This window comes from Actinophytocola xinjiangensis, assembly GCF_001921215.1.
GTDB lineage: Bacteria > Actinomycetota > Actinomycetes > Mycobacteriales > Pseudonocardiaceae > Actinophytocola > Actinophytocola xinjiangensis.
Genome location: NZ_MSIF01000007.1, coordinates 112,721 through 170,391 on the forward strand (window position 1 = coordinate 112,721; position 57,671 = coordinate 170,391).

48 protein-coding genes and 1 tRNA gene (2 of these 49 running past the window's edge) are annotated in these 57,671 nt (G+C 68.7%); 24 read left to right on the plus strand and 25 right to left on the minus strand.

The window, feature by feature from the left end:
* A protein-coding gene (gene uvrB, locus BLA60_RS16740; RefSeq protein WP_075133824.1) for an excinuclease ABC subunit UvrB crosses the window boundary here: on the minus strand, nucleotides 1-1,863 show its 5' portion. 273 nt of this gene lie to the left of the window's left edge; only the first 1,863 of its 2,136 coding nucleotides appear in the window; the start codon lies at nucleotides 1,861-1,863; its stop codon lies off the left edge, out of view.
* A 106-nt stretch (nucleotides 1,864-1,969) separates the two neighbouring features.
* On the opposite strand from uvrB, the gene BLA60_RS16745 reads away from it, so the two are divergent.
* From BLA60_RS16745 to moaA, 7 genes are all read left to right on the plus strand, one after another.
* A complete protein-coding gene (locus BLA60_RS16745) occupies nucleotides 1,970-2,491 on the plus strand; it encodes a DUF402 domain-containing protein (protein ID WP_342744749.1) in 522 nt (173 codons plus the stop codon).
* A gap of 134 nt (nucleotides 2,492-2,625) precedes the next feature.
* Nucleotides 2,626-3,153, plus strand: a complete 528-nt coding sequence (locus BLA60_RS16750; RefSeq protein ID WP_075133826.1) for a ribonuclease FAU-1 family protein — start codon at nucleotides 2,626-2,628, stop codon at nucleotides 3,151-3,153.
* Between the two features lie 100 nt (nucleotides 3,154-3,253).
* Nucleotides 3,254-4,168, plus strand: coding sequence for an ABC transporter ATP-binding protein (locus BLA60_RS16755; RefSeq protein WP_075133827.1), 915 nt, complete (start codon nucleotides 3,254-3,256; stop codon nucleotides 4,166-4,168).
* Nucleotides 4,165-4,905 carry an ABC transporter permease gene (locus BLA60_RS16760; RefSeq protein WP_075133828.1) on the plus strand — a complete coding sequence of 247 codons (741 nt, stop codon included), beginning with the start codon at nucleotides 4,165-4,167 and terminating at the stop codon, nucleotides 4,903-4,905. Before BLA60_RS16755 ends, BLA60_RS16760 begins: the two co-directional genes overlap by 4 nt.
* A gap of 14 nt (nucleotides 4,906-4,919) precedes the next feature.
* The gene (locus tag BLA60_RS16765; RefSeq protein WP_075133829.1) at nucleotides 4,920-6,164 is read left to right on the plus strand and encodes a sensor histidine kinase; all 1,245 of its coding nucleotides are present in this window, start codon (nucleotides 4,920-4,922) and stop codon (nucleotides 6,162-6,164) included.
* 14 nt (nucleotides 6,165-6,178) lie between these two features.
* Nucleotides 6,179-6,805: a response regulator gene (locus tag BLA60_RS16770; protein ID WP_075134006.1), complete on the plus strand. Its 627-nt coding sequence runs from the start codon at nucleotides 6,179-6,181 to the stop codon at nucleotides 6,803-6,805.
* 60 nt (nucleotides 6,806-6,865) lie between these two features.
* Complete coding sequence (gene moaA, locus BLA60_RS16775; protein WP_075133830.1) at nucleotides 6,866-7,900, plus strand: GTP 3',8-cyclase MoaA; 1,035 nt, start codon at nucleotides 6,866-6,868, stop codon at nucleotides 7,898-7,900.
* A gap of 18 nt (nucleotides 7,901-7,918) precedes the next feature.
* Here the strand turns inward: moaA and coaE are convergent, their stop codons facing one another.
* The gene (gene coaE / locus BLA60_RS16780; protein WP_075133831.1) at nucleotides 7,919-9,094 is read right to left on the minus strand and encodes a dephospho-CoA kinase; all 1,176 of its coding nucleotides are present in this window, start codon (nucleotides 9,092-9,094) and stop codon (nucleotides 7,919-7,921) included.
* A 121-nt stretch (nucleotides 9,095-9,215) separates the two neighbouring features.
* Here coaE and BLA60_RS45540 point away from each other — a divergent pair, with 121 nt between their 5' ends.
* A complete protein-coding gene (locus tag BLA60_RS45540) occupies nucleotides 9,216-9,443 on the plus strand; it encodes a hypothetical protein (protein WP_075133832.1) in 228 nt (75 codons plus the stop codon).
* A gap of 1,109 nt (nucleotides 9,444-10,552) precedes the next feature.
* Here BLA60_RS45540 and rpsA read toward each other — a convergent pair.
* The gene (rpsA, locus tag BLA60_RS16790; RefSeq protein ID WP_075133833.1) at nucleotides 10,553-12,052 is read right to left on the minus strand and encodes a 30S ribosomal protein S1; all 1,500 of its coding nucleotides are present in this window, start codon (nucleotides 12,050-12,052) and stop codon (nucleotides 10,553-10,555) included.
* Nucleotides 12,053-12,341: 289 nt separating this feature from the next.
* Here rpsA and BLA60_RS16795 point away from each other — a divergent pair, with 289 nt between their 5' ends.
* Genes BLA60_RS16795 through BLA60_RS16810 form a run of 4 tightly spaced genes read left to right on the plus strand, consistent with a single transcriptional unit; the run spans nucleotide 12,342 to nucleotide 16,060 of the window.
* Nucleotides 12,342-13,211, plus strand: a complete 870-nt coding sequence (locus BLA60_RS16795; RefSeq protein WP_075133834.1) for a class I SAM-dependent methyltransferase — start codon at nucleotides 12,342-12,344, stop codon at nucleotides 13,209-13,211.
* Nucleotides 13,208-14,224, plus strand: coding sequence for a GNAT family N-acetyltransferase (locus BLA60_RS16800; RefSeq protein ID WP_075134007.1), 1,017 nt, complete (start codon nucleotides 13,208-13,210; stop codon nucleotides 14,222-14,224). The genes BLA60_RS16795 and BLA60_RS16800 overlap by 4 nt, the downstream gene beginning before the upstream one ends.
* 59 nt (nucleotides 14,225-14,283) lie before the next feature.
* Nucleotides 14,284-14,772: a SigE family RNA polymerase sigma factor gene (locus BLA60_RS16805; RefSeq protein ID WP_075133835.1), complete on the plus strand. Its 489-nt coding sequence runs from the start codon at nucleotides 14,284-14,286 to the stop codon at nucleotides 14,770-14,772.
* Complete coding sequence (locus BLA60_RS16810; protein ID WP_075133836.1) at nucleotides 14,765-16,060, plus strand: beta propeller repeat protein; 1,296 nt, start codon at nucleotides 14,765-14,767, stop codon at nucleotides 16,058-16,060. The genes BLA60_RS16805 and BLA60_RS16810 overlap by 8 nt, the downstream gene beginning before the upstream one ends.
* On the opposite strand, the gene BLA60_RS16815 is transcribed toward BLA60_RS16810, so the two are convergent.
* From BLA60_RS16815 to polA, 4 genes are all read right to left on the minus strand, one after another.
* Nucleotides 16,026-16,565, minus strand: coding sequence for a Rossmann-fold NAD(P)-binding domain-containing protein (locus BLA60_RS16815; protein WP_084735009.1), 540 nt, complete (start codon nucleotides 16,563-16,565; stop codon nucleotides 16,026-16,028). The genes BLA60_RS16810 and BLA60_RS16815 overlap by 35 nt on opposite strands.
* 63 nt (nucleotides 16,566-16,628) lie before the next feature.
* Complete coding sequence (locus BLA60_RS16820) at nucleotides 16,629-17,069, minus strand: VOC family protein (RefSeq protein ID WP_075133838.1); 441 nt, start codon at nucleotides 17,067-17,069, stop codon at nucleotides 16,629-16,631.
* A gap of 33 nt (nucleotides 17,070-17,102) precedes the next feature.
* Nucleotides 17,103-17,540 (minus strand): helix-turn-helix domain-containing protein, encoded by a 438-nt coding sequence (locus BLA60_RS16825; protein ID WP_075133839.1) that lies wholly within the window; start codon nucleotides 17,538-17,540, stop codon nucleotides 17,103-17,105.
* Nucleotides 17,524-20,253: a DNA polymerase I gene (gene polA, locus BLA60_RS16830; protein ID WP_075133840.1), complete on the minus strand. Its 2,730-nt coding sequence runs from the start codon at nucleotides 20,251-20,253 to the stop codon at nucleotides 17,524-17,526. Before polA ends, BLA60_RS16825 begins: the two co-directional genes overlap by 17 nt.
* Nucleotides 20,254-20,368: 115 nt before the next feature.
* Between polA and BLA60_RS16835 the strand changes: the two genes are divergently transcribed.
* Genes BLA60_RS16835 through BLA60_RS16845 form a run of 3 tightly spaced genes read left to right on the plus strand, consistent with a single transcriptional unit; the run spans nucleotide 20,369 to nucleotide 22,192 of the window.
* Nucleotides 20,369-20,752 (plus strand): PaaI family thioesterase, encoded by a 384-nt coding sequence (locus BLA60_RS16835; protein WP_425427066.1) that lies wholly within the window; start codon nucleotides 20,369-20,371, stop codon nucleotides 20,750-20,752.
* Nucleotides 20,749-21,621, plus strand: a complete 873-nt coding sequence (locus BLA60_RS16840; protein ID WP_075133841.1) for an LLM class flavin-dependent oxidoreductase — start codon at nucleotides 20,749-20,751, stop codon at nucleotides 21,619-21,621. Before BLA60_RS16835 ends, BLA60_RS16840 begins: the two co-directional genes overlap by 4 nt.
* A 19-nt stretch (nucleotides 21,622-21,640) precedes the next feature.
* Nucleotides 21,641-22,192 carry a DUF4352 domain-containing protein gene (locus tag BLA60_RS16845; RefSeq protein ID WP_075133842.1) on the plus strand — a complete coding sequence of 184 codons (552 nt, stop codon included), beginning with the start codon at nucleotides 21,641-21,643 and terminating at the stop codon, nucleotides 22,190-22,192.
* On the opposite strand, the gene BLA60_RS16850 is transcribed toward BLA60_RS16845, so the two are convergent.
* The 7 genes from BLA60_RS16850 to BLA60_RS16880 form a co-directional block, all read right to left on the minus strand.
* Nucleotides 22,180-22,476 (minus strand): hypothetical protein, encoded by a 297-nt coding sequence (locus BLA60_RS16850; protein WP_075133843.1) that lies wholly within the window; start codon nucleotides 22,474-22,476, stop codon nucleotides 22,180-22,182. The genes BLA60_RS16845 and BLA60_RS16850 overlap by 13 nt on opposite strands.
* Before the next feature lies 1 nt (nucleotide 22,477).
* Nucleotides 22,478-23,689: a branched-chain amino acid ABC transporter substrate-binding protein gene (locus tag BLA60_RS16855; protein ID WP_075133844.1), complete on the minus strand. Its 1,212-nt coding sequence runs from the start codon at nucleotides 23,687-23,689 to the stop codon at nucleotides 22,478-22,480.
* Nucleotides 23,690-23,727: 38 nt separating this feature from the next.
* Nucleotides 23,728-24,444 (minus strand): ABC transporter ATP-binding protein, encoded by a 717-nt coding sequence (locus BLA60_RS16860; RefSeq protein WP_075133845.1) that lies wholly within the window; start codon nucleotides 24,442-24,444, stop codon nucleotides 23,728-23,730.
* Entirely contained in the window at nucleotides 24,434-25,174 is a 741-nt protein-coding gene (locus tag BLA60_RS16865; RefSeq protein WP_075134009.1) for an ABC transporter ATP-binding protein, read from the minus strand. The genes BLA60_RS16860 and BLA60_RS16865 overlap by 11 nt, the downstream gene beginning before the upstream one ends.
* A gap of 71 nt (nucleotides 25,175-25,245) precedes the next feature.
* Nucleotides 25,246-26,412, minus strand: coding sequence for a branched-chain amino acid ABC transporter permease (locus tag BLA60_RS16870; protein ID WP_075133846.1), 1,167 nt, complete (start codon nucleotides 26,410-26,412; stop codon nucleotides 25,246-25,248).
* A complete protein-coding gene (locus tag BLA60_RS16875) occupies nucleotides 26,409-27,371 on the minus strand; it encodes a branched-chain amino acid ABC transporter permease (protein WP_075134010.1) in 963 nt (320 codons plus the stop codon). Before BLA60_RS16875 ends, BLA60_RS16870 begins: the two co-directional genes overlap by 4 nt.
* A 120-nt stretch (nucleotides 27,372-27,491) precedes the next feature.
* Nucleotides 27,492-28,637: a branched-chain amino acid ABC transporter substrate-binding protein gene (locus tag BLA60_RS16880; RefSeq protein WP_075133847.1), complete on the minus strand. Its 1,146-nt coding sequence runs from the start codon at nucleotides 28,635-28,637 to the stop codon at nucleotides 27,492-27,494.
* Nucleotides 28,638-28,998: 361 nt separating this feature from the next.
* Between BLA60_RS16880 and BLA60_RS16885 the strand changes: the two genes are divergently transcribed.
* Nucleotides 28,999-30,873 (plus strand): fibronectin type III domain-containing protein, encoded by a 1,875-nt coding sequence (locus BLA60_RS16885; RefSeq protein ID WP_154814407.1) that lies wholly within the window; start codon nucleotides 28,999-29,001, stop codon nucleotides 30,871-30,873.
* On the opposite strand, the gene BLA60_RS16890 is transcribed toward BLA60_RS16885, so the two are convergent.
* Nucleotides 30,866-31,474 carry an ANTAR domain-containing response regulator gene (locus tag BLA60_RS16890; RefSeq protein WP_075133849.1) on the minus strand — a complete coding sequence of 203 codons (609 nt, stop codon included), beginning with the start codon at nucleotides 31,472-31,474 and terminating at the stop codon, nucleotides 30,866-30,868. The two genes, BLA60_RS16885 and BLA60_RS16890, sit on opposite strands and share 8 nt — an antisense overlap.
* A 192-nt stretch (nucleotides 31,475-31,666) precedes the next feature.
* Between BLA60_RS16890 and BLA60_RS16895 the strand changes: the two genes are divergently transcribed.
* Together BLA60_RS16895 and BLA60_RS16900 are read left to right on the plus strand one after the other, a co-directional pair.
* A tRNA-Leu gene (locus tag BLA60_RS16895) sits at nucleotides 31,667-31,740 on the plus strand.
* A gap of 477 nt (nucleotides 31,741-32,217) precedes the next feature.
* Nucleotides 32,218-32,601, plus strand: coding sequence for a DUF488 domain-containing protein (locus BLA60_RS16900; RefSeq protein ID WP_245812032.1), 384 nt, complete (start codon nucleotides 32,218-32,220; stop codon nucleotides 32,599-32,601).
* Here BLA60_RS16900 and BLA60_RS16905 read toward each other — a convergent pair.
* The 3 genes from BLA60_RS16905 to BLA60_RS16915 form a co-directional block, all read right to left on the minus strand.
* The gene (locus BLA60_RS16905; RefSeq protein ID WP_075133851.1) at nucleotides 32,567-33,394 is read right to left on the minus strand and encodes a hypothetical protein; all 828 of its coding nucleotides are present in this window, start codon (nucleotides 33,392-33,394) and stop codon (nucleotides 32,567-32,569) included. The two genes, BLA60_RS16900 and BLA60_RS16905, sit on opposite strands and share 35 nt — an antisense overlap.
* A gap of 915 nt (nucleotides 33,395-34,309) precedes the next feature.
* Nucleotides 34,310-37,411: a DEAD/DEAH box helicase gene (locus BLA60_RS16910; RefSeq protein WP_075134011.1), complete on the minus strand. Its 3,102-nt coding sequence runs from the start codon at nucleotides 37,409-37,411 to the stop codon at nucleotides 34,310-34,312.
* Complete coding sequence (locus BLA60_RS16915) at nucleotides 37,408-38,574, minus strand: toll/interleukin-1 receptor domain-containing protein (protein ID WP_075133852.1); 1,167 nt, start codon at nucleotides 38,572-38,574, stop codon at nucleotides 37,408-37,410. Before BLA60_RS16915 ends, BLA60_RS16910 begins: the two co-directional genes overlap by 4 nt.
* Before the next feature lie 253 nt (nucleotides 38,575-38,827).
* Between BLA60_RS16915 and BLA60_RS16920 the strand changes: the two genes are divergently transcribed.
* From BLA60_RS16920 to BLA60_RS16930, 3 genes are all read left to right on the plus strand, one after another.
* Nucleotides 38,828-39,982 carry a restriction endonuclease-related protein gene (locus BLA60_RS16920; RefSeq protein WP_245812020.1) on the plus strand — a complete coding sequence of 385 codons (1,155 nt, stop codon included), beginning with the start codon at nucleotides 38,828-38,830 and terminating at the stop codon, nucleotides 39,980-39,982.
* Between the two features lie 179 nt (nucleotides 39,983-40,161).
* Complete coding sequence (locus BLA60_RS16925; RefSeq protein ID WP_245812021.1) at nucleotides 40,162-43,167, plus strand: ATP-dependent DNA helicase; 3,006 nt, start codon at nucleotides 40,162-40,164, stop codon at nucleotides 43,165-43,167.
* Entirely contained in the window at nucleotides 43,167-45,719 is a 2,553-nt protein-coding gene (locus BLA60_RS16930) for an RNaseH domain-containing protein (RefSeq protein ID WP_075133853.1), read from the plus strand. Before BLA60_RS16925 ends, BLA60_RS16930 begins: the two co-directional genes overlap by 1 nt.
* Nucleotides 45,720-45,866: 147 nt before the next feature.
* Here the strand turns inward: BLA60_RS16930 and BLA60_RS16935 are convergent, their stop codons facing one another.
* Nucleotides 45,867-48,044 carry a helix-turn-helix domain-containing protein gene (locus BLA60_RS16935; protein WP_075133854.1) on the minus strand — a complete coding sequence of 726 codons (2,178 nt, stop codon included), beginning with the start codon at nucleotides 48,042-48,044 and terminating at the stop codon, nucleotides 45,867-45,869.
* A gap of 530 nt (nucleotides 48,045-48,574) precedes the next feature.
* Here BLA60_RS16935 and BLA60_RS16940 point away from each other — a divergent pair.
* The gene (locus BLA60_RS16940) at nucleotides 48,575-49,351 is read left to right on the plus strand and encodes a hypothetical protein (protein WP_075133855.1); all 777 of its coding nucleotides are present in this window, start codon (nucleotides 48,575-48,577) and stop codon (nucleotides 49,349-49,351) included.
* Between the two features lie 193 nt (nucleotides 49,352-49,544).
* Here BLA60_RS16940 and BLA60_RS16945 read toward each other — a convergent pair whose 3' ends face one another.
* From BLA60_RS16945 to BLA60_RS16955, 3 genes are read right to left on the minus strand one after another with little or no spacing between them, the layout of a single operon-like run.
* Complete coding sequence (locus tag BLA60_RS16945) at nucleotides 49,545-50,363, minus strand: ferredoxin (RefSeq protein WP_075133856.1); 819 nt, start codon at nucleotides 50,361-50,363, stop codon at nucleotides 49,545-49,547.
* Nucleotides 50,360-51,241, minus strand: coding sequence for an immunity 49 family protein (locus BLA60_RS16950; protein ID WP_154814408.1), 882 nt, complete (start codon nucleotides 51,239-51,241; stop codon nucleotides 50,360-50,362). Before BLA60_RS16950 ends, BLA60_RS16945 begins: the two co-directional genes overlap by 4 nt.
* Nucleotides 51,242-51,258: 17 nt before the next feature.
* The gene (locus tag BLA60_RS16955; protein ID WP_075133858.1) at nucleotides 51,259-52,953 is read right to left on the minus strand and encodes a hypothetical protein; all 1,695 of its coding nucleotides are present in this window, start codon (nucleotides 52,951-52,953) and stop codon (nucleotides 51,259-51,261) included.
* 1,816 nt (nucleotides 52,954-54,769) lie between these two features.
* On the opposite strand from BLA60_RS16955, the gene BLA60_RS16960 reads away from it, so the two are divergent.
* Together BLA60_RS16960 and BLA60_RS16965 are read left to right on the plus strand one after the other, a co-directional pair.
* On the plus strand, nucleotides 54,770-55,111 hold the full coding sequence (locus BLA60_RS16960) for a hypothetical protein (RefSeq protein ID WP_075133859.1): 342 nt from the start codon (nucleotides 54,770-54,772) through the stop codon (nucleotides 55,109-55,111).
* Nucleotides 55,112-55,204: 93 nt separating this feature from the next.
* Nucleotides 55,205-55,408 carry a hypothetical protein gene (locus tag BLA60_RS16965; RefSeq protein WP_075133860.1) on the plus strand — a complete coding sequence of 68 codons (204 nt, stop codon included), beginning with the start codon at nucleotides 55,205-55,207 and terminating at the stop codon, nucleotides 55,406-55,408.
* A gap of 79 nt (nucleotides 55,409-55,487) precedes the next feature.
* Here BLA60_RS16965 and BLA60_RS16970 read toward each other — a convergent pair whose 3' ends face one another.
* From BLA60_RS16970 to BLA60_RS16980, 3 genes are all read right to left on the minus strand, one after another.
* Complete coding sequence (locus BLA60_RS16970) at nucleotides 55,488-55,793, minus strand: type VII secretion target (protein ID WP_075133861.1); 306 nt, start codon at nucleotides 55,791-55,793, stop codon at nucleotides 55,488-55,490.
* Nucleotides 55,794-55,813: 20 nt separating this feature from the next.
* Nucleotides 55,814-56,356 carry a YbaB/EbfC family nucleoid-associated protein gene (locus BLA60_RS16975; RefSeq protein WP_154814409.1) on the minus strand — a complete coding sequence of 181 codons (543 nt, stop codon included), beginning with the start codon at nucleotides 56,354-56,356 and terminating at the stop codon, nucleotides 55,814-55,816.
* A 137-nt stretch (nucleotides 56,357-56,493) separates the two neighbouring features.
* A protein-coding gene (locus BLA60_RS16980) for an AMP-binding protein (protein WP_084735013.1) crosses the window boundary here: on the minus strand, nucleotides 56,494-57,671 show its 3' portion. It continues 34 nt past the right edge of the window; only the last 1,178 of its 1,212 coding nucleotides appear in the window; the start codon falls outside the window, past its right edge — the gene reads right to left on this strand; its stop codon occupies nucleotides 56,494-56,496.

The following is a 57,671-nucleotide window of genomic DNA, read 5'->3' on the forward strand; positions in this document are numbered from 1 at the left end:
GCCGCCCTCCTCGGCCTCGGTGTAGACGCGGTCGAGGATGTCGGCGATCTTCTTGCGCAGCGGCTGCGGGTCGAGACCGCGCTCCTCGTTGTAGGCGATCTGCTTGGCGCGCCGGCGGTTCGTCTCGTCGATGGCGTGCTTCATCGAGTCGGTGATCCGGTCGGCGTACATGTGGACCTGGCCGGACACGTTGCGCGCCGCACGCCCGATGGTCTGCACCAGGCTGGTGCCCGAACGCAGGAAGCCCTCCTTGTCGGCGTCGAGGATCGACACCAGCGACACCTCGGGCAGGTCGAGGCCCTCACGCAGCAGGTTGATGCCCACCAGCACGTCGAACTCGCCCAACCGCAGCTGGCGCAACAGCTCCACGCGCCGCAGCGTGTCGACCTCGGAGTGCAGGTAGCGGACCCGGATGCCCAGTTCGAGCAGGTAGTCGGTCAGGTCCTCGGACATCTTCTTGGTCAGTGTCGTGACCAGGACGCGTTCGTCGCGCTCGGCACGCACGCGGATCTCGTGGACCAGGTCGTCGATCTGGCCCTCGGTCGGCTTGACGACGACCTCCGGGTCGATCAGCCCGGTCGGGCGGATGACCTGCTCGACGAACTCGCCGGCCGTCTGGCCCATCTCGTACGGGCCGGGGGTGGCCGACAGGTACAGCGTCTGGCCGATGCGGTCCTGGAACTCCTCCCAGGTCAACGGGCGGTTGTCCATGGCGCTGGGCAGGCGGAAGCCGTGGTCGACGAGGGTGCGCTTGCGGGACATGTCGCCCTCGTACATGCCGCCGACCTGCGGGACGGTCACGTGGGACTCGTCGATGACCAGCAGGAAGTCCTCGGGGAAGTAGTCGAGCAGGGTGGCCGGGGCGGTGCCGGCCTCGCGCCAGTCGATGTGCCGCGAGTAGTTCTCGATGCCCGAGCAGAAGCCGACCTGGCGCATCATCTCGATGTCGTAGGCGGTGCGCATGCGCAGCCGCTGGGCCTCCAGCAGCTTGCCCTGCTTCTCCAGTGTCGCCAGCTGGCCCTCCAGCTCGGCCTCGATCCCGCCGATGGCGCGTTCCATCCGCTCCGGGCCGGCGACGTAGTGGGTGGCCGGGGAGATCCGCACGTTGTCGACCTGGCGGACGATGTCGCCGGTCAGCGGGTGCAGGTAGTACAGCGCCTCGACCTCGTCGCCGAAGAACTCGATCCGCACGGCGAGTTCCTCGTAGGCGGGGATGATCTCGACGGTGTCACCCCGGACGCGGAACGTGCCACGACTGAAGGTCACGTCGTTGCGCGTGTACTGGGTGTCGACGAGCGCGCGCAGCAGCGTGTCACGCTCGATCTCGTCACCGACGGTGAGTGCGATCGTTCGATCGAGGTACTCCTGGGGGCTACCCAGGCCGTAGATGCAGGACACCGACGCGACCACCACGACGTCGCGGCGGGACAGCAGGCTCCACGTGGCCGAGTGACGCAGGCGCTCGACGTCCTCGTTGATCGAGGAGTCCTTCTCGATGTAGGTGTCGGTCTGCGGGACGTAGGCCTCTGGCTGGTAGTAGTCGTAGTAGCTGACGAAGTACTCGACGGCGTTGTGCGGGAAGAACTCGCGCAGCTCGTTGGCCAGCTGGGCGGCGAGGGTCTTGTTCGGCGCGATCAGCAGGGTGGGGCGCTGGAGCCGCTCGATGAGCCAGGCCGTGGTCGCCGACTTGCCCGTTCCGGTGGCGCCGAGCAGCACGACGTCCTTCTCGCCGGCCTCGATCCGACGCTGGAGATCGTCGATCGCCGCCGGCTGGTCGCCCGCCGGTTGGTAGTCACTGACCATGCGGAACCGACCATCGGCGCGCGGGATGTCGCCAATGGGTCGGAACTCGGAACTCGCCATCACTCCTGCCACGGGAACGAGATTACGCCCGGGCACCGACAGAAACTGTTTGCCCTGGTCAACCATGGTCTAGCCACCGTCCATGACGCCGTGCGATGGTGTTGGCGTGCACCCGCCCAAGATCGAACTCTTCGACGTCGCCGGCCGGACGAACACCGATCCCAAGGGCATCGTCCGGCCCGTCGACCGCTACGAGGTGACCGACTTCGGCCTGTACCTGGCGCGGCCGCTGGAGGGCCATCCGGACATCGCCTACTTCCGGTCGTGGCTGCTGCCCTCGGCGGGGCTGCGGGTCGGGCGGTGGCGGGCGCACCCGGACCGGGAGCTGGACCACGACGTGTACATCGACGTCGTCGACATCGACGTCGTGGACAGCGAGCGGGGGCCGGTGTGGCGCACGGTGGACCTGTACCTGGACGTACTGGTGCGTGACGGCGCCGACCTGCGGGTACTGGACACCGACGAGGTGCTCGCGGCGCGGGTGGACGGGTTGATCGACGACGTGACCACCCAGCGCGCGTTCGCCAGGACGTTCGCGGCGGTGGAGGGCATCGCGGCGGCCGGCTACGACGTGGAGGCGTGGCTGGCTCGCGCGTTCACGATCACGCTGACCTGGGACAATCGCTGACATCGCCCGTCAAGAGGGTTCTCACTATCGAGTGGAAATTTGACACGATCGATACCTAATAACTCCTGAGTCGTGACATAACGAATCCGTTCCGGGGGTTACCGAACGCATGGCGGCGACTACGCTCTGGACCCGTGGGCACGGCGATCACACCCCAGCTCGTCGACATCGTCGACACCTTCACGTCGTCGCGAAGCTACGTCTCCACCGGCACGACGCGGCGGTTGCGCACGTGCCAGGTCGAGCGCTGGGGTCTGCGCACCGAGTGCCCGACACCCGACGACCCGTTCCACGACGCCGAGGTCACCTGGCTGCTGCCCGAGCTGAACCTGCGGCTCACCCACTACCGGCCACGATCCCGCCACGCCAGGGCGAATCCCAGCGAGCTGACCGCCGTGCGGGCGACCAGCGACGGCCGCTACTGGCGCACCACCGACCTGCTGCTCGGCCTGGCCGCCCCCGGCGGGACGACCGCGCGGATCGTGCGCTGTGAGGAGTTCGCGGCGGCGGTCGCCGGGCGGGTGCTCTACGTCGAGGACGCCGACCTCGCGCTGTGCACGGTGCACAAGACGCTGGAGGAGTTCAGCCGCCTGCGGCACGACCTGTCCCGCTGGCTGGCCCACAAACACATCTTCGACGTCTGGCCACCGTTCGATCGATAGTGGGTCCACCGATCGGTTGATGTCGTTACCCACCTGAACCGCGTCCCACGCTGACCCGCTGGGCGATCCGCCCGCGCGCGCCCGCCGACAGGCTGGGCGCATGGCAATCATCGAGGTGGACGGCCTGGTCAAGCGCTACGGCGAGCGGACCGCCGTCGACGGGGTGTCGTTCACGGTGGACGCCGGGGAGATCTTCGGCATCCTCGGACCCAACGGCGCCGGCAAGACCACGACCGTCGAGTGTGTGGAGGGCCTGCGGACCGCCGACGCCGGCACGATCCGGGTCTGCGGACTGGACCCGGGCGACGTCGCACTGCGACACCGGCTCGGCGCGCAACTCCAGGAGAGCCAACTCCAGGACAAGCTCACCGTGCGTGAGGCGATGGAGCTGTATTCATCCTTCTATCGTCACCCTGCCGACTGGCGGGAACTGCTGGACCTGCTCGGCCTCCGCGACAAGATCGACTCCCAGTTCCGCCGGCTCTCCGGCGGGCAGAAACAACGGCTCTCGATCGCCCTCGCGCTCGTCGGCAACCCCGAGGTCGCGGTGCTCGACGAGCTGACCACCGGCCTGGACCCGCAGGCCCGGCGCGACGTGTGGGACCTCATCGACGGCATCCGCGAGCGCGGCGTGACGATCGTGCTGGTCACCCACTTCATGGAGGAGGCCGAACGCCTCTGCGACCGGCTCGCGCTGATCGACGCCGGGAAGATCGTCGCCCTCGACAGCCCCGCCGGGCTGGTCGCCACGGTCGACGGCGTCCAGCGGATCCGGTTCCGGCCCTCCGCCCCGCTGGACCACGCGCTGCTCAGCGCGCTGCCCGAGGTGACCGACGTCGCCCGGTCCGGCCGGCAGCTGGTGATCACCGGGCACGGCAACGTACTGCACGCCGTCACCTCGGTCCTGGCCCGCAACCAGATCATCGCCGCCGACCTGCGGGTCGAGCAGACCACGCTGGACGACGCCTTCGTCGCGCTCACCGGCCGTAACCTTGAGACCCAGGAGACCCCGTGAACGTCCTCTACCGGCTGACGGTGACCGAGACGAAGCTGACGCTGCGTGAACCGATCGTGATGTTCTTCGGGATCGTGCTGCCGGCGCTGCTGCTGACGATCATCGGGCTGGTGCCCGCGTTCCGCGAAGCCAACCCCGACCTCGGCGGCGCCCGCACCATCGACCTGTACGTGCCGATCGTGATCGTCATGGCCGGCACCATGCTGGCACTGGCCGTGCTGCCACAGGCCTTCGCCGCCAACCGGGAGAAAGGTGTGCTGCGCCGGATGGCGACCACCCCGGTCCGGCCGGCGGCCCTGCTCGCCGCACAGCTGCTGAACCTCGTGCTGTTCTCTGTGGTCGCGACCGTCATCGTGCTGGCCATCGGCCGCCTGGGCTACGGCGTCGCGCTGCCGTCGAACCTGTTCGGCTACCTGCTGTTCTACGTCCTGGGCCTGGTCACGATGCTGAGCCTGGGGCTGCTCGTCGCCGCGCTCGCCCCGACCACCGCCGCCGCCAGCGCCATCGGCACGGTCCTGTACTTCCCGCTGCTGTTCTTCGCCGGCCTGTGGGCGCCGCGCGAGGCGATGTCCGACCTGCTGCGCCGGATCAGCGACTTCACCCCCCTCGGCGCGATCGTGCAGGGCCTCAACGACGCCACCGCCGGAGTGTGGCCCCAGCTGCTGCACGTCGCGGTTATGGTGGGGTGGATCGTGGTGACCGGCGGACTCGCCGCCCGGTACTTCCGCTGGCAGTGAGTGGGAACGCAGTCATGTCCGAGCCGGACCTCGCGGCCGAGTTCGACCGCTGGGAACGGCGGGAAAGCGCCATCATCGGTGTGCTGCCGTACTTCCTGGTCGCCGTCTCCAGCGTGATCGCGCTGATGCAACCGGCGTGGGGCATGCCCGACCACTCGGCGGGCATCATCCCGCTGGTCGGCGTGGCCGTCGCGTGGATCGCCTGGCTCTACACCGCCCACCCCGGGTGGCGGTCCCGGCGCCGGCTGATGGCCGGCTACTTCACCGGGCTGATGCTGATCTGCGGCGGCCTGGTGATCCTGTCCCCCTGGTTCGGCATCCTGGCGTTCATCGGCTACATCCACTCGATGGAGACGCTCGCCGGCCGGTGGCGGTTCGTCGGCGTGGCGGCCACCGCGTTCCTCGCCGGCTCCAGCCAGGTCGGCGGGGTCGCCAACATCAACGCCGACACCTGGTGGGTGTGGCTGCTGGTGGTGGTGTTCAACATGCTGGTGGCCGGCGCGTTCTCGTTCTTCGGCGAACAGACCCAGGGCCGCAACCTGTGGCAGAAACGGGCGCTGGCCGAGCTGGAAGCGGCGCTGGAGGAGAACGCCGGGCTGCACACCCAGCTGTTGACGCAGGCCAGGGAGGCCGGCGTGCTCGACGAGCGGCAGCGGATGGCCAGGGAGATCCACGACACGCTCGCCCAGGGGCTGGCCGGGATCATCACGCAGCTGCACGCCGCCCAGCAGTCGCCGGCCGACTGGCGCCGGCACGTCGACACCGCCGCCGCCCTCGCCAGGGACAGCCTCACCGAGGCGCGCCGGACCGTGCACGCCGTCGAACCGGCCGCGCTGGAGTCGGCCAGGCTGCCCGACGCCATCGGCGAGGTCGTCACGCGGTGGGCGTCGGTGAACGACGTGCGGGCCGTGCTGACCACCACCGGGCACGCACGGCCGATGCACCCGGAGGTCGAGGTCACGCTGCTGCGGGCCGCGCAGGAGGCGCTGGCGAACGTGGCCAAACACGCGCGGGCCAGCCGCGTCGGGCTGACACTGTCCTACATGGAGGACCTGGTGACGCTGGACGTGCGCGACGACGGGATCGGCTTCGCCTCCCCCGGTGTCCGGTCGGACGGGATGCGCGGCGGGTTCGGGCTGACCGGGATGCGCCAGCGGGTGCAGCGGCTGGCGGGGCGACTGGAGATCGAGTCCGAGCCCGGCGGTGGGACCGCCGTGTCCGCGACCGTGCCGGCGATCCCCGCGGGCGGTGCGCCGTGAACGAGCCGATCAGCATGCTGATCGTCGACGACCACCCGGTCGTGCGGGACGGCCTGCACGGCATGTTCGCCGGCGACCCCGGCTTCACCGTCGTCGGCGAAGCCGCCAACGGGGACGAAGCGATCACCCTCGGCGAGCGACTGCGGCCGGACGTCATCCTCATGGACCTGCGCATGCCCGAGGTCGACGGCGTCACGGCCATCCGACGGCTGGCCGAACGCGGGGTGCCGTCCCGAATCCTGGTCCTGACCACCTACGACACGGACAGTGACGTCCTGCCGGCGATCGAGGCCGGCGCGACCGGGTTCCTGTTGAAGGACGCGCCCCGCGAGGAGCTGTTCCGGGCCGTGCGCGCGGCGGCCAGGGGCCAGGCCGTCCTCTCCCCGTCGGTGGCGACGAGGCTGATGGGGCAGATGCGTCAGCCGGCGTCGGAACCGTTGTCCCAGCGTGAGCTGGAGGTCCTGGGCCTGATCGCCCGAGGATCGACCAACCGCGAGGCGGCGGCCAAGCTGTTCATCAGCGAGGCGACGGTCAAGACACACCTGCTGCACGTGTACGCCAAGCTCGGGGTGAAGGACCGGGCGGCGGCGGTCGCCGTGGCGTTCGAGCGTGGTTACCTGACCACGTTGCGTTCTTATTGACGAATTCCTTGCTATTTGGCGATTCTGGCATTTCAGCGATCATCCGTATACGTTGGCGGCGTGTCCGCTGTCGTTCCCGTCACTGACCGCTACCAGCGGCCGCTGCGCAATCTGCGCATCTCGGTCACCGACCGGTGCAACCTGCGCTGCCGCTACTGCATGCCGGAGGCGGAGTACGTCTGGCTGCCGCGCAAGGACCTGCTGACCTTCGAGGAGATCTCGACCCTGGTCGACGTGTTCATGTCGCTGGGGGTGGACAAGGTCCGGATCACCGGCGGCGAGCCGCTGCTGCGGCACGACCTGCCGACACTGGTCGGCATGCTCGCCCCCAAACCCGGCCTGCGCGACCTGGCGATGACCACCAACGGGGTGCTGCTCGCCGACCACGTCTCGGCGCTGCGCGACGCGGGCCTCGGACGGATCACGGTGAGCCTGGACACGCTGCGTGCCGACCGGTCCAAGACACTGTCGCAACGGAACTCGCACCCGCAGGTGCTGGCGGGCCTGGCCTCGGTGGCCCCCGCCGGCTTCACCGACACGAAGATCGACACCGTGGCGATGCGCGGCGTCAACGACGACGAACTCGTCGACCTGATCGAGTACGGGCGGACGGTGCCGGCCGAGGTGCGGTTCATCGAGTACATGGACGTGGGTGGGGCCACCACGTGGTCGCCGGACCTGGTGCTGTCCCGGGCGTCGATGCTGAGCACGTTGCGCGCGCACTACGGCGAGATCCGGCCTGTCGCCCGGGTCGACGCGGCGCCCGCCGACCGTTTCCTGCTGCCCGACGGGACCGTGTTCGGGATCGTTTCCTCCACCACCCAGCCGTTCTGCGGGACGTGCGACCGGAGTCGGTTGACGGCCGACGGGATGTGGTTCCGGTGTTTGTACGCGATGGTGGGGACCAATTTGCGGGATCCGTTGCGGGATGGGGCTTCCTTTGAGGAGCTTCGGGGGTTGATCGGTGGGATCTGGGGAGAGCGGGAGGATCGGGGGGCGGTGGATCGGCTGGCTGAGCGGGACCGGACCCCGTTCGTCCCGGTGGCGGCGCTGAAGGCCAATCCGCATCTGGAGATGCACACCCGAGGGGGTTGATTTCTTTTCCGGGGAAGGTCAAGCACGCCAACCAACCCGCTCAGCCCACTCCTGCGCCCGCGACGCCCCTTCGGCGAACCACGCCTCCTTCGCCTCCTCGTAACGCTCGGTATCACCCTCGTACAGAGCGGACAGTCGCTCCTTCACCCCCCGATACTCCTCAAGAACCCCCTCCTCCCCCCGAATCCAGGCAGGGAACAACAAAGCCAACCGCCAGCCGGGACTCCCCTTCACCCGAAGATGGACCTGCGCGAGCCGCCCAGGGTCCGCGGACTCGTGCAAGCGCTTTCCCCGGTCGTCCGGATCCTGGGGCTCATCCTGTGAGACATGTGGCGCGAGGGGAAACCCGGCGGCGGCCAGTGGCTCGGCGAAGGCGTCGGCCTGGTCGAGGGACTCGACGGTGAGCTGCAGGTCGATGATGTCCCTGGCAGGCAGCCCGGGAACCGACGTCGACCCGATGTGGTCGACCCGCGCCGACGGGTCACCGATCCCCGCACGGATCCTGGCGATCAGACGTTCGGCCTGGGCCGACCACGCCGGGTCGTAGGACCTGAGCCGAGGGCCGCCGTACTGGTTGGCGTGGCCCAGACGGATGTTGCTCTCGTACCGCACCAGCCGGTCGGCCCACAGGGCGTCGACCTCGGCGAGGATCTCGTCGACCCAGCCGCCGTTGTCGAGCCAGACGTCGGCGACGGCACGGCGGGCCTCCTCGGACGCCTGCGCGGCGATCCGCGCCCGGGCGTCCGCCTCCGGCATGCCCCGGTCCCTGACCACCCGGGCGACGCGGGTCTCCACCGGCGCGTCGACCACGATGACCAGGTGGTACGCGGGGCCGATGGCGTTCTCGACGAGCAGCGGCACGTCGTGGACGACGATCGCGTCGGCGGGGGCGGCGGCCATGAGCTGGCCGGTGCGCTCGGCGATCAGCGGGTGGACGATCGACGTCAGCGTCGTGCGGGCGGCGTCGTCGTTGAACACCCGGGCGGCGAGGCGGGCACGGTCCAGGGCACCGGCGGCGTCGAGGATGTCGTCCCCGAAGGCGCCGGCGACGGCCGCCAGACCCGGCGTCCCCGGCTCCACGACCTCACGAGCCAACCGATCGGCGTCGATGACCACCGCGCCGTGCTCGGCCAGCCGACCGGCCACAGTGGATTTCCCGGAGCCGATCCCGCCGGTCAGGCCTACTCTCAGCATGCCGGCATTGTGTCAGGGGACGTGGCCAAGCTGTTATGTGGTGATCTGGGAGTGTTGAGCACTGGTTTCGTGGGCGGATCGCTTACGGTAGCCGGCAACTGGTCACCCATATGGAGGACTTATGCGGGGTTGGGGGACGCGGCGACCAGGCAAGCACCGACTCGGGACACCCGGGTTGCGGCACTGCCTGGACTACCGATCGGTCGCGAACGCACTGGCCGAGTACCGACGCGGCTGGGTCACGGGGATCCTCATGCCCACCGCCCGACACAGCCTGGCCGGCCTACGCCGCCGAGCCGCCGCGGCGGCCGCCGAGCGCGCCTGGGCACCGGCGGTCGCACTCCGATGACGACCACGCCACCAGCGTCCGGCTTCCTGTTACCCCGCTCCCCGCACGCCACGCCCCGGCGGGACGCCCACTAACCCGCCCGGCCCTCACTCCCGCGACCGGCCCACCCCCGACGCGGCGATACCCCCTGCCCACCTCGCCCACCTGGACGCGGCGATACCCCCTGCCACCTCGCCCACCCCGACGCGGCGATACCCCCTGCCACCTCGCCTACCCCGACGCGGCGGTGCCTCCTGCCGACCTCGCCCACCCCCGACGCGGCGGTGCCCCCTGCCCGCCTCCCCTGCCGACGGCCGGATGGACCCGCCCGAGTCCCTCGCCAACAGCGAACCGGCCACCTCCCGACCACACACGACACCCGTCGCCCCCACCCCGCCGCTCACGCCTCCAAAACTGTCGGTGGTGATCGGTAACCTGAAAAGAGGGGTCCCCCAGGGCCGGTGCGATGCAGGTCGGCGGGCGGATTTGCATTCGCGCATCTCGCGGGCTGGGTGGGGAGCTGACGGGTGATGGAAGGCGAGGAGGGGTGCGCGGAGCGGAGGACGTACGCGGCGGCACGGTGGCGTTGCGGTGGCGAGACGCCACCGTGGCGCGGTCGCACGGTCGCGCAGTCGCACGGTCGCGGGCGTCACGGTGGCGGGCGGCGGGGCGGCTGGGTGGCGGGGATGCGTGGGCGGCTCGGAGAGGGCACAGGCAGTCGCGGACCAGCGTGTCGCGTTCCTCCGACCCGGCCTGGGGGACGACCCTGGCGTAGTTGCGCCGCAGTGGGGCGGCCCCGCCGGAATCGGCGGCGTCCGGCGAGGTGAGCCCCTGCCGTAGGGGGACGCGGCGCGGGACGGACACCGACACCGCAGACACCGACACCGTGGACGTCAACACCGTGGACGTCGACGCCGTGCGGTATCGGTCGAAACACCGTGGGTGCACAAGCCTGAGGCGAACCAGCACTCGCAAGCGGCCGGGGGCAAGGGCCCGGGAGGCGGGCACCAACGCTCGTGGTGTTCAGGCGGGCTCCTGGAATCCTCGACGCGCGGCGACGTTCCGTGAGCGCCCGTGAAAAGGCCGAGGGCCCCGCCGGCGTCGACGGGGCCCTCGGAACGGGGTAGAACTCAGATTCCGCCGGACAGCTTCTCGCGGAGGGCGGCGAGCTGCTCGTCGCTGGCGAGGGTGCCACCGCTCTTCTTCTGGGTGTCACCGCCGCCCGAGGAGTAGTTGCCGTCGCCGGCTTCGCCGGCTTCCGCGCCGCCTTCGGACTCGGCGGCAGCTTCGGCTTCGGCAGCCTTCTTGACCTGGGCCATGTGCTGCTCGTAGCGGGTGTGGGCCTCGGCGTACTGCCGCTCCCACTCCTCCCGCTGCTTGTCGAAGCCTTCCTGCCATTCCTGGGTGTCGGGGTCGAAACCCTCCGGGTAGATGTAGTTGCCCTCGCTGTCGTACTCCGCCGCCATGCCGTACTGCGTCGGGTCGAACTCGGTGTCGGGGGTGAAGCCCTCGTTCGCCTGCTTGAGGGACAGCGAGATCCGGCGCCGCTCGAGGTCGATGTCGATGACCTTGACCATGACGTCGTTGCCGACCTGGACGACCTGCTCCGGGATCTCCACGTGGCGCTCGGCCAGCTCGGAGATGTGGACCAGACCCTCGATGCCCTCGTCCACGCGGACGAACGCGCCGAACGGCACCAGCTTCGTGACCTTGCCCGGCACGATCTGACCGATCGCGTGGGTGCGGGCGAACTGGCGCCACGGGTCTTCCTGGGTCGCCTTCAGCGACAGGGACACGCGCTCGCGCTCCATGTCGACGTCCAGCACCTCGACGGTGACCTCCTGGCCCACCTCGACCACCTCGGACGGGTGGTCGATGTGCTTCCAGGACAGCTCCGAGACATGGACCAGACCGTCCACGCCGCCAAGGTCGACGAACGCACCGAAGTTGACGATCGAGGAGACCACGCCCTTGCGGACCTGGCCACGCTGCAGCTGGTTGAGGAACTCGCTGCGCACCTCGGACTGCGTCTGCTCCAGCCACGCGCGCCGAGACAGAACCACGTTGTTGCGGTTCTTGTCCAGCTCGATGATCTTCGCCTCGAGCTCACGGCCGACGTAGGGCTGCAGGTCACGAACCCGGCGCATCTCGACCAGCGACGCGGGCAGGAAGCCCCGCAGGCCGATGTCGAGAATCAGGCCGCCCTTGACGACCTCGATGACCGTGCCCTTGACCGGCTCGTCGGACTCCTTGAGCGCCTCGATCGTGCCCCAGGCCCGCTCGTACTGAGCGCGCTTCTTGGACAGGATCAGCCGGCCCTCCTTGTCCTCCTTCTGGAGGACCAGGGCCTCGACGTGGTCACCGACCTTGACGACCTCGTTCGGGTCGACGTCATGCTTGATCGACAACTCACGAGAGGGAATGACCCCCTCGGTCTTGTAGCCGATGTCGAGCAGGACCTCGTCCCGATCGACCTTCACGATGGTGCCCTCGACGATGTCGCCATCGTTGAAGTACTTGATGGTCTTGTCGATGGCGGCGAGGAAGTCCTCCCCCGTCCCGACGTCGTTAACGGCGATCTGCTGCTTCGGCGCGGCGTCAGCCGGGACAGTGGTGGTGTCGGTGGACATTGGCTAGGTGGCTCCGGTACGGATTAGTTGAGAGACGGCAGGATTTGCAGTTGTCGGCACGCGGCGGCATAGTCGCCGACGGATCCGACACGGGTGCGTACGACACCGCCAACGCCGCGCGACCGAATCTGATTCCCTGCGAGGTGGACAGACGGGCAGCGCGATACCACTGCGCGCCGGTATCCTACGTGCCCGCACGTCGGCCGGGCAAACGTGGGTGGCTGATCAGCGCAGTTTCGGAGCAGTCACAGTGGTGCACCGCGAAGCGCGCGGCCACGAGGGGGAACGCATGTCCACGCCGTCAACCGGCGAACCAACCGACCTGGAGCAGCCACCGGTCCGCCGGGCGGAACAACTGCTCGGCACCGTCGGCAGTGAACGGCGATCCGCGTCGTCGGCCGAGTCCGTCGCCGCCAACAGCGCCTGGTGGGACGCCGACGCCGACGACTACCACGTCGAACACGGCGAGTTCCTCGGCGTCAGCGACTTCGTGTGGTGCCCGGAGGCGCTGCGGGAGGCCGACGCGCGGCTGCTCGGCGAGGTCGGCGGCCGCGACGTGCTGGAGGTCGGCTGCGGGTCGGCGCCGTGCGCGCGGTGGCTGACCGCCGAGGGCGCGCGGGTCGTCGGGCTCGACCTGTCGGCCGGCATGCTGCGTTACGCCGCCGCCGCCAACGAGGCCACCGGGATCGACGTTCCGCTGGTCAGGGCCAACGCCGAACGGTTGCCGTTCGCCAGCGAGTCGTTCGACGTCGCGTGCTCGGCGTTCGGCGCGGTGCCGTTCGTGTCGTCGCTGGCCGCGGTGTTCGGCGAGGTCGCCCGGGTGCTGCGGCCCGGCGGGTCGTGGGTGTTCGCCGTGACTCACCCGATGCGGTGGATCTTCCCGGACGATCCGGGGCCCAACGGGCTGCGGGTCACCGGCTCCTACTTCGACCGCCGCCCCTACGTCGAGGTCGACGGCGACGGCCGCGCGACCTACGTGGAGTACCACCGCACGCTCGGGGACTTCGTGCGCGCCCTGACCGGCGCCGGGCTGACGATCGTCGACCTGATCGAGCCCGAGTGGCCAGACGGGCTGACCGAGGTGTGGGGCCAGTGGAGCCCGCTGCGCGGCGAACTGTTCCCCGGCACGGCGATCTTCCGGTGCCGGCGGGTCGGGTGAGGGTCGCCGACGCACTGCTGGCCGCCCAGGCCGCCCGGTTCGAACGGCTCGACCCGCTGCTGCCACCCGCCGTCGCACCGCCCGACGGTGACGTCCTGACCGCCGCGCTGCCCGACGGCGAGCGGGTGGCCGGGGTGCTGACGCGGGCGAACCACCCGGCGGGCAGCGCGGCGACCCTGTGGTCGCCGGCGCAGGTGTGGGAGCTGCATCCGCTGGTCGGGGACGTGGGCGGGGCGGGCACGGAGGCGCTGCTGCGGGAGTGGCGGCGGGTGCTCGACCGGGTCCCGCCGGGGGTCGACTCGGCGTGCACGGTCACGTGGCCGAGCCGGGACGTCGAGGCGGCCGGGCCGTTGCTGCGGCACGGGTTCGTGCCGCTGACGATCCTGGCGGTGCGGGTCGGGGCGGCCGACGTGGTGGCTGACGAGGGGGCTGAGGTCGCCGACGGCGACCTGGCCCGCGATGCGACCGACAGCGCGGTGAGCGGCGGCGCGGGCGGCCGTGCGGAGGGTGTGGGGGGCGACCTGGTGGTGCGGGTGGCCACGGGGCGGGATCTGGACGTGGTGTTGGAACTGGAGTTGGTCGAGTTGGCGTACTCGGCGCAGGTGGGGGCGGCGATCGTGCGGGCGGACGCCCGGCAGGTCAGGCGGGCGGCGTTGGTTCGTCACCTTGAGCAGGGTGATCCGGTGTGGCTGGCGGAGCAGGGTGGGGTCGTGGTCGGGGCCGCGCACTGTCGGGTGGTGGAGGTCGGGGCCGGGTCGGCGGGGGCGGGGCGGTTGCCGGTGGGGCGTTGGGGGTACGTCAACTCGGTTTCGGTGCGGCCGGAGGTTCGGGGGGCGGGGGTCGGGCGGCGGTTGATGGACGTCGCGCACCGGGGGTTGCGGCAGTGGGGGGCGGGCCGCACGTTTCTGTACTTCAACCCGCCCAATCCGCTCTCGCCGGGGTTCTGGGCCCGACAGGGATACCGTCCACTGTGGACGATCTGGGAGGTTCGGCCGGCCGGCGCCATGCGGTAGGGAACCCGGCGCGCCACTCGTGACTCTTGCACGTGAACGATCCGATACAGGGAGCGTGCATGACCACTGGGGACTGGTTCGAAGCCCTCTACCAGGGCAGCTACCGCAGTTTTGTACTCACCGCCTATGCACTGCTCGGTGACCTCGGCGAAGCCGAGGAGGTCACCCAGGAGGCCTTCGCCGTCGCCTATGGGCGGCACGGGCGGGTCGCGCGGGCCGACAGTCCGGAGGCATGGGTCCGCACCGTCGTGGTGAACCTCGCCAAAAGACGGGGGCGGCGGCGGGCGATGCTCGACCGGCTGCTGCGGCGCGGCGCCACCGACCCCGACCCACCGCCGCCCGGCGAGCACCTCGACCTGCACGCCGCCATCCGCGCCCTCGACCACGACCACCGTGCGGCCATCGTCCTGCACTACCTGGCCGACCTGCCGCTGGACACCGTCGCGTCCATCGTCGGAGTTCCGGTCGGGACGGTGAAGTCGCGGCTGTCCCGGGCGCGGGCCGCGCTCGCCCGCCAACTCAGCCCCCAGGAGGCCGACCATGCCTGACCACGACACCCACCTCGACGAACAGCTCACCGACCTGCGCACCGACCTGCGCAACGACGTCTCCCTCCCCCACCCCGCCGCCATCCTCGAACGCCACCGCCAGCGCCGTTCCCGCCGGCGCCTGCAGGCCGGCGCGGTGGCCGCCGTCCTCGTCGTCGGCGCGCTGATGCCCACCCTGCGCAGCACCAACGCGGCGCCCGCCACCGGCGGCCCCCCGACGGCGGACACCACGCCCACGTCGACCGACGACCGGTTGGTGACCAACCTGCAGTTCGCCGCCGACGGAACCGGCTACGCCACCCGCTTCCACCTCCCCGACGACGGCCCCGGCGAGCCGATCCCCCCTTTCGACGCGACCCTCCTGACCAGCTCCGACGGGGAGAACTGGGACGAGGTTGGGACCATCCCGATACCGGAGCGGACCGACCTCTACCTCATCGGCGACCTGACGGTGCTGGGGCCCGAGGAACTCGTGGTCGACTGGCGGTCCGAGAAGAACCCGACCAGCTCCGCCTCCGCGCGCATCCACAGCACCGACGGCGGCCGGACCTGGCAGGACGTCCCGATGCCCGACGTCGTGACCGAGGTCGTGCCGGCCATCCCCGACCACGCCGAACTCGTGCCGGCCTGTTCCGTTGACCCCACGAAACGACCGCCGTGCACGACCCCGTCGTTCACCGTCGTCCTGCCCGGCACCGGGACCTCCGCGGTCCTCGCCAACCCGCCGCCGCTGCTCACCCCCGTGCCCGGCTCCCTGCCGACCGCGAACGGCCGCTGGTGGGCGGTCGGCCAGCAGCCGGACACCAAGGACTGGGCGATCACGGTGAGCGCCGACGACGGCCGGACGTGGAACACCGTCACGCTGGACCTCGACCTGGCCAACGACTCCCGGTCGAACAACATCAGGGCATCGGTCGTGTCCATGGACGACAGCCTGTACGCCTCGTTCGTCGGCCCCGTGCCGAACAACAGGGAGACCCTGCGCGGCATCTTCCGCAGCGACGACGACGGCCGGACCTGGCGGCAGACCTGGACACCCGCCCCCGACCAGGACGACCTCCCCGTCACCGGCACCCTCGTTGCCGGGGACGACGGCGCCCTGCGGCTGCGGGAGTCGCCGAACCTGCTCACCTTCACCGACGGCGGCACCACCCTGACGCACACCGTGCACCTGGGTCTCGGCATGGTCGGCTGGACCCGGAAGGGCTACGTCTCGGGGTGGCGTTCGTACTACGAGCTGTCCACCGACGGCATCAACTGGACGAAGTACGACCTGCCGATGGAGTGAACTCACCGACCTGGCGGACCGCCGAGGGGCGGCCGGCCAGGGCCTGGCGCACGCCCTCCAGCACGCCGGCCGCGATCTCCTGGCGGTTGAGCCAGCGGTTGCGGCCGGCGTGCCGGACGAAACCCAGCACGACCTGCTGGGTCGGATGCCCGGACAGCACCGGCTCCGGACAGCCGCCGACCGGATGGGCCGACGCGCTTCCATGGACCTCCACCACGGGCGCGGCGGGAGCCAGCAGCGGCGCGACCGCGTGCAGCACGGTCTCCCGCACCTCCCGGTGCACCCAGGCGACCAGCAGGTCCGCCGGCCCACCCAGCGCCACACCGGCGTCGCGCGCCAGGGCGGGGGCGTCGAACCAGTCGGCACGCACCCATACCGACCCCCGGGTCGCGCCGGCGGAACGGCGGCTGGGAACCACGACGTGCCAGCCGTCGGCGACGAGGGATTCGGCGCAGCCGGACAACATTCCGGTACCGCCGAGAACAAGGGCCCGCTGTCCGGTCATCAGACCTCCGGTGCCTGGCTTTCCCGGTCAGGGTACCGCTTCGGCGGACAACCGCCTTGTTGATCAGTGCGCGGGCTCGCGGGCCTCGGTCAGGCTGTAGACGTTGCCGGAGTCGTCGCGGAACGTCGCCTCGATCCCGTAAGGACGGTCGGCCGGCTCGGACAGGAACACCACGCCCCGCTCCGACAGCTCGCGGAACGTCTTGTGGCAGTCGTCGGTGGCCAGCACACCCAGGCCCATCGCGCCCTTGGCGACCAGCGCGCGGATCTGGTCGGAGTTCTCCGGCGAGTGGCCCATCCGGCAGTCGGCCAGGATGAACTCGACCTCCGGCTGGCCGGGCGGGCTGACCGTCAGCCACCGAAAGCCCTTGCCGGCGCCCTTCTCGAAACCGTCGGCCATCACCACGTCGTTGCGCAGCTCGAAGCCGAGCGTGTCGACGTAGAACTCCCTGGCCCGGTCCTGGTCGAGCACGTAGACGCTGTTGTGGGTGAACTTGGTGATCATGTCGGGGTTCCTCCCTCTCGGTGTGACCCCAACCTACGAGCCGGGCGCCCCGGGACGCTTGTCCGCGATTGCTGCGGGCGGCAGCGGCCGTGACCAGGCCATCACGTAACACCCGGGGATCGGCGGCGGTCCGCCCCTGGCGACCGCGCGGCGCCGGTACCCGCTCGGCGAGCAGCCCACCAGCTCGGTGAACCGGCGGGAGAACGAACTGAGGCTGGAGAACCCGACCAGCACACAGATCTCGGTGACCGTGAGGTTCACCGACGCCAACAGGTCCTTCGCGCGCTCCACCCGCCGCCGGCTCAGGTAGCCGCCGGGGGTCTCGCCGAACGCCGCCCGGAACTCCCGCGCGAAGTGGTAGCGGGAGAACCCGGCGGCGCCGGCGAGCGCGTCGAGGTCCAGCGGCTCGGCGTAACGCGCGTCCATCAGGTCGCGCGCCCGCCGCAGGTGGAACTCAGTGGGCGGCGTCATTCCACGAATGTCCGAACCCGACGGAGACGTCCAACGGGACAGCCAGCTCGTAGGCGTCGCCCATTCCCTTGCGCACCAACGACTCCGCCGACTCTCGTTCGCCGTCGGCGACCTCGAGGACCAGTTCGTCGTGGACCTGGAGCAGCATCCTGGTGCGCAGGTCCGAGGCCTTGAGCGCCCGGTCGACGTTGAGCATGGCGACCTTGATGATGTCGGCCGCGCTGCCCTGGATCGGCGCGTTCAACGCCATCCGCTCGGCCATCTCCCGGCGCTGGCGGTTGTCGCTGGTGAGGTCGGGCAGGTAGCGGCGGCGGCCGAAGATCGTCGAGGTGTAGCCGTCCTTACGGGCCTTGTCGACGACCTCGTTGAGGTAGTCGCGCACACCGCCGAACCGGTCGAAGTACTCGTCCATCAGCCCCCGGGCCTCCTCGGTGGAGATCCGCAGCTGCTGGGACAGACCGTAGGCCGACAGGCCGTAGGCCAGCCCGTAGTTCATCGCCTTGATCTTGGCCCGCTGCGCGCCGGTGACCTCCGCCGGCTCCACCCCGAACACCCCCGCGGCGGTCGCGGCGTGGAAGTCGAACCCGGACTGGAACGCCTCGATCAGCGCCTCGTCGCCGGACAGGTGCGCCATGATCCGCATCTCGATCTGGCTGTAGTCGGCGGTCATCAGCTCGGCGAACCCGGCCCCGACGACGAACGTGTCGCGGATCGTGCGGCCCTCGTCGGTGCGGATCGGCACGTTCTGCAGGTTCGGCTCGGTCGAGGACAGCCGGCCGGTGGCGGCGATCGTCTGGCTGTAGGTGGTGTGGATGCGGTCGTCCTCGGACACCGACTTGATCAGGCCCTCGACGGTGATCTTGAGCCGGGTGGCGTCGCGGTGGTCGAGCAGGTGCGCCAGGAACGGGTGCTCGGTCTGCTCGTGCAGCGTCTGCAACGCGTCGGCGTCGGTGGTGTAGCCGGTCTTGGTGCGCTTGGTCTTGGGCATCTCCAACTCGTCGAACAGCACGACCTGGAGCTGCTTGGGCGACCCGAGGTTGATCTCCTTGTTGATCACCGCGAACGCGTCCTGCTCGGCGCTCTTGACCCGCGCCGCGAACCGCGCCTCCAGCGACGCCAGCTGGGCGGTGTCGACCGCGATGCCCACGGCCTCCAACTCGGCCAGCACGTACAGCAGCGGCAGCTCGATCTCGGCCAGCAGCGGCGTGCCGCCGGTCTCGTCCAGGGCGGTGTCCAGCGCGTCGGCCAGCTCCGCGATCGCCCGCGCGCGCACGATCTCGCCCTCGGCGACCTTCGCCGCGTCGCCCTCCTCGCCGTCGAGCAGCGACAGCTGCCGCTCCTCTGGCTGCTGCTCCACCCGCAGCTCCCGCTTCAGGTAGCGCAGCACCAGGTCGTCGAGGGCGAACGACCGCTGACCCGGGCGCACCAGGTAGGCGGCCAGGTGGGTGTCGGTGGCCAGCCCGCGCAGCGTCCAGCCCCGGTGGCGCAGGGCGTGCAGCGCGCGCTTCACGTCGTAGGCGAGCTTCGGGGCGGCCGGGTCGGCCAGCCACGCGGCCAGCGCCCGCTCGTCGGCCTCGTCGAGGGTGGTGACGTCGACGTACACGCCGGTGCCGTCGGCCAGCGCCAGCGCGACCGACCGCAGCTCGACGGCCTCGCCGGCCACCCCGGTCGACACGTCCCGGAACGACAGGCCCACCCGCACCCCGGCGCCGGCGTGCTCGCGCAGCCAGACCGGCAACTGGCCCGGCTCGACGGCGCCGCCGGTGACCTCGAAACCGTGCTCGGCCTCCGGTTCGGCGGTGGCCAGCTCGCCGAAGAGGCGGTCGCGCAGGACCCGGAACTCCAGCTCGTCGAACAGCCGGTGCACCGCGTCGCGGTCCCACTGCCTGACGGCCAGCTCCTCGGGCCGGGTGTTCAGCTCGACGTCGCGGACCAGCTCGGTGAGCTGGCGGTTCATCAGCACGTGGGCCAGGTTCTCGCGCAGCGCGTCGCCGGCCTTGCCCTTGACCTCGTCGACCCGGTCCACCAGGTCGTTGAGGGACCCGAACTGGTTGATCCACTTGGCGACGGTCTTCTCCCCCACACCGGGGATCTTGGGCAGGTTGTCCGACGGGTCGCCGCGCAGCGCCGCGAAGTCGGCGTACTGGCCGGGCTGGACACCGGTCTTGGCGAGCACCGCGGCCGGGTCCATCCTGGCCATCTCCGACACGCCCCGCGACGGGTAGAGCACCGTGACCTGGTCGTTGACCAGCTGGAAGGCGTCGCGGTCGCCGGTACAGATGGCGACGTCGAAACCCTCGGCGGTGGCCTGCGTGGTGAGCGTGGCGATCAGGTCGTCGGCCTCGAAACCCTCCTTGGCCAGCGACGGCACGGCCAACGCGCGCAGCACCTCCTCGATGAGGCTGACCTGGCCCTTGAACTCGTCGGGCGTGGTGGTGCGGTTGGCCTTGTACTCGGCGTACTGCTCGCTGCGGAAGGTCTTGCGGGACACGTCGAAGCAGACCGCGAGATGGGTCGGCTTCTCGTCGCGCAGCAGGTTGATCAGCATGGAGGTGAACCCGTACACCGCGTTGGTGTGCTGGCCCGTGCCGGTGGAGAAGTTCTCCTTGGGTAGCGCGTAGAACGCCCGGTAGGCCATCGAGTGGCCGTCGATGAGGAGCAGGCGCTGCTCATGGCTGGTGGTCGTGGTTCGTGTGTCGGGCGTCTCAGGCACAGGGCGAGTCTAGGGTGGGGCACCGACACTGGTGACGACCACCAGCGGAGGAGACAGAGTGTCGAGTAGCCAACCCAGCCAGTTCCCCCCGAACCTGCCGGGCCTGCGTACGGACCTGTTGGACCAGACGCTGCCCGTGCGGATGGGCATCGAGATCACCGAGTGGGACCCCAAACGGGTGGTCGGCACGATGCCCGTCGCCGGCAACCTCCAGCCCTACGGTCTGCTGCACGGCGGCGCGAACGCCACGCTGGCCGAGACCCTCGGCTCCATCGCCGGGGCGCTCAACGCCGGCGAGGACAACGTGGCGCTGGGCCTGGAGCTGTCCTGTACCCACCACCGGGCCGCCCGCTCCGGACTGGTCACCGGGGTCGCGACACCCCTGCACGTCGGTTCGAGCACCTCCACGTTCGAGATCGTCATCACCGACGACGAGGGCCGCCGGACCTGCACCGCGCGCCTGACCTGCATCGTCCGTCGACGCCCGCCCGGCGCGTGACCGCGCTCGGGGCGATCTTCCGGCCGCAGCTGCCCCCGGAACGCCTGCGGCCGGTGGTCGAGGCCGCCGAGGCCGCCGGCCTGGAGGAGCTGTGGCTGTGGGAGGACTGCTTCTTCGAGGGCGGTGTCACCCAGCTGACCGCCGCCCTGTCGTGGACCTCGCGGCTGCGGGTCGGGATCGGCATCCTGCCGGTGTCGCTGCGCAGCGTCGCGATGACCGCGATGGAAACCGCCACGATCGAGCGCATGTTCCCCGGACGGATGATTCTCGGGTTGGGGCACGGCGCCCAGGACTGGATGGCCCAGGCCGGGGTGCGGCCGGCGTCGCCGATAACCTCGCTGCGTGAGCACCTGACCGCGCTGCGCGGCCTGCTCGCCGGCGAGACCGTCACCACCGACGGCCGGTACGTGACGCTCGACCAGGTCGCGCTCGCCTGGCCGCCGGCCACCGCCCCCCAGCTCTACGTCGGCGCCACCAGGCCGCGGTCGCTGCGGCTGTCCGGTGAACTGGCCGACGGCACCGTCCTGGACGCCGCCCACCCGCCGGCCGCCGTGCGCCGCGCCCGCGCCCTGATCGACGAGGGCCGCGCGCTCGCCGGCCGCGACGACCACCACGAGCTGGTGGTGTTCCTGAACGCGGCGACCGGACCCGACGCCGCGCAACGGCTGCACCGCGAGCTGGTGGCCTGGGGCCTCCAGGACGTGCCCGAGCTCGGCGCCCACGGCGACGCGGCGGCCGTCGCGCGGGGCGTCCAGGCGCTGGTCGAGGCCGGCGCCGACCGGGTGATCCTGCAACACACCGCCGACGAGCCCGACCTGGAGGGATTCGTCCGGTTCACGGCCAACGAGGTACGCCCGCTCGTCCCCTGACCGGTGACAGAATCACCGGATGGTGCGACGAACGCTCGGTGCGGTGACCGCCGCGCTGGTCCTGGCCGGGTGCGGCACCGACCAGGACCAGCCCGCCCCGACAGAACCCTCGGCGACCTACGAGCTCCCGCCGCGCCCCGTCCGCCCCGACGAGGTGGTACTGGCCGGCGAACCGGTCGTCGACGGTGACACGTCGTTCTCGCTGATCGGCCTGAGCACCGGCATGGAACAGCTCATCGGCAGCCACGCCGAGTTCGAGGCGCGCAACGGCCAGTTCGTCCGGATCCGGCTGGTGGTGGTGAACGTCGGCCGCAGCGGGGTGCTGTTCGAGACCGGCCGCCAGCAGCTCGTCCTCACCGACGGCACCACCGCCACCCCCGACCTCACCACCATGATGGTCAAACGCCAGCCCGACACGTTCGACCTCGGCGCCGGCGTGCGCGTCGAGTTCGACCTCTACTACGACGTCGCCGCCGACGCCGAACCCACCGCGCTGCGCGCCTTCGGCGGGCCGACGCTCACCGACATGAAGGACGCCGAGGGCACCGACATCCCGCTTCAGTCCGGGTAGGTGCCGTACCACTGCGCGACCGACACCCGGAACGGGAACGTCTGGCCGGAAATGCCGGTGAGCAGCACCAACCACGACGTGTCACCGATGCGGTAGATCGTCCTGCGCTTCGGCGACGCTGGATGTCGCGGCCGGTAGTTCCGCGCCCACTCCCTGGACAGCTGGTCCGCCTGCTCCGCGGAGGCCGCCGGGATGTTCCGCATGAGGTTCCAGCGCAGGCCCTGGCCCGACCCCGCGTTCTCCTCGATCACCACGTACCACTGCGGCTCGACCGGAACCGACACGTCAGTCCACGTACTCGCCGGTCTCGACGGCCTGCCACGCGCCGGCGCGCTGCTCGTAGACGGTCAGCACGTGGTTGCGGGTGTCGCCGAACTCGTCGAAGGAGACCTTGCCGGTCGCGCCGTCGCCCTGGTACCTGCCGGCGTTGGCCACCAGGTCGTCACGCTTGGAGTCCGACCACTTGTCCTCGCCGACGGTCGTCGCCAGGGCGCCGATGATCGCGTTGGCCGCGTCGTAGGCGAACGCCCCGTACGCACCGAAGCCCTCCTGGTAGCCGGCCTCCTCGTAGGCCTTGGCGAACGCCTGGGCGCTGTCCAGGTCCTCGACCGGGGCGCCGACCGAGGTCGCCAGGTCGCCGTCACGGCCACCGGCCGTCAGATAGGTGTCGTTGAAGATGCCGTCGCCGCCCATGACCGGGATCTTGAGCCCGTTGGCGGCGAGCTGCGCGGACATCGGCGCGGCCTCCGGGTAGTGGCCGCCGATGTACACCGCGTCCGGCTCGAACGGCCGCAGCGCGGCCACGAGCTTGGTGAAATCCTTGGTTCCCGGCTCGATCCGCTGCCGGGTCACGATGGTCGCGCCCTTGTTCTCCGCCTGCTCGACGAAGGTGTTCGCGAGACCCTCGCCGTAGGTCAGTCCGTCGGTGACGACCGCGATCTTCTTCTTGCCCGCGTTCTCCACCAGGTAGTTCGCCGCGAACGGCCCCTGTAACGAGTCGACCGTGCAAGTGCGGAAGTAGGTCCTGAACTGCCGCTTCGGGTTCTCGCGGAAGTCCTCGCCCCTGGTCAGCTGGTCGTTCGTGTTCGCCGGCGAGATCTGTAATATGCCGGCCTTGTCCAGGACCGGAGCGACGCTGGTGGCCACCGACGAGTTCAGTGTGGACACCACGCCCACCAGGTTGGGCGTGGTGGCCAGCATCGTCGCGGCCTGGGCGCCGAGCTTCGGGTTCATCCCGTCGTCCTGCACCTGGGCGGTCAGCTTGTAGCCGTTGACCGTGCAGTCCTCGTTGGCCTGGTCGACCGCGAGCCGGGTGGCGTTCTCGATCCCCCGCCCCTGAGCGACCATCGCGCCGCTCAGGGGGGCGATCACGCCGATCACCAACGTCCCCTTGCCGGTGTCGCACCCGGCCGGCCCACCGCTCTGGTCGTCCCCCTCACCGGAGGTGCAGGAAGCCAACAACAACGCGGCCGCCGCGGCGACGGCCGCGGTTCTCACCGACTGGATACGCAACTGTGGTCCTTCCGAGAGGGTCGTCAGGCGACGCCGAGATCACCACCAAGATATGCCGCACGCACCTGCGGGTCGTGCAGCAGGTCACTGGCGGCGGCCGACCTGACCACAGCACCCGTTTCCAGCACGTAGGCCCGGTGCGCGAGCTGCAACGCCTGGTGGGCGTTCTGCTCGACCAGCAGCACCGTTGTCCCGCGTTCGTTGATCTCCTTGACGATGTCGAAGATCTGGGCGACCAGCATCGGCGCGAGACCCATCGACGGCTCGTCGAGCAGCAGCACCTTCGGGTTGGTCATCAACGCCCGGCCGATGGTCAGCATCTGCTGCTCACCGCCGGACATCGTGCCGCCGAACTGCGACTTGCGCTCGGCCAGCCTCGGGAACATCTCGTAGACGTCGGCGAGGTCCTTGCTGTGGTCCTCCTTGCGCGCGTACGCGCCCATCAGCAGGTTCTCCTCGACGGTCATCCCGGGGAAGATCCCCCGGCCCTCAGGAGCCTGCCCGATGCCCAACTGCGCCCGCTTGTGCGCCGGCACCCGGGAGATGTCCTTGCCCTGGAAGGAGATCCGCCCGGCCGACAGCGGCCGCAGACCGGAGATCGTCTTCAGCGTCGTGGTCTTGCCGGCACCGTTGGCGCCGATGAGGGCGACGATCTCGCCCTCGTCGACCTCCAGGCTGACCCCGCGCAGCGCGGCGACCTTGCCGTAGAAGACATGGATGTCGTTGACCTCAAGAAGCATCGGCTTCGGCTCCCAGGTACGCCTCGATGACCTTCGGGTTCTTCTGCACCTCGCTCGGCGTGCCCATGGCGAGCAACTGGCCGAAGTCGAGCACCGCGACCCGGTCGCTGATGTGCATGACCAGGCCCATGTCGTGCTCGATCAGCAGCACCGTGCGGCCGTCGTCGCGGATGCGCCGGATCAGCTCCTGCAGCGACTGCTTCTCCGCCGGGTTCATGCCGGCGGCCGGCTCGTCGAGCAGCAACAGCTTCGGGTCGGTGCCCAGCGCCCGCGCGATCTCCAGCCGCCGCTGGTCGCCGTAGGGCAGGTTCTTGGCGGTGTCGTGCGCGCGGTGGGAGATGCCCACGAACTCCAGCAGCTCCAGGCCGCGCTCCCGGCCGTGGCGCTGCTCGCGGTAGTGCCACGGCATGCCCAGCACCGCGCCGATCGCGCCGGTGCGGTGGTGGGCGTCGATGCCCACCATCACGTTCTCCAGCGCGGACATGTTGTGGAACAGGCGGATGTTCTGGAAGGTCCTGGCCACACCGGCCTTGGTGACCTTGTACCGCTTCATCCCGTCGATGCGCTGCCCGGCGAACCGGACCTGCCCCGACGTCGGCCGGTACACCCCGGTGACCACGTTGAACGCGGTGGTCTTGCCGGCGCCGTTGGGGCCGATCAGGGCGAAGATCTCGCCCTCCCGGATGGTCAGGTTGACCTGGTTCATGGCGACGACGCCACCGAAGGCCATGACGACGTCGTCCAGCTCCAGCAGGGCCGGCGCCTCGCGATGCGCGCCGCCCTTCTCCTCGGGAGACCCGGTCACTTGGACACCTCCATGTCAGGATCCGACGTCGGCCCGGCGACCTCGGCACCCATCGAGCCCATGCCGCCGGTTCCCTCCGCCAACTCCGCGCGCCGTCGCCGGGAGGGCAGCAGGCCCTCCGGTCGCAGCGCCATCAGCAGCACCAGGACCGCGCCGAAGAACAGGATCCGGTAGTCCTGGACCTCGCGGAACCGCTCCGGGAGCCACGCGATCAGGAACGCGCCGACCATGACGCCGGGCAGGTTGCCCGACCCACCGAGCACCACGGCGACCAGGATCGTCGCCGAGAGGATGAACGGGAAGCTGTTGGGGGCGACGAAGTTGGCCTGCCCCGCCCAGACCGTGCCGGCCAGACCGCCGATGATCGCGCCGACGGCGAAGGCCAGCAGCTTGAACTTGAACGTCGGCACGCCCATCAGCTCGGCGGCGTCCTCGTCCTCCCGGATCGCCGCCCAGGAGCGGCCGACCCGGCTGATCTCCAGCCGGCGGGAGAAGATGATCGCCAGCACGATCGTGGCGACCATCAGGTAGTAGTAGGGCGCCGGGTCGAACAGGAACTTCTGGCCGAACATGTCCGGCGGGTGCGGGACGTTGGTGATGCCGCGCGCGCCGCCGATCTCGTCGGTGTTGTTCGCGGTGATCCGGACGATCTCACCGAAGCCGAGCGTCACGATCGCCAGGTAGTCGCCGCGCAGCCGCAGTGTCGGCGCGCCGAGGATCACGCCGGACACGGCGGTGATCGCCACCCCGATGACCAGCGTCGCCCAGAAGTTCCAGCCGTACTCGGTGCCGAAGTAGGCCAGCGAGTACGCGCCGATGGCGTAGAAGGCCACGAACCCCAGGTCGAGCAGGCCGGCCATGCCGACGACCACGTTGAGCCCGATCGCCATCAGCATGTAGACGCCGATGGGGAAGAACAGGACGGTGGTCCAGTCGTTGTCCGGCGACATGAACGCGCCGATCCAGGGAGCCGGCAGGATCAGCGCGCCGACGATCAGCGCGACGTAGACGCCCCAGCGCTGCCACTGCGGCGCGCCGGCCCACCAGTCACGCATGCGGTCCATGCTGCCGCTGAGCGGGTTCGACGAGCGCTTCACGCCGTTCCCGTTCCCGTTGCCGGTCGCGGTGCCGTTGTCGTTGTTGGTCACGTCGTTGCCCTTCATGCCCGCGCCCGCTGGAGGGACTCGCCCAGGATTCCGGTCGGCCGGAACATCAGCACGATCACCAGGACGACGAACGCCGTGACGTCCTTCCACTCCGAGCCCAGGAAGATGGCGCCCCAGTTCTCGATCAGGCCCAGGGCGAACCCGCCGACCAGCGCCCCTCGGATGTTGCCGATGCCGCCGAGCACGGCGGCGGTGAAGGCCTTGACGCCGAGGATGAAGCCCACGTTGAAGATCAGGTTCTCGTACTCGAACGCGTAGAGCATGCCGGCGACGCCGGCCATCGCACCGCCGAGCAGGAAGGTCAACCGCACGACGTTGTCGATGTTGACACCCATCAGCACGGCGGCCTCGGGGTCCTGGGCGGTGGCGCGGATACCCCGGCCCATCCGGCTGCGGTTCACCACCTGGTCCAGCACGATCATCATGGCCAGCGCGGCGACGATGACGATCACGTGGTCGGTGCGGATGTTCGCGTTCCCGATGCTGAACAGCACGTCACGGTCGGCGATCCGCGGAACCGGGACGGTGTTGCGACCGGGGGTGTCGAAGACCTCGGGGATGACGATCAGCGCGAACAGTTCCTGGAGGAACAGCGACGCGCCGATCGCCGAGATGAGCGCCGCCAGCCGGCTGGCGCCCTTCTTGCGCAGCGGCTTGTAGGCCACCTGTTCGAGGACGACCGCGGCGCCGCCGGCCGCGGCCATCGACACGATCATCATCAGCAACAGCATGCCGACCAGCGCTATCCCGGTCAGCGGCGCCGAGATGCCCATCGTGATCAGCACGAACAACGACGCGAAGGCGCCGATCATGAAGATTTCGGAGTGTGCGAAGTTGATCAATCGCAGGACGCCGTACACCATGGTGTATCCGAGCGCGATTAACGCGTAGATCGCGCCGGCCGCCAGTCCACCCACTGTGCTGGGGAGGAACTGGCTACTCAAGTCATCGAGCATCTGCACTGCCTTGCCGGGTCGGGTGGGGTCGCCACTGGTCACCACAGGACGAGAGCGAGGGCGCCGCGTGCGACGCCCTCGCTCCCAGCGTCTGTTCCTATGTTGCTGAGCTGGGTCCAGCTACTTGAGAGTGGCCTCAGCGGAGGTGCCCAGGAGCGTAACGGTCCCGTCAACCACCTCGTAGATGAAGATGTCGTTGGCCTCGGGCTCGCCGTTCTCCTTGAACTTGATCGGCTTGGAGACGCCCTCGAACTCAACCGTCGAGAGGAACTCGTTGATCTTGTCGGAGGTGGTGTTGCCCGCCTCGACCGCCTTGATGAACGCCGTGGCGGCGTCGTAACCCTCGGTCGCGTAGATGGCCGGGTCGTTGCCGGTGGCCTTCTTGAAGTTGTCGTAGAAGGTCTTCAGCGCACCCTCGACGTCGGCGCTCGGGATGTTGCACGGGCAGCCGAGGATCGCGCCCTCGGCGGCCGGCGCACCGGCGGCGGTGACCAGCTGGGCGTCCAGCGAGCCGTCACCGGAGACGAACGGCGTCTTCACGTTGGCGTCGCGCAGCTGCTTGAGCAGCCGGCCGCCCTGGGCGTAGTAGCCGCCGAAGAAGATGACGTCGGCGTTGGAGGAGCGGATCTTCTCCACAGAGGACGAGTAGTCCGAGGCGGTCTGGGCGAACTTGTCCGTCTCGGTCGGCACGCCGCCCTCGTCGAAGGACGCCTTGACCGACTCGGCCAGGCCGACGCTGTACTCCTGGTCGTCGCTGATGATGAAGGCCTTCTTCGGCGAGAAGGCCTTGGTCAGGAACTCGGCGATGCCGGGGCCCTGGTCGTTGTCGTTGGCGACGACGCGGTGCCAGAACTTCCAGCCGTTCTCGGCCAGGCCGGGGTTGGTCGCCGAGGCGGAGATGCTCGGGATGCCGGCCTCGTCCAGCTGGGCGCCGACGGCCTTGGACTCACCGGAGAAGGCGGGACCGATCAGCGCGGTGATCTTGTCCTGGCCGACGGCCTGCGCGACGAGCGCGGTGGCCTGCTCGGGCTTGCCCTGGGTGTCGTACTCCTTGAGTTCGATCTTGACGTCCGGGTCGCCGGCGTTGTACTCGTCGATGGCCATCTTCGCGCCGTCACGCGGCGGGATGACGATCGCGGAGTTCTCACCGGTCAGGTCGCCCATGAAGCCGATGGTGACGGTGCTGGCGCCATCGCCGCCGCCGTCGCCGCCGTTGCCGTCGTCACCTGAGCCGGCACATGCCGAAAGTGTGAGAGTGAGCGCCATGCCGGCGGCAAGAAGGCCAGCTCGGCGGTCGATCTTCGGGCCCAACGTGTCGTCCTTTCATAGTGCCGTGGCACACGCACGGCTCAGCTTGGCCGAGAAGGCTACCCGACGTCACCGCGTGCCCCACGATCAGCGGTGCCACAGTGGTTCAGCCCTGCTCGGTGGCACGGGATGGGCCGGAACGTAGTAAGTAACCCTGGGTGAGTCACGTGCAAAGGGACCTCGTGACCAGACTGCAACGAAACTGAACGAATAGTGCGGCGCACGTTCGCTGACCGGACGAACCCCCGCAAATCGGGAACCCCATTCCAACTTCACAACAGGACGCCACCCGGGTCCGGTCCACTCCTAACCTTCAGGCGTGTCGAAACGATCGCGCACGCTGGCGTGGCTCGCCGGCGTGGCGCTGCTCGTGGGTGCGGTGATCATGCTGCGCGACCCCGAGCCGGCTCCCGACGGGCCAGCCGAACCCCCGCCCATCCAGCGGTTCAACGCCGACCTCGTGGTGTTGCCGGGGCCGGGGTCGCCGCCGGAGCAGCCGTCCACGCTCACCGTCGACCCCGACCACACCCGGCTGCGGGTGAGCTGGGCGGACGGGCTCGTCGGCGGGGAGCGGCCCCAGGGCGTGGTGGGCTACGAGATCACCTGGGACCGGGTCGACGGCGAGGGGCGGGCCGGGAGCCGACTGGTCGTCGCCCCCGACGTCCTGCTGGACGGTCTGGTGGACGGGGAGCGCTACCGGATCCAGGTGCGGTCGGTGGACGCGTTCGGCCAGCGCTCCCAGCCCACCGAGACCACCGGCCTGCCCGAGCCCGACACCCGCCCACGCCCCCTTGGCCTCACCGAAATTTACGACAACTTCACCCAGGAGCTCACGCAACGTTGGCACCTGTCAGACCATCGGGGGTGCGCGACAGCCCGGCCGGGCGAACGAGGGCTGGAGATCACTCTGAGTTGCGGCTCGGATGTGGCGGTGCTGCGGGCGCGGGTGCCGCTGCGACTGGGCGACGGGGAGGAACTGGGCCGGGTGGCGGTGCGGACCGACGCCGCCGGCCCCGGCGGGGAGCTGACCATCGACCTGGTGCCCGGCCGCCCCGACCGGGTCGGCGTCGGGACGCGGCGCGCCGGGTCCGAAGGTGGCCTCCCGGGCACCGGGATCCGGGTCAGTGTCGGCGACGCCGGCGTCGAGATCGGCGTCGGGCCGGAGCTGCCGGCCGGGGCGCCGACGGTTCGCCACCAGCCGGTGCCCCGGCGCGGGCCCGGGGTGGGGCACCTGTTCGAGGTCGCGCTGACGACGGGCGGGGTGCGCGTCTACCAGGACGGCCTGGCCGTCGCCACGCGTGAGGTCCGGCCGCCGTGGCCGGAGGCGGCGGTGCTGGTGGGGGTGCGCGGGCCGGAGGACCGGCCGTCGGTGGTGCACGTGTCCGGTGTCGGGATGAGCGGGCCGCGTCAGCAGCCACCGGACGTGGTGGAGGCGCCGGTGGCGCTGGGCACCAGCCGGGTGCTCGCCCTCGACGAGCCGGCCCCCGACCGGTCGCTGCTGCGCGAGCCCCTGGTCAGGGCGCGGTCCGCCAAGGTGGTGTTGACCCTGGCCACCAGCCCGCGGCTGGACCTGTCCCGGGCCCGGATCCAGCTGGGGGCGGCCCACGTACCGGCCCGGTCGACCGTGCCCCGGCCGCCGACCGTGACCGGCGCGTCCCTCACCCTGGTCGCCGACATCCCACAGTCACTGTTGGGCGCCCACGGCCCGGCCACGATCCACCCGTTCGTCCTGCGAATCCCCGGCGGCGACGCGACCACGGCGGTCGTCGAGACCTACCTGGAGATCGTCCCCGCGCCGGGCTGGACCGCACCGCGGTTGTCCCAGCCCCCGCCGCTGTCCCCGACCGATGCGCTTCCCACCGTTGAGCTGTCCCTGGGGGACGCCGCCGGCAGGCCGTTACCGAGCCGAACCCTGCCGCCCTCGGGCCAGGTGGTCCTGACGGTGACGTCCCAGGCGGCCACCTCCCAGTGGGACACCGGCGCGGTGGCCGGCGTGCGGGGTGTGGAGGTGTACCTGGACGGCCGCCTGATCGCCGCCTTCCCCACCGACGCCGACGGCCTCGGAGTGGGCGGGACGTATGCGCTGCCCATCGCGGTCAACGGTCTGGCCGTCGGCGATCACGTGCTGGAGGCGCGCCAGTACGGCCGCACCGGCAACCCGGCGACAGCGAAGTTGAGGTTCGACGTCAGGTGATGTTCTCCACCACGGCCTGGGCGACGGCCTTCATCGTCGCGCGCCGGTCCATGGCCGTCCGCTGGATCCACCGGAAGGCCTCGGGCTCGGAAAGCCCCTGCTTGGTCATCAGGAGGCCCTTGGCCCGCTCGATGAGCTTGCGGGTCTCCATCCGCTCGGTGAGCGTGGCGACCTCGGTCTCCAGCGCCTGCAACTCCGCGAACCGCGACACCGCCAACTCGATCGCCGGCACAAGATCATGCTTGGCGAACGGCTTCACCAGGTAGGCCATCGCCCCGGCCTCCCGCGCCCGCTCGACCAGATCCCGCTGACTGAACGCGGTCAGAATGACCACCGGAGCGATCCGCTCCCCCGCGATGGCCGCCGCCGCGTCGATGCCGTCCATCTTCGGCATCTTGACATCGAGAATGACCAGGTCAGGCCGCAACTCGGTAGCCATGGCGACGGCCTGCTCCCCATCGGCCGCCTCCCCCGCGACGTGATACCCCTCTTCCTTGAGCATCTCCACGAGGTCGAGCCGAATCAGCGCCTCATCCTCCGCGACGAGAACACTGCGCTGCACGGCCGGGCCGGTCTGGGCCTCGGCAGCCTGCTCGGTCACCGGGGTCCTCCTTCGGTTTCGCAACGCTGTGCCACCAGCCTACCGGCGCTTTCACCCCGCACCCCCACCGCAGAGACAGCGATCACCACAACGTAACGAGCCGGCAACATGCACCGTGACCCAGCTCATGCCCACCCTTGCCGGAGCCCTCGTCAGGGGCCCCGCGGTGATCCCGTAAAGTCGTCCACCGCCGCCCCCGTAGCCCAACCGGCAGAGGCAACGGATTCAAAACCCGTCCAGTGTGCGTTCGAATCGCACCGGGGGCACCTCCCGAACCTGCCTTGACCAGGCTATCTACCTGCGAGAACGCGCCCGTAGGTGATCTTGGAACGTCCGGCGATGAGGAGCCAGTCGAATCCGGGTGTTCGCCCCCAGTTCCGAGGCCTACAACAGAGCCAGGCCCGCTGGCCACTGTTCCACTGCAGCCGCCACCTGACCACCTCCGTTCCGACCTTGGGTAGCGGTATCGAGGGACTGTCCCTGTTCTCGTCGCAGTGCCGTTGATCTCCGCGGGCCGAACTCGCCCACCACAACTGACCCGGGACCTGAGGCCAGGCCCGAGCAACAGCCAAGCGCCGATATCTCGAGCGGCCATACTCCTGGGGTGGTGAGCTGGTGGTGGGCATGAAAGGGTTGCGCGCGTGACGGCGACCAGGCATCGAGCAGGAGTGGTCGGCGTCGGCTACGAGGGTCGGGACGCTGAGCAGTTCGTGCACGAGTTGCTCACCGCCGGGGTGGGCGTCGTGGTCGACGTCCGGCTGACACCGATCTCACGCAAGCGCGGGTTCAGCAAGCGAGCACTGGCCGAGAACCTTGAGGCGGCAGGAATCCGATACGAGCACCTGCGAGCCTTGGGCAATCCGAAGGACAATCGCGCCGGGTTCGCGGGTGAAGACGACGAGCGGCGGGCCGCTCTGGACCGATACTCCGCGTTGCTCGCGGACGCGGACGCGGTCGCCGCGTTGGATCGTGTCGCCGAGTTGGCGGTCAGCGATCGGGTTGCGGTGTTGTGCTTCGAAGCACACGACCACCGCTGTCATCGCCAGCTCGTTCTATCCCATGTAGATGAACAGCTGAGCGTGATTGGCACGACTAGCGCTTCGGGTAGTACACGCCGAGCACACTGAACGTCTGCTGCCGTTTCGCCTGGTTGCCGACGTAGAACGCCACGTAGTTGTCGCTTGAGCAGATGTCGAGGTACTTCGTCTTCAACGCAGCGGCCACATCGGCGGGCCCACCTGGGATGTGGCGTTGCAGCGCGACAAACTCCCAGTCAAGGATGCCTTGACGGTGTGTCCGGCACGCCGGTTCGTGGCAGCGGTAGCGGTACCAGCCTTTGAACCGAGGCGCGTCCAGCGGTGTCCGGTCAGTGCCGAACATGTCGATCTGCCTGACATACGCGTCAATCTTCGCCTGCTCGTCGACCGTCCAGCCAGGATGCGGCTCGATGTCGACACCCAGGACCTCCTTGGGCCGTATCAAGGCCAGAGACTTCGCAGGAGGATTGTCCCGGACAGCCTGCAGGACTCCGCACATCGAATCCTCGATGTAGGGCTCGACAATCGTCCGCCTTCGTGTCCAGGGTCGTAGCCAATCCTCCTTCTCCAGGCTGTCTACCGCCGGTCGCCAGCTCTCGATACGAGGATCAACACGAGCCGGGCGTGCGTTGATCGAGACGATGTCATATTTGGCGAACTGCACCCCGGCGTCGAGATCGCGAAAGCTGATCGGATACAGGCGCACCCATCCTGGTGCGTCGAGATCCATGCGAAGTCCCGCGACACAGACCGTCTCGCCGTAGGCCGCGGATGGATTCGGCGCGGCTTTCACCGTGATGAGAACCCGCATCCGAACTGGTAAATCATGCGACTGCTTGGCATCCGGTGCCTGTTCCGGCCCGAACAGTGACGCCTGGCTCATCCCCACCTCCTCACGTTCCTGAACTATCGAGTTTGTGACGTACTCACTGATAAGTCCAGATCGTCATGAGCGATAGAATGGAGATCCACCCGTTCAGCGGATCCGCGATCACCGCAACCAGCGGCCGCGCGGCGTAGCGGCCGACACCGCGGAAGGTGGCGGAGGCGAAGCCGCGTTCCCGTTTCGGGAGCGACGTAGCCGAATCCGGGGTGGCTGGTCGAGACTCCCTTGCGGTGTCCGAGGTCCCCGGGGTTCAGGTAGGTCAGCGTGGTGCCGTCCGGCCTGGTGACAGTGTCGTCGTTGATGACGGTGACCATGCGGCGTTGGTCGGGTTTCCCGGACCTGACTTCGCGCTGATAGTGGATGTCGTCGTTGACAGGGGTACGGGGTGGGTTCTCGAGCAGAGATCGTTTGCCCGGCCACCTACCTGTCTGCCTCGGTGAGAGGTTCATCGAGTTAGCGGGGCTCCCGAATGCGAGGTACCGGCGCTGGTCAAGGTCCAGATCACCAAGTCCGACCGAACCGCAACGAGATCAACTCACAACCGGCCGGTGATCTACGCCGGTGACCGGCCCAACCGCAACAATCGTGTCACCACCACCCGCAGTTCCGGCTGAAGATCCACCGCCATCGACTCGGACGCACCCGTCGAACACTCGCGACACGGTCCGCGACCACCGCGCGGTGCCAACCCGGCCACCAGGCCGAGCCACTCACGCGAGACGATCGAAGGATCACGACCAAACCGGACGGCGATGTCCTTGTACTCCAACGACTCCGCCAGACCACGAGAGATCCCCTCCCGACCAGCTAAGATCAACATCCTGCGCACGATGAGCATCCCACCCACCGGACCAAGATCACATGCCATGACCGCCTGAACTCACCCGTCCCGCGACCGTGACATGGTCTGGATCAGTCCTCAGGCACGTCGATCAAGTCGTCGAGGTCGGGCTGGCTGACCTCGACGACAGCGGCTTTGGCAGCCACGCGCAGAGCTTCCGCGACGGACCTGACCCCGCCCGCGCAGAAGAGCAACCGCGCGGCATCGGCCGAGGCCACCGAGGTCGCTTCACGAAGGCCCTCTTTGGCGAGGCGCAGGTAAACTTCCCGGTCGACCGGGCGCCCCAGGTGCCGGGCGACCGGAACCAGGCCCTTGACGATGCCCAGCGAAAGCTGCCAGGGCAGAACCTGGGCGAGATCCCCGAGATCGGCTTCGGAGTGCACGTGGAGGGCGATGTCGACAACCGCGCCGATGACGTCGGCGATACGTTGCGCGGCGTGGGCGACCGGCCCCGGCTCCCGGGTACCGTCCTGTGGTCGCATGTGGAGCGTCAACGCCTGCTCGATGGCGGCCATGGGCTGACCGACAGACCACATCTTGCAGGCAAGGGCCCGACGCACCCTACCGATCCGTGCTCCGCTCTTGGTGCGCGGTCCGAGCAGCGCCGCCACCACCGCGGGAGCGCAGTCCTGCCTGCGGAGCTGCCTGGCGAAGCTGTCGTACTCGGCTTGCCAGTTGACGGAAGCCCGGGAGAATCGCGCGTCGTCGACCTCGGTGACCAGCTGCGCGATGCCGATGAGCGTCATCCGGGTCAACTCGGTGTCCGCGACCGCGGTCAACACCTCGACCACCGTATGAGCGGAAGGGATGTGCAGACCACTGCGGACCACGGTCTCGCCCAGCGGTGTGACCTGGAAACCGTTCCCCGCTTCGATCAGAAAGCCGCCGTCCCGCAGTGAAGTCACCGCGGCCTGGACGGCGTCGAGCGGGAACAGGGTGGACAGGCGGCTTTGGAACGCGCCGAACGTCCACGCGAGATAGTCCGCTGCCGAGTCCGCACCACTCGGTTTGTCGCCGAAACCCCTGAGGACCGTGAGCACGAGGCTCTCCAGGTCGATGTCCGGGGCAAGCAGGGCCGAAGAGGCGATTTCGGGGCGCGCGTTGATGTAGTCCCGCCAGATCCGCTCGGTCTCGACGTCACCGTTGGACAGCACAATCGCTCGCCCTGGCCTGCTACGACCGGCGCGACCTGCCATGTTCTTGTACTCCGACACCGTGTACGCCCTGCCAGGGTTGCCCGGGTGCTCCAGCTCCCACAACACGACCGTGTCCGCGGACAGGTTCACACCTTGGGCGAGAGTGGTCGTGGCGACCACGACCTGGATCTCCCCCGCCGGGTCGCGGAAATCCTCGACAATCGTCCGCTGCTCGATCTCTCGCAGGTCGCTGTTGTGGAAAGCGACACCCCTCGTGAGGCAGTCGCGCAGTACCTCCCCCACCCGGGACAGGTCGTCCTGAGGCAGTGAGCCGAGCACAGACGCAGCGGGCGGCAGACCGAGGCGGTTGGCGAGCCTGCGGGCGAGAACCCGGGCGGCAAAGCGGGTGGCCCGGAATACCAGCACCCGCTCACCCTTTTCCAACGCCTCGGCGACCACCCGTTCGGCGGCTTCGGCGGCGTCCGCGCAGGCGGCGACCAGTTGATGCTCGTTGTCCGCGAGCTCGGGTCGGTCCGCGCCGTGCGACCGGTACCGGTAGCTGCCATCGAGGCCGAGGACACCCTCCGAGAGTACGACTGTACGGTCGGTGAACAGGACGAGTTCCGCCCCGAGCCAACCCGCCAGTTTTTCCGGGTCCCCCAGGACTGCCGAGAGCCCGACGAGTTGTGGAGTGGGCAGGCCCTGGTTGGAGTCCCGGCGCAACCGGGTGAGCAGGAGCTCGAGCCGAGGGCCCCTGTCAGGCAGCATCATGGTCTGGATCTCGTCGACGACCAGCGTCCTGACGCGTTCCACCAGGTTCGGGTGCGCGACCAGTAGGCCGATGAAGGTCTCGTAGGTCACCACGCCGATCTGGTAGGCACCGGTGAGCAGGTCACCCACCTGGTCACGAAGACCACCGGTGGCGCGGACAACACGCAGACCCAACGTTTCGTACGCCCTGAACCGCTCGTACTGTTCGTCGACCAGGGCCCGGCTCGGTAGCAAGAACACCGCCTTGCCGCCGTTGGCGGCTGCGAACACCGCGGCGAGCTCGCCCACCAGGGTCTTGCCGCTCGCGGTCGGCGCGCAGACGAGAACGTCGCAGCCACGCAGCAGGCCACCGCGGTTGATCGCGTCGACCTGCAAGGCGTTGAGTTTGGAGACTCGCTCCCGCCACATCTCGGCCACCTGCTCGGGGATACCGTGCGCGACCAGCGACATGAAGTCCTTGTTGACTGGAGGGGGCTGCTGATGGTCGCCAACCTCCGCGTACCGGGGACCGGGAACCAACGCGGGGAAGCTGATCTGGGACAACGCACCTTCGAAGGTGGGCCGCTGCCTGCGGCGTCTGGCGCCGGACTCCTCCGAGGTCACCTGGTCCAGCACGTGGGTTACCAGACGGGGCAGGGAGACCTGCCCCTCTTTGTTGAGGACAGCGTGCCCTCCCATCAGTCCCTGGAGGAGGTGGTGCGTCAGGAGCCCGTGGCCGTACTGCCCGGACTCGAACGCCTGCTCGTCCGACGCGGAGGCGCCGAGGAACACCCGGCCCTCACCGTTGAGCGACTGGAGGACCTTCCATACGTCCTCATCCGCCCGAGCAGTGACACCGTCGTCCGGTGCATAGAACGCGCGCGAGATCATGCTTCCGGAGAAGCAGCAGTCGAGTACGACGACCAGCAGCCGCGCCCGGATGCCCTTGACCAGATCGACGAACCGGCTGAGCGGCAGCGCGGTCTCGGCGAAGGCCAAGTGGTCAGCGTCGTGCGTGGCCAGCTCGCGGGACCGGGTGCCATGGCCGGAGAAGGTGACCACCACGACGTCGTCGGGGCCACTGGCCTGGGCGAGACGGACGAGTTCGGCGGTCAGTCCGGACAGGGTCGCGGTGTCGTCCTGGAGGAGCACGAGATCGCCACGCAGATTGTCCGAGAAGAGGGCGTGCAGCACGCGCGCGTCGCGGCCCGCGTACTTCAGCTGCTGGAACGTCGGGTCACGGTACCGGTCGATCCCGACGAAGAGCCCACGGAAGACTCCGGTCATCGCCTCACCCACCCCTGCCATGGATCCGTCGCCGAGATCGTCTTGAGTAGGTAGTCGATGTCGTCCCTGGTCAACGCCTCCACGGGATAGTGGTCCCTGGTATTCGGGGCCAGGAACATCGGGATCTCCTCGACCGAGCAGCCGGGCAGAACCACAGGCAGGACGTAATCGCTCCAGTCGGGGTAGTTCGCCTGCAGGTTCCTGATCACGGCCAACTCGCTGCGGAGCCCTGCACGGCCATAGCCTTCGTGCTCGCCGTCGCCGACCTCCCGGCACGCGGGCGACGCGATGACGATGACGAAGTCGGCCCTCTTGATCTCGTGCAGCGCCCAGTGGTCCCAGTCCTTCCTTCGCCCTACATGATCCTGGTCGACGACCGGGTCCAAACCATGTTTCCGCAGGAGTTCGACGAAATCCCGGACCTGTTTCTTGTGCGCGTCGTCCTCGTGCGCATAACAGATGAACACGCGAGGTGAAGCCGAGGGAAGCCCCAATCCAGGCCCCACTCGATCGGCGACATCAACTACTGATGATACATCCACGGTCAGCGAGATGCTGAACTCAGCTGATCTCGAGACTGGGAGAAGGTCGTGCTCCGGAGCGAGCTCCGGAGAGAAACGTGTAGTTGCCCTGAATTCCTGCTCGGCTCGCCCAACGGGCGCGAGAACCACGATCCACGCCGAGTAGGAGCCCGGCCGGACCACGGTTCCTCGGGGAGCCACGTGCAACCACCTGACCACATCGCCGGAGGCGCCGTAGGCGTGGACGGCACTCTCGGTCGGTTCGATGTGGATCAAACCCGCGCTGCTGCCGACCGGGACGAACTCGAGCTTGTCACTGAGCACGTACGACGACGCGCTTTGGGGTTCCGCAGAACCTCTCGGAATCGCTGCGACGACCGAGGAATCGCGGTCAAGCAAAGAAAATCCGATCTCAAACCAGCGCACCGGCGGGGAGTCCGGATCGAGACACAGGTCGTAGTTGATCTTGATCAGATGTGCGGCCCGACCCGCGAACGCGCCGTCGACCGGCGGGACCGGATGCACCTGCCAGCGCTTGAGGCGCACGGCGCCCGCGACGACCTCGTCCGGCCCGGCGTCGATCCGCCGTCCGCCGGTGTCCACAAGGGTCAATGCGATGTCGACCCCGTCCTCCAAGGGCATGCCCGCTCCTTTCGTTTCGACGTGGCCGACAGGTTAGACACACCCGTCGACAGTCCCGAAACCAGACCCGACGGTGTCTTGTTTTTGTCCACAAATTGACGCGTGCGGCACCCACGGGCGTTTGACCGGCGTTCATTGGCTGTGATTTGATCCTTCGATCACCAAACACAGCGAGCGCATCGCATCCGCTGTTCCCCGCCGCGCGGAAACCACGTCCCCGCGCATTGGCCACCACTATCGAAAGCTTGTACACGTGATAGAAACAGTTGCGGAAAACATCGATCAGGACCGTGGAAACGACTGGCGGCGCGACCAGGCCGTCACCGCGTGCTGCCTGGCCGCTGCCGCGCTGGGCGATCCTGCTCTAGCCGGCGAGGTCAAAGGCCGGAGGCTGATGAGCTGCCTCGGCGTGCTCGCGGCCACACACGTCGTCGGTGAGGCCCCCTCGATGGCGCGTTTCCGGGCCGGACTGCGCGAACCGCTGAGAAACCTGCTGCCAGAAGACGTGCACACCACCGGACTGGCAGACCTGGTGTTGCTCGACGCGGAGGGCCACCTCACCGACGAGGCCGAGGACCTGTGCCGGGAGTTCCGGATCCCCTCTGCCGCCCTTGACGAGCACTGGCCCTGGGACCGGGTGACCGTCGAACAGAAGGAGCGGCAGGTACACGAACTGCTGCGCCGACTCCCGGCCGCGGAATACACGAGGTTGCGCGCGTACCTCATCGAGTGGCCGGTCGGAGACCTCCGCACGCTCCGACGGGACTGGGCGACGATGCTGCCGCAGTTCTACGAGCCGGTCATCGACTGGCCGGGGCGACAGGTGAACGGCTTCTTCTTCGCCTGTCCGGAATGTGGATGGCCGATGCGCGCGCTCGACACGGGCCGTCTGACCGAGATCCGCTGCGAGGCGCATTCCCGCCACGGCGTGACGTACTCCTGCGTAACCGATTCCCGCGGTGACACACCCCCTCATCTGCACCGTGTAGGCAGGAAGGCGAAAGCTGTCGAGGGCCGCCCCGCGACCAAGGAGGCGCTGGCCGTGTCCCGTGTCGTCTGGCGGTACGTGACCTTGCCCGGCCTCATGGAGATCGAACTGCGTGACCACGCCGTCAAGTTGGGGGCGGACGTGGAGATGTGGCCGCACCAGGACCGGTACGACCTGCGGATCGCACTCAACGGGCAGGTGTGGCGGTTGGACGCCAAAGCGTGGGCGTCGCCGATGGCACTCGGTGAAGCGCTGAGTGGCACCACTCCCGCCGCGCCGAGGTTGATCGTCGTCGTACCGGACCACCAGCGATCGAGTCTGACCTTGTTGCGCACCATGCTCAAGGACTCCGGGTACCAGGTCGACACGATCCGGGGCGTCAAGAAGCAGCTGAACGTGGCAGCGACGGTGACGGCGTGAGCGGCACTCCCAGCAAACTCGCGTTCCACATCGCGTGCGCACTGGCCGAGGAGTTCTTCGGGTTCCCCGACCCCGACGGCCGGACTGAGGTGCCACTCGAGTCAGCGGCGCTGGTGGCCGCCGGGCGGATCGACCTGTGGCGGGACTGGGCCAAGCAGCCAAAGGAGACGCGACGGTTGGTGGGCAGGTTCCTGCGGGTCCGACCCAACGAGATCGGCTCACACCGCCGGTTCAGGGACATGGCCCAGACACTGCGCTCGGATCCTGACAGCTCCTACGAACTCCCGGCGGACGTCCCCGACAGCGAGGTCAGGTCAGTCGTGGCTCGACACGGACAGCACCCGCTGGACCTCGCGGCCCGCCTGATGGAGGAAGCCGAGAAGAAGTACCTGGAGGGCAGGCGGCCACTACCCGGCGCGGGCCCCGGACGCTGGGGTTTCGGTTGGCGGAGGGAGTCCGTCGTGGAGCTTCCTGTGACGGTGAAGGACGCGGTCATTGACCCCATCGTGCTCAACACCACCCCCGCGGTAGAGGACGTGACTGTCACCCGCGACGCGTTGGAGGGACTGGTCAAGGAGATCTCCCGCAATACGGGCAAACCTCCATGGCGGCTCGGTGTCCTCGCCAAGCTGTTCGACGGGCTGCGGAGCGACGAGGACGTCCCCGTGCGGAAACTCCTTCTCAAGGCGGGCGGTATCCGCTTGCTCAACGCGCCAACCGGGGTCGGCAAGTCCGTTCTCATCGGCCTCCTCGCGATTCACCTCGCCCGGGCCGGCGTCCCGGTCGGGATCGTCGCCGGCCGAGTGGACGGGGCCACGAAGACCACCGAGGAGATCAACGAAGATCTGGAGGCACTGGGCGTCGCGCTCCGCTGCGCCACGCTGGTCTCACCGCGTCGACTCGCCGAGAAGGCTGCCCAGGCGGCCGACGACGGGCAGTGGAATCGGTTCGACACCTTCGGGTACGGCTGCTCCCTCGCCGCGTCGGTGGTCGACGGGCCCCAGCCTGTGCCCAAGGACGAGCCCTGCACCATACTGCGATCGCTGGTGGAGCCCGTCGACCACAAGCGCAGGCCTGCCCTGAGACACGCATGCCCACATCTGGGGGTGTGCGACCGACACCGGGGGCTGCGCGCCGGGGCCGCGGCCGACATCGTGGTCACCAACCACCACAACCTCATGCACGGGACCATCCCGGTGCCGGTACTCATCGACGGCACCGTACTGAACCGCGTGTCGGTGCAGGAGTTCCTGTTGCGCAAGTGCGCCGTGCTGCTGATCGACGAGGTGGACCACATGCAGAGCGGCATGTTCGACGCCGGGGCCAGACAGCTCATGCTCGCGGCCAGTGGGACGGCGATCGACCTGCCGCTGGTCCATTTGGACGCCGAAAGGATCAGGCTGCTGCCCGCGGAGGACCGGGACGTCGTGCCACCGCTCACGCGAACCCGGTTCCTGGCCGACCAGTTCCTCAACTACGTACTGGAAGGCGAAATGTGGTTGAAGGATGCTCGTCCGCAGGCCAATGGCAAGCGCAGGCTCGCCGACGAGAGAGGCGACTCGGGGTGGCACCTCCCAGGTTCTCGCGACGCGCTGGTGCTCAAGCACTTGTTCGGGATCGACGATGCTCGGGCCGAGCCGGCACCCGAGACGGTGTACGAACAGTTCAACGCGCTCTTCCCGGACAGCCGAGGCGCCCAGGCCCCACTGCTGCCCGAGTGGCTGCGCGGGATAGCCGACCAACTGACCCTGGCCGTCAGCAACGACTCCGCCCAGGATCAGATCCGAGAGATCCGGCACCGGCTCCACGGCCTCGTGGCCGAGCAGGTCGAGCACGAGGACGACCGCCGCGAGGTGGTCAACGTGCTGCTCGTGCGTACCTGGCTGGGTGCCCTGCACCAGGCATTGACCAGGCTCACCTACGCGGTCGCCGCACCAGGCGCCGAGATGCCCGCCGCTCGGGTCCTCGCCGAGCAGTTGGGGACAGTGGCTCAGCACCAGGCGATTCCGTACGGCCCGCTCGGCTACCTGCTGTTTGGATTCCGGGTGGACCGGGTCGACGACCCCCAGCCCGGCGGGACGCTGTCCGTGCAGGCCCTCGGGGGCGACCCCCACACCACCATCGCCCAGTTGGGTGGCACGGTCGCGCTGGCCGCGGCGGGTGTGGAGAGGGTGGTGCTGGGGCTGTCCGCGACCGTCTACTTCCCTGGCGCGGCCCGTGAGCACGTCCGCGCGGACATCACCTACTCGATGACCGACGCCGACCGAGGCGCCTTCACCACGCTCGCCGGGGAGGCTCAGGACGAACATTCGCAGACGACCATCCGCATCGGCGGTCTATCGGAGTCCGGGAAGACGCCGGCCATCCGCGATCTCGGCGCACGGCTGTGGGACCAGCATCTCGACGCTCACCTGTGCTATCTCGCGGCCAACGACAAAGATCGCGAGCTCTGCATGCTGGTCGGCAACTCCTACCGTCACGCCGCCCTGCTCGCCGCCGGGATCGTGAGCCGGTGCGCCGACCCGGGCTGGGTGGCCGTTGTCGTCCCCCGCTCCGGCCCGCCACCGTTGACCGTGCTGCCGGAGAAAGTCGTCACCCTGACCATTGACGAGCTCGAGTCATTGCCACGCAAGCACAAGAACGTCAAGGTCTGTATCGCTCCGCTGAGCCTGGTCGCACGTGGACTGAACATCCTCGTGCCCGACGATCAGCGTTCCGCGCTGGCCTCGGTGTGGGTTTGTGTGCGTCCGCCGACCGGTATCACCGAGTCCGCCGAACTGTTCGCCAGCGTCAACGCGTACGCGCTCGGTTCGGACGAGGCGTCCGTCGACCCGGTGGGGATGTGGACCATGCAGCGCACGCGCGCATTCCGCCGGCTGTTCCACATCCTCACCAGCGATCCACGGTTCAGCAGGCTCAGCAGGGAGCTCAAAGCCGAGGCTGTCGCCGGGATGCTCGTCGACATGATCCAGCTCGCGGGCCGGGCCCGTCGCGGCGGCACTTCGGTCGAGTTGTACCTGGTGGACGGGGCTTTCCACGATCCGAAGCACGGCACCGACATCCCTGGCCTGCTGCGCTACTACATCGCGAGCCTCTCGCCTTCCCAGCGACGCGGTCTGGAGCGCGTCTACGGAACGACCCTCACGTCCTGGTTGGACTTCGCCGGCATCGACAAGGAGATCTGATGACTACCGCCAACAAGGAACTGGCGCTGCTAGCGTACCCGCTGACCAGCGTGCTGCACGGCTCCGCCCACCTCCACTGGCTGCCCGACGGAACCGGGCGCGCGTGGGAGCGGATGCGGAGCCGTTTCCGGGAACGGGTACACCACAACGTGAATCTTCCGTACTCGGGCCTGGCCACCGCGTTGCGCGCCTACAGCGGCGCCAGCGTGAACCTGTTCCCCACCAGCAGGAGTCTGGCACCGAAGTTGCTGATTTCCAGTAGACGTCTGGATCCCCGTGACCTCCATGACGCCGTCGTACTCTGGGAACAAGCGTTGGACGGCGTGCGGGACAGCGACATCGACTTCGGGTACTCCAGTGACCTGGCCGATCTCGTCGTCGACAGCGTGGTCGAGGAAGTGGCGTTGGCTGACCGGATACGTTTCCACGGCGACCAGCCGGACGCGCCGAACTGGGTGTACGACGCCGCGACCTGGGAAGCGGCCCGCCTGCTGTCGAAAGCGGTCTGGCGAGTCGACGGCAGAGACGTGCGCCTTCGAGCCGACACCGATGGGAACCTTCTGGTGTGGGAGCGTGACACCCTGTGGTCATCGCCGTGGAAGGACGGCGTCGTCAACTACGCGGCGCTCCGGATCCGGCTGCAGATGAAGACGATGCCGGGCGTGCGGACACCGATTCTCGTGCTCGACCCCGGTGTGTCCCGGTTGAGTTGGGAACTGCGGGGCGCACGCAGTGCCTGGCTGGCCCCACGACACGAAGACGACCCGTTGCTCTGCCTCGCGGTCGAGCGCGGGCAGAACAGTATCGAGAAGACGAGCATGACCGCGTTGTCGGTCGCGCACCGGCTTCGCGGAGAGCGCCTTCTCGGTCAAGGAGAACTCGCCCTGTCAGGGCCACCCGATCGGTTGCGGGCGCTGGTGCGCAAGTCCATGCGGTTTCCCATCGGCCGCGGAGTGGGCATGTACACCGTGCGCGAGCTGGCCCACCATGCCGCCGGTGTGCTCGGGGAGTCGAATGTGAGCGCCAGCAGGGTAAGTCACCTGTTCTCGAGGCAAGCGCACCGGAAGGTCGACAAAGGCCGTGACGTCGACCTGCTCGATGAGGGCGGTCTCCCTTCGGTCATCAAGGCGTCCGGCGCGGAGCGACTGCGTCTGCTCGTCCTCTACAGCACCCAAGGCACCCGCACGCGGGTGCAGCGGTTGCTCGCCTACCACTTCTCCCGTGGCGACCTCGCCGACGGTATCCCCGAGGACACCCTTGTCGGGGTGCACTCCCACGTGGAGGTCGTGTTCCACCACGCCTCAGAGTTCCTTGCCCACGGGGACCGCCAGACGCGAGGAGGGATGCCCGATCTGGTGATGCACGAGGCGCCGGACGGCACGCGGGTGCTGGCCCTGTGCGAGACCGAGTACGACGGCAAGAAGCGAGATGACGACGCGAAGCCGGACGTCAGCCGCATGCTCGCCGGGCATGGTGTCCTTGCCCAGTTCCTGGTGACAGCGCCACAGGTGGAGGACCCGGCCAAGGACCACGCGGGCCACAGCGCCCTGGCCGACCTCTTCCGGTTGGCGGGCCTCGTCCATCCCAGGCTGACGGAGGCGCTCTCGTTCAAGCGACCCGATGTCGACAAGGCGATCACGTATGTCGGTTTGCACGTGCGCGCCCAACGCGGGGAGATGTGGCGAAGCGGTACGCCGAAACTGAGCTGGGCACTGGTCGCCATGATCCCCGATGGCAACCACTGGCGGACTCTCGCGTACCAGGCCGACGAGCAGTCGAAGACCGGCCTCGAGACCGGCTGGCACGACTACTCCACCGTGAACGCCGCGTTCCGCGCGACCCGGTTGTCCGAGGGGAAGCGTCAGGACACGGCCCTGGTCGAGGCCATCGACACCGCGCTTGGCGCCCTGCGTTCGCATCTCGCCCCAGGCATGGGCTACGTGCTGATGGCGTCCGGGGACAGTTCCAGATCACTGTGGCCATTGTTGGCCAACAAGAACCTCGACCGCGAACCGGACGCGGCGGGCCGGGTCGACGGCCGTCCGGCTCTGCCCGGCTGGACTCTCGAACCGTGCCACCGCCCTCTCGCGGTGGTCCGGGTAACGTCGGGAACCCGCGACCTACCCCGCCCGGTCGAGGTGCGCGACGTGGCCGGACACACAACAACCAGCACGACCAGCGCCCTGTTCCGGCTCAACGGATCCACGAGCACCTGGATCCTGTCCAACATCCCCCGCCAGTGGAGCGGGGAGAAACGGACCAGGCGCCTGGGTGCTCAGCACAGCCGATGGTCGGCGGACACGCAGACCGGCCGACACACCTGGTATGCGCACACCACCACCGAGATCCTGGTTATCGGCGCGGAGACCGACCCGGAACGGCATGCTGTCGCCGCGGCCCGACTGTGCCACCACGCAGTCTCCTGGGACGGGAGGACCAGATATCCCGCTCCTGTGCATCTGGCTGCCCTGATGGACCGCGATCACCCCCAGTACCGCCGTACGGTCGACTGGGACGACGAGACCGACTACGAGGAAAGCGAACGCCAGTGACACCACGGTCGAGGAAGGACCGACTATCCTGTTCCCGTTCTTGGCGGTCGAGTGCCGGGCTGGGCTCTGATCGTTCAGCTGGACGGGCTCGAGACGGTTCGCCTCGCCCTCCGGATTCACCACGACGATGCGGGTTTCGCCGCGACGTCAGAATTCTTCGGACCGGATCACGGCCTCGCCGAGCGTCAGAGGGTTTAGGTCCACCTGGTGTTCGTCAGCTTCGGACCACCACCGTTCCGCCGTCCGACGGTCGCCTCGGCGCGCGGCGATGTTGCCGAGACCGGTGCATGCCCTGGCGTGTTCGTAGTCACTCTCTTCAGCGAGCCCGGCGATTTCGGCGGCTCGCTGGTAGAAGTCGGCCGCGTTGTTCAGCCGTCCGGCGCGGAAGTGGATCCACGCGACGCAGTTGACGGACATGAGGACATCCAACGGCAGCTGCGCCAGCGAACGTGCCTGCTCGGCGTGAACGAGTGCCTCGTCGAACCTGTCCAGCGCGGTCAAGGCGATGGCAATGCCGCGTAACGCGATGACCACGTTGCGGATACGCTCGTCGCGGCGGTAGACGGCCAGCGCGGTGGTCAGATCCCGCACCGCCGACTCCGGGTCTCCCTGGTACAGCACCGCCCAGGCCCGGCTCGACAACGCGTCGATGCGGCCGCGCTCGTCGCCCGCCAGAGCGAAGCGTGCCTGTGCCTGCTCGTGGTAGGCGGCAGCACCTGCCACGTCGCTCAGCTCGAGATGAGCCATACCGAGGTTGTTGAGGATCATGCCCGTGGCCTTGAGGTCACCGCTCGTCTCCGCGGCGGCGAGCGCCGCTCGGTGGGTCCGGACCCACGCGTCGAAATGCTTGTCCCGGTAGAAGAAGGCACGCATGACGTATGCGAGCTGCCAGCAGGCCCGATGCAGCCTTCGCGAGGCCGCGACCTCGACGATCTCCACCACGACCGGCCACTCGGCACGCAGCCAGGCCAGGGCGGCCTGAGGTCCGTCGAAGGGACGCTCGCCGGACGTACCGGTACCGGCCGGCCGGTACCGGTACGGTTCGATCAGTTCGTCAGCGGCTGTCACGCGCGCCAGCACATGCTCCACGAGCCGTTCCGCCGCCGCGTCCTGATCATCGCTGTCGATGTCGGACAGTGCGTGCCTTGCGGAGAACGCGCGCACGAGGTCATGCAGCTCCACGTGGCCATCGGGGTCCCTGTTCAGGAGGTTGGCGTCGTGGAGGCGATCGACCCTTCGGTCCGCCTCCGCACGTCCCACACCTGCGAGCGCGTGGACCGACGCGATCTCCGCCCGGTTGCCTGGGTGCAGCGCCAGCAGACCGAACATCCGGCGTTCCGGCTCCGGCATGGTGCGGTAGGACAGCGCGAACGCCGCGGCCACGCTCTGCGCGCCGTCCTCGAGGGCGAGAAGCCGGCCCGCCTCGTCCGACAGCCGGTCGCGGAAGTCCGTCGCACTCCAGCCGCCGTGGACGAACCGCGCGGCCGCGATCCGCACCGCGAGCGGCAGCCTGCCGCACTGGTTCACTATCGCCCGCACCACGTCCTCGTCCCGGGGAGTGTGCTCGGCGGCCACCGCGCCGAACAGACACACTGCGTCCGGTTCGTCGAGCAGCCCTACCAGAAGGTGCCATGCCTCGTCGAGTGTTGGCAGCCGCCTGCGGCTGGTGACGATCGTCCGGCACCCCTCGGCGTCCGGGATCAGCCGGTCGAGCTGGCGGACATCACGTACGTTGTCGAGGACGAAGAGTGTCCGGGTGTCGCGGAGGCAGTCCTGCAGCAGGTTCGCCCGGCCGTCGACATCCGGTGGGATCCGGTCGCCAGGTACCTCCATGAGGACGAGCATCCGGTACATCACCTCGGACGAGGTGAGCGCGGTGGTCTCCGGCGTGTGCCCGTGGAGGTCGAAGAACAGGCAACCGTCAGGGAAGTACTCCGCGACCTCGTGGGCGACGCGTACCGCAAGACCGGTCTTTCCCACTCCGGCCATGCCGTGCAGCACCAGGACCGGGCTGGTGGTGCCGAGAAGTTTGCTGGAAAGCAGGCGCAGCTCGTCCTGCCTGCCGACGAACTTGCCCGTCCCCTTCGGCAGCCCGACGAGCGGCCGGGAGCTGCGGGGGGTCGACGCGTCAGCGAGCGCGACCAGTTCACCCTTGGCCTCGAAAAAAGTGTCGCATGTCTCCGCAAGTTTCCGGTTGACGCGGACCTTCCCGTTTTCCACCTTGCTCAGGTACCCCTTGGTGAAATGAATGGCCTTCTCCATTGCCGTGAGCGACATACCTCTGGACAAACGGAGGCGCTTCAGCTCGGCACCGAACTCGTTCATGTCGTGACGTGTCCCGTCTCAGCGGAATTGTTCCGGTCGGCGGGGTCGCCGCCGACCGGAACAGCGGATCAGCCGATCAGCATACCCAGGATACCGAGCAGGATGAGGTGTGTGTGCACTTTCGGCCCTCTCTTTCAGGAATCAACGCCTGGCACATATCGATGCTCCACGTGGACCGGCACCACCGGAATAGGTTTCCTGTTGACCAAAGAACACAACACGGAAAACACTCGCCGACCAGGACTGTTTCCTTCGACAGGAAACCCCCGGAACAGCGTGTCTGCACTTCCCTGGAACCTCTCGGCTGCGTAGACTCCGACTTCGACGTCAGAGTCGAAGGGGAGGCGCCGGACGTGCACCCGGAATCCGCCGCACTGGTCGACGATCTCAAGATGCTGCGGAGAGGCCGTGGTGTCCAGGAGCCGAGGATGTCGGCAAGAATCGGGTTCTCCCTGCGAGAGGCGTGCGGTGTGCTCCCGTCCGACCTCCCTGGGATCGCAAACGAGAAGGTGGTCCGCAGGCTTGGTGAGGTGGTCGAACGGCTGCCGCCCGCACAACGCGACATCGCACGTGCCACCTTTGGTTTCGACGGTCCGGCGGACGCGAAATACATCGCCCGGCTCGCGACGCACAGCAAGGTCATCGAGCGGGACGTCCGCACCACGCAGCGGAGGGCGGATGAAGTCGTCGACCGTATCGCCGAACTACTCAGCGTGGACAGGCCCGCGCCGGTACGTCGGGAGGAACCGCCCTGGCACACCGTGTCGTTGTCGGTCCAGCTCGTGCTCGGTCAGCCCGAGATCGAGGTATTCGAGACCCGGCGCATCCGCAGCCACCAGTTCGGCCTGGCCGAGATCGACCATTCCATGACGGTGAACCCGGTCGACGGAGTGCATCCAATGGTGCTGCCGGAGCACGGCATCGACGTCGTCAGCGGCGGCGAGGTCCAGTCGACCACGCGGATCGCGAGGAACCGGGTCGCGTTCCGGCTCCGGCCACCCCGGGTGCTGGACACCGACGACGAGCACGAGTTCACACTGCGAATGCGCCTCGAACGCATGTCTCCCTTCTACGTCTGCACTCCGGTCTACCCGTGCGCCCATTTCGACCTCCAGGCGCGGTTCAGGCGCGGGCGACCGCCCGTGCGCGTGTGGCGGATCGACGGCGAGTTCTCCATGGAGGCCGATGACCCGACACCCGCCCGCCCACTGCTCGAACTGGACAGCACGAACGAGGTCCACACCGCGTTCGACGACCTGGAGCCCGCCAAGTCCTACGGCATCGGCTGGCTCCCCGCCGTGGGCTGACGGCTCAGCTCGTCGGCGTCGCGGAGGGGCCCGTCGCGCCGAGTACGTCGGCGCGGTCGAGCTGGGGATCCGCTCCGGGAATCCGTCCAGCCGCGTCACCGAGCGTCACGAACACGGAGTCGCAACCCGCCTCGTGGATGAGGTGCGAGCCTCGTCCCTTCGTACGGGTGTGCCACTCCGCTTTCCCGTGTCGTCAGAGTCCGATGATCGCGGCGACGGCGAGTTCCCTGGTCGGCTCGTCAACCTCGGGCACGACGAACTGACGGTGACGAATGTGACTGACCAGATCCGGGTCGGGCGGAACGTTGTGTTCGCGCAGGTAGTGGACCACCGAACCTGGCCACACCCAGACACCGTCCGTGCGGAAGTTCAGCGGCACCGCCGGCTCCCGGTCCGGAGCGAACGCGTCGACGTCATAGCTCCGCGCCGCCAGCACCACGGGCGCGTTGCCGAGGTAGTCAAGGATCCGATCACGCTCAGCCGCCAGCAGAACCGGCCGGTTGACCAGTGGCCTGCCGTCCGGCGCGAGTCCGTCGTACACCCTCGGCTGCCGCATCCCGTACTCGTCAGCCGACTGTGCCGTCCCGGTGACCCGTGCCCGCAACCACTCCGGAACGAACCGGTCGTCACGAGGAAAGAACCGCAACTCGTCCGCGAACCCGACCGGCGGCGGCACCCGACGCCACCGCGGCTCCACGTCGATCACGAACTCCGTCGCGGGCGGCCCGGCCGGCGTGAACACGAGAACGGCGGCCAGCCACGTACCACGGCCCGGCTGGTACATCGCGGTCCGCAACGTGCCGAGCAGCTGCACCACCACGGGATCCGGACGCGCCGGACGGGGAACGCCGTCCGGTCCGGTGAGCTGGACATCGACCTCGATGTGCCGCCCAGCGGCCCGGTACTCCACCCTCAGCTGGCGCCAACCAATCGGCGCCCCGGCGAGGGCGGCCTGGCCGATCTGGCCGATCAGCCGCTGCCACCGCGGGTCGAGGAATCCGGGTCCGGTCATTCGGATCCCGGCTCGCCGACGGAAATCCAGTCACCGAGCAGCAGGTGCTCCGGAATGTATTCCGACCGCACGTCGATCCGCAGACCTGCTTGCTTCGCAAGAACCGCGACCCCGAGCGGCGCGAGGGCTATGAAACCGTCCGGGTCGTCCGCGTTGTCCCGCGTCGACCAGTAAGCCCGGTGAAGATCGAGAGCACTGGCCAGCGAAGCATTGAAGCCCGCTTCGTCACGGTCCAGAACCCGGTACATCATCTCGATCGGCGGATACAGCAGGCGCAACACGATCGACTCCGAAGAGATTCGGATCCGTTCCGGCGCGGTGCCCTCGATGGCCGACACGAAGGACTGCTGCACGTCTTCGTTCCGGAAGTACCGTTGCAGCGCGTCGACCCAGGAGTACATGAAGTCGTCGTACTCCGGGCCGGCCACACGAAGCACGTTGTCGACAGAAACCGTGGCCAGTCGCTGAATACGTTCCTCGTTGCGACACACGACCGCGAGCCAGAGTGCCGTCAGCCAATTGTCGACATCGTGATGAATATCAGGCGTCGATTCTTGCACTGTGATCTTTCGACCACCAAGATCCACGCCGTACCCATCGGACAATGGCTCGACAGCGACAAATTTCGCCAAGCTGGCCGCTGATGCCAGTTCGACATACCGCTGCGTCTCACTCTCGGCCACCGTAGGATCGTCAACGGTGCGAAACTTGGCGATCATCAACGAGTCCCGCTGGATCCCATGCAGGTCGCGCGAGTCGACATTCTCCTCAACAAGACTCTCGTCCAGATCTTCCGTGTATTCACCACACCTCACCCGGGAGAACTCAACGTCAATATCATGTCGAGAAATCGTTCGCATCACATATCCCTTGGTCAACCAATCATACTCACGACCTACATTTTCACAGGCCGATACCCAACACCATCGTACACATCAACGCCGCCTTCGTTTCGAACACGTGCTCGCGCTTCCCAGTAGTTCACCCGACTCCCCTTTGCAGCCTTCTCAAGGTCACGACCGAGAGCACGCACCTCTGGGTCAGCACTGTTCCTCATGTGTTGAACGGTGTCGTCATAGTAGTCCCTGCGACACTGCTTCACCACAGTGCCGTTCGGAAGCTCGCGCTGCGCGTGCGAACCACTGGGAGCCTTGGCCTCCACCACCTCGTAGGTCGTTATTTCTGGCGGACCAGGACTCTTGACCTCCCAAACCTGATCGAACTGATAGCGCTTGTCCTTCTTCTTGTCTTGACCATCTGAACTGCTACCGTTGTCGTCAGCGGATCCGGATCCGCCGTCACCAGCCGGATCCTCCTTCGGAAAGCGTCTCTCCGCCGTACCGACGACCTCGTTCTTATCCGTGTCGAAGATTTCCAGCCTGCCATCGCCGCGATCCCGGATCTCGATATTGTCCGATCCGCCGAACTGCCGGTGCAGCTCATGGCGAAGCCCGTGATCGGCAGCGATCTCACCCAGTGCGTCACCCCTGGTGGTGACGACGGCGTGCTCCCTACGCCATTCGTCGGATTTCTCCGGATGGCTGTCGCGCTCGGTGATGGCGGCGCGTCGCTCCTCGATGGCACGATCAACTCGTTCTCTGCTCTCCGCGTCCCAGCGCTCCGTGGAAGGCCGCTCCGGAACCGAGTCGTCCGCTGTTGGTCGGGAATCCTGCGGTCCATCGCCGCTCTCGGACTCCCCGCGACTCGAGTCGGTGCTGTCCGACCTGGAGCTCGTCCCGCGCTCCTGCTCGTCCAACACTCGTCGCCGCGTGTCATCGAAGTCCGGTGGCTCAGCCTTGATCTCCTCCTTGACATAGAGGTTTCCGTCCCTGTCGCGACCCAGAATGGGCGCGGGCACGTCCGAGTCCCTCACTCTCGTGGCCTCACTGTGCCGCTGAACGACAGGTTCCGTGCTGTCAAAGCCACGCCAGTGTTCCTGGTAGAACTCCTTGGCCTTGCGGTACTCGTCCGGGCGTGTTCTCGGCGCGTCCGGATCATTCAGCACCTCGAGATGCCGCTCAACCTCCCGGCGTACACGTTCACGCTCGGAGGCGTCCTCGTCACCACGGGCACGACTGCTGTCCGCGTCGACGTCGTGTTTGGCGGAGTCGGGGGTGTCGGGAGTGAAGGCGTCGTCGCCGGTGCGGGTGTGGGTGCCGTCGGGGCTGTGGGTGGACCACTCGCCGTTCGGCGGGATTCGGGGTTGTGTTCTGCCGTCCGGGCCGATGTCGTAGTCGGAGGAGAACACGCGGCCGTTGGAGTCGGTCCAGGCCGGCTTGCTCGGTGCCAGGACCTCGGTGTCCAGATCACGCGAGAGCCGGCGGGCGAAGTCGTTCGAGCCGGCGTCGCAACCGATCAGACGGATCGGGCGGCCGTCGTAGTCGCCGTTGCGGCGCAGGACCTCGGCGAACTCCTCCGGTGTGTAGTCCCGCCCGCCGATCCTGGCGTTTCCCTCGGGCGTGACATGCACGTCCACGGTGTAGCGGCCGTCGGGATCCGGCTGCACCCGGTGCGGCAGGTCACCCATCTCCGGGTCGCCACGGTGGTAGGAGCTACCGGCCGGAGTCTGGTCCGCGTGGCGCTGGTTCACCTGGTCGGGGGGTAACGGATCCCGATCCGGTGGCGAGTCCGGCTGATCCGGGTCACGAGGAGGAGTGGTCGAGGCGGGATGGCCGTCGGAGGTGTGCTGGTTGGGGCCGGTGTGCGGCGGCGAGCCGTTCGGGCTGTACGGGCCGTTCGGGCTGGGCGCCGGGCCACGCGGTGCCGGGGCATGCGGTGCCGAAGCGCGCGGTGCGGCGGGCAGTCCAGGAGGCCGTCCGGGGGTGTGTGGAGTGGGTGCGGGGCCGCCCGGGGTTCCGGTCCAGCCGGCGGTCGGGCCACCGCCCCGACCCGGGCCGCCACCCGACGGACCGCCACCCGACGGACCGCCGCCTGGACTGGCGGGCATGCCGCCCATCGGTGCGCCACCGGACGGTGCGCCGCCGGACGGTGCGCCACCGGACGCGGGCGATCCTGGTGCGTCGGCGCCTCGTGGGGTGGGCAGGGGCGTGCTCGGTGCCGGGCCGGCGGGGGCCATTGTCGAGCCCGAGGTGGTTGTGCCCGGGACGGCGGTGTCCGGGGACCTCGGCGGCCCATCGGGCGACGGCGCCGGACCGCCGGGCGCAGGCGGCGCGCCACCGGAAGGCGAACCGGGGCCTGGGCCCGGCGCGTTGGGTGAACCACCGTCCGGAGCGTGGGGACTCGAAGCGGGCAGGTGCGGCGCGTATGGGGCCGGTCCGCCCGGTGAACCGGGCGCCGTACCGTGCGACGCCGTGCCGGCGGGCGCATGGCCACCGGGGGCACCGCCATCCGGAGTATCCGTACCCGGAGCGGATCCAGCCGGACCATGGGGCGTGGTGCCACCCGGTGAACCTCCACCTGGAGTACCGCCGTCCGGCACGTGGGTACCCGCAGCCGGACCGTGCGCCACCGGACCACCGCCCGACGAACCCGGCGCCCCACCATGCGGTGCGGAGCCGGCCGCCGCATGGCCACCGGAGGCACCGCCAACCGGAGTATCCGTACCCGGAGCGGATCCAGCCGGACCATGGGGCGTGGTGCCACCCGGTGAACCTCCACCTGGAGTACCGCCGTCCGGCACGTGGGTACCCGCAGCCGGACCGTGCGCCACCGGACCACCACCCGACGAACCCGGCACCCCACCACCAGGCGAACCTCTCGCCGGAACACCACCCTCCGGCACATGAGCACCCCCAGCCGGACCATGCGGCGTCGGACTGCTGCCCGGTGACGGGGCACCTGGCGTGTCCACACGTGGTGATCCCGTGGGACCAGGCCCGTTGAACGAGTCCCCTCGCGGCGCGGCGCCCGACGGGCCGGCCTGACCCGGACGGCCGTCGTGTTCTCCTCCGTGCGGCCCGCCGGTCCCGGAACCGGGCGGGCTGGGCGACGCCGCCCCCGGCGTCTCCCCACCGGTCCGTGGCCCGGGCGGTCCGCCACCCGAGGCGGTTCCACCACCGGATCCACCATCGGACGAACCACCGCCCGACGTGCCACCGCCACCCGAACCGCCGGAACCGGAACCGCCCGAACCGGTGTCCGAACCCGTTCCGGAACCGGAACCGCTGGAACCACCCGAGCCGCTACCACCGGAGCCGGAACCCGAGCCCTCCGAACCGGAACCGCCACCATCCGAACCAGAACCACCAGACCCACCAGACCCGCCAGAGCCGCCAGAGCCGCCAGGACCGTCCGGCCCATCGGCACCCCGACCGGGCCGTTGGACAAACCCCGGTCGCACGTTGCTCGGGCTGACGCCGGTCACCTTTCCCGCGACCTTGCCGAAAACCTTCGCGACCTTCCCCAACGCCTCGGCCAGATCCGCCAGCAACGGAGACACCCGACGGATGGTCCCCGTCAACCGCCGCAGCAGGTCCGCGATCTTCGTCGCCCACTTCGCGATCGCGGCTGTCGCCTGCGCGACCACCACCGGCGTCCCGAAGCCCAGCGAGAACACCGTCTCCAGCACCCACGAGATCAGCTTCCCCACCAGATCGGCGATCAGGTCCCGCACCAGCTCCCGCACGAACGCGACGACCTCACCGAAGATCATCGTCACGGTGCTGACCGACCCACTCACCGACGCCGCGCCCTTCAGCGCGTCGGTCAACTCCCTCGACTGCCGCAGGTACGACTCCCGGGCCGCGCCCTCCCACTCGCCGATCGCCTTCTCGACCGACTTGGTGTAATCCTCCTCGGTCTTCGCCAGATGCCGCGAGACATTCCCCCACGTCTCCGAATACGACTGGATCACCGGCGGATCCCCACCCACCGAATCCAGCATGTCCTTCAACGGCTGCACATGCTCCATCAGGAACGACGCCACCGACGACATCAACCAGCCGAACGGATCAATGGCCGCCGCCGCGCCCTCGGCGGCCAACCCCACCAGACCGAGCCCACCCTCGACCCAGTTCCCGCTGCTGATCCCGTTGAACGTGTCCATCGCCGACTCGGCGATACCGATCCCGCCGGCCCAGCCGTAATCACCGTTGCCCTCGGTCAACGGGCCAGGGCCGTCGGAATCCTCCGGAGCCTGCTCGACAAGAGAGTTCCCGTCAGGCATCAGCTGAGCTCCTTGAACCGCATCGAGGAGGTCTCTTCCCGGCTCTCGTACTCCTTCGCCGCCGCGTTGACCTCGTTCGACGCCGCCTCGGCCGCCGCGACCGCGTCGTTGATCGCGTCGATGCCCTTCTGCTCCACCGGATCGAGCATCATGCGGAACGGCTGGCACAGAATTCCGTACGCGTCGGTCGGCATGCTGACCGTCCGCGCGGCCTCGGCCGCCTCGGCCAGGGCGTCCATCACCCCCTTCAGCTGTTGGGAGTGCGCGGTGAGATCAACCCCTATCCGAAAGCCGTCCGTTGCCATCCTGGCTTCCCCCTGTCAGGTCACGAAAAGATCGAGTCCTGCATGTCGTCGCCGTCGTCCTCGTCCCGGGCACGACGACGAGGAGGAGGCGGCTGGGGTTGGGACGGCGGCGGGGGATTCTCCGGTTCCTGATCGTCGACGATTTCCGGATCGAAGCGCCTTTCCCCTGGTAGCGCCTCGTCCGGCTCCGGCTCCGGCGGTTCGGGGAAGGTCCTGGCGGCTTCGTCGAGGATGTGGTTCGCGGCCTGGTCGTCCGTGCCGACGGTCTCGGTCATGGCCTGCCGCAACAACTCCGGGATCCTCGACTGGGCCAGGCGCACCGTCCGCATGATCGACGCCGACACCTCGGCCATCCGCTGCCCGGCGGCGTCCTCAGAGATCGCCAGATCCGTCAGCATCCCCTTCGAGCTGACCGTGACCCGCACCGATCCGTCAGCGGACCGCTCGGTCACCGACATCTCCCCGACGCGCTCGGCCATCGCCTGGAACTTCTCCGCGCGTTCCCGCGTCTGCCGGACCCAGTCGTCCACCATCCGCTCGCTGGCCTCGATGTCGTTCGCCACGACGACCCCGCCTCCCCCACCGCGCAACCCATCCAGCACCTACACCATCCCCCATGCGATGCAACAATTCCACCAGAATCGACCAAACTAACGAACCGATCGACGAAAAGGGGACGAGAAGTCAGAAACAAGAACGGTCAAAGCGGCCGGTGGCGACGGGAGCGGGCCGTCGCCATCGGCCTTGTTCGGTCAGGAGGTGGGGCGTTCGTCGACCACCTCGATGAGTTTCCGGTGCGGGAGTTGGTCGCCAGCGCGGAGGAACGTACCCATTCGACCGTGGGGCAGCGGATGACCGGCATCAACGTACGGGACATGGTGGTGGCGACCAGCCGGCCGGGCACCCCGGCCTCGGTGATCGGCGCGCCGGTCGCCTCGTCGTGCAGTTCGATGAGGCTGTACGGGGCCAGCGACTCGTGCACCCGCATGTCGCCGCCGGGAACGGGGGCGCCGTCGACCGCGGCGTAGCCCAGGGAGCCGACCGCCGCGTTGGGGAACGCCTTCGCGAGCAGGGTGCGGACGTCGTCGAACAGGGGCTCGCCGGCGAACAGCAGCAACTCGACGGACCCGGCGACCTCGCCCCGCTCCAGCAGCAGATCGGCCACCCTGACCAGGGTCGTCGACATGCCACACGTGACGTTGACGTCGAACTCCCTGATCGTCGCGGTGATCGAATCCACCGAGGCCGCGCCGCCGACCGGCAACCGCAGGTTCTCCACCGACGCCTTGGCCAGCACGTCGTTGGTGAACAACACGCAGGTGCCGCCGTGCAGCGGCGGACCCCACAGCTCGACCGTCATCCCGTCGAAGCTGGGCGACATGGGGTTGAGCAGCACCGTGTCGGCCGACAGGCCGAGGAAGTCCGCCGAGTGGAGCAGGCTGGTGATGCCACGGTGGGCGACCAGCACCCCCTTCGACCCGGACGTGAAGTTCACGACCGCGGGCCCGGCCGGGTCCACCTCGACGTCCGGCGCGTCGTCACGACCCGCCAGAAGGCCGTCGAGACGCAGGCGGGTGACCCGCCCCGGTAACGCCACGTCGGTGCCGGCGTCGGTGATGACGATCGGCACCGACGCCAGATCCAGCATCGTGGCCACTCGGGCGGCCGGGAGCGACGGCTCGATCGACAGGTAGGCGCCGCCGGCGCGAAGGATCCCCGGCGCGCAGCCGTTGGCACGCAGAGCACGGGCTGTCTCGCCGACCCGGCGGGCCGGACAAGCGTAGTCGTGACTCCCGTCGTCATCGACGACGGCGACACGATCATGGTGGTGCGCAACGACTTCCGCGAATGTGGAGTACACAGTGGACTTCGGCTGAC

What these genes read in the sequence shown, in the direction of transcription:
- BLA60_RS16755 (WP_075133827.1), top strand. Translation starts at nt 3,254, where the DNA reads ATGGCAATCATCGAGGTGGACGGCCTGGTCAAGCGCTACGGCGAGCGG.
- BLA60_RS16765 (WP_075133829.1), top strand. Translation starts at nt 4,920, where the DNA reads ATGTCCGAGCCGGACCTCGCGGCCGAGTTCGACCGCTGGGAACGGCGG.
- BLA60_RS16770 (WP_075134006.1), top strand. Translation starts at nt 6,179, where the DNA reads ATGCTGATCGTCGACGACCACCCGGTCGTGCGGGACGGCCTGCACGGC.
- coaE (WP_075133831.1), bottom strand. Translation starts at nt 9,094, where the DNA reads ATGCTGAGAGTAGGCCTGACCGGCGGGATCGGCTCCGGGAAATCCACT.
- BLA60_RS45540 (WP_075133832.1), top strand. Translation starts at nt 9,216, where the DNA reads ATGCGGGGTTGGGGGACGCGGCGACCAGGCAAGCACCGACTCGGGACA.
- rpsA (WP_075133833.1), bottom strand. Translation starts at nt 12,052, where the DNA reads ATGTCCACCGACACCACCACTGTCCCGGCTGACGCCGCGCCGAAGCAG.
- BLA60_RS16795 (WP_075133834.1), top strand. Translation starts at nt 12,342, where the DNA reads ATGTCCACGCCGTCAACCGGCGAACCAACCGACCTGGAGCAGCCACCG.
- BLA60_RS16805 (WP_075133835.1), top strand. Translation starts at nt 14,284, where the DNA reads ATGACCACTGGGGACTGGTTCGAAGCCCTCTACCAGGGCAGCTACCGC.
- BLA60_RS16810 (WP_075133836.1), top strand. Translation starts at nt 14,765, where the DNA reads ATGCCTGACCACGACACCCACCTCGACGAACAGCTCACCGACCTGCGC.
- BLA60_RS16815 (WP_084735009.1), bottom strand. Translation starts at nt 16,565, where the DNA reads ATGACCGGACAGCGGGCCCTTGTTCTCGGCGGTACCGGAATGTTGTCC.
- BLA60_RS16820 (WP_075133838.1), bottom strand. Translation starts at nt 17,069, where the DNA reads ATGATCACCAAGTTCACCCACAACAGCGTCTACGTGCTCGACCAGGAC.
- BLA60_RS16825 (WP_075133839.1), bottom strand. Translation starts at nt 17,540, where the DNA reads ATGACGCCGCCCACTGAGTTCCACCTGCGGCGGGCGCGCGACCTGATG.
- BLA60_RS16845 (WP_075133842.1), top strand. Translation starts at nt 21,641, where the DNA reads ATGGTGCGACGAACGCTCGGTGCGGTGACCGCCGCGCTGGTCCTGGCC.
- BLA60_RS16860 (WP_075133845.1), bottom strand. Translation starts at nt 24,444, where the DNA reads ATGCTTCTTGAGGTCAACGACATCCATGTCTTCTACGGCAAGGTCGCC.
- BLA60_RS16865 (WP_075134009.1), bottom strand. Translation starts at nt 25,174, where the DNA reads ATGGCCTTCGGTGGCGTCGTCGCCATGAACCAGGTCAACCTGACCATC.
- BLA60_RS16870 (WP_075133846.1), bottom strand. Translation starts at nt 26,412, where the DNA reads ATGAAGGGCAACGACGTGACCAACAACGACAACGGCACCGCGACCGGC.
- BLA60_RS16875 (WP_075134010.1), bottom strand. Translation starts at nt 27,371, where the DNA reads ATGCTCGATGACTTGAGTAGCCAGTTCCTCCCCAGCACAGTGGGTGGA.
- BLA60_RS16880 (WP_075133847.1), bottom strand. Translation starts at nt 28,637, where the DNA reads ATGGCGCTCACTCTCACACTTTCGGCATGTGCCGGCTCAGGTGACGAC.
- BLA60_RS16905 (WP_075133851.1), bottom strand. Translation starts at nt 33,394, where the DNA reads ATGAGCCAGGCGTCACTGTTCGGGCCGGAACAGGCACCGGATGCCAAG.
- BLA60_RS16910 (WP_075134011.1), bottom strand. Translation starts at nt 37,411, where the DNA reads ATGACCGGAGTCTTCCGTGGGCTCTTCGTCGGGATCGACCGGTACCGT.
- BLA60_RS16915 (WP_075133852.1), bottom strand. Translation starts at nt 38,574, where the DNA reads ATGCCCTTGGAGGACGGGGTCGACATCGCATTGACCCTTGTGGACACC.
- BLA60_RS16930 (WP_075133853.1), top strand. Translation starts at nt 43,167, where the DNA reads ATGACTACCGCCAACAAGGAACTGGCGCTGCTAGCGTACCCGCTGACC.
- BLA60_RS16935 (WP_075133854.1), bottom strand. Translation starts at nt 48,044, where the DNA reads ATGAACGAGTTCGGTGCCGAGCTGAAGCGCCTCCGTTTGTCCAGAGGT.
- BLA60_RS16945 (WP_075133856.1), bottom strand. Translation starts at nt 50,363, where the DNA reads ATGACCGGACCCGGATTCCTCGACCCGCGGTGGCAGCGGCTGATCGGC.
- BLA60_RS16960 (WP_075133859.1), top strand. Translation starts at nt 54,770, where the DNA reads ATGGTCCCCGTCAACCGCCGCAGCAGGTCCGCGATCTTCGTCGCCCAC.
- BLA60_RS16965 (WP_075133860.1), top strand. Translation starts at nt 55,205, where the DNA reads ATGTCCTTCAACGGCTGCACATGCTCCATCAGGAACGACGCCACCGAC.
- BLA60_RS16970 (WP_075133861.1), bottom strand. Translation starts at nt 55,793, where the DNA reads ATGGCAACGGACGGCTTTCGGATAGGGGTTGATCTCACCGCGCACTCC.